The organism is Pseudomonas sp. NY15181 (assembly GCF_048068055.1).
GTDB lineage: Bacteria > Pseudomonadota > Gammaproteobacteria > Pseudomonadales > Pseudomonadaceae > Pseudomonas.
This window is the reverse complement of the sequence record NZ_JBLUPT010000001.1, coordinates 167,255-220,549: the sequence shown is the minus strand read 5'-3', so window position 1 is coordinate 220,549 and position 53,295 is coordinate 167,255. Positions and strand designations below refer to the sequence as shown.

Below are 53,295 nucleotides of genomic sequence, written 5' to 3'. Positions count from 1 at the left end.
GTGGCGACGATCACGAACAGCTGCAGCAGGTGGACGATGGCGGCGAACTGCTGGAAGTAGATGTAGTTGCCGCTGGCGTTGAACAGGCTCTCGTAGGACACGGCGACGCTGGCCAGCGCCGGCATCGGGCGGTCCATGCCGGCGGCCAGGCGCGGGCGCAGTTCGGCGTTGACGGCGCTCATCAACCCGTCGAAGTCCTGGGTCGAGTAGAAGCCGGCGGAATAGAACAGCGAGTTGTAGTACAGCTCGGCGGTGGGCTGGCGGCCGGCCAGGGCGTCCGCCTCGAAATCGCGGGGGATGTAGAGCAGCGCATAGTCGTCGGCCATGCGCAGGCGGCGCTGGCCTTCCTGCAGGCCGCCGCCGAGCACCTCCACCTTGGCGTGGGAACCGGCGTCCAGCTCGCGGACGATCTGCCGCGACAGATGGCTGTGATCGGCATCGACCACCGCCACCGGCATGTCCAGCAGGGTGCCGGCCTGGTACACGCCGCTGATCACCACGAACAGCAGCAGCGGCCAGAGCCAACCGAGCCAGTGGATGGTCCAGCTGCGCAGGGCGATGCGCGTCTCGCTGCCGAAGGCCTGGGCGAAACGCAGCAGGTTGCGCCTTACTGCTGCCAGTGCCACAGCGCGCTCATCCCGGGACGCAATCCCTCCACCGGCGTCTCCGGATAGAGCCGCACCTCGAAGGTCTTCAGGTCGAAGTCGCCGGTGGCGCGGGTCGCGCGCTTGGTGGCGAAGTCGCCGAGCGGGGCGATGTAGCTGACCTTGGCGCGGACAGCGGCGTTCTTCAGCGCGGGCACCTGGATGGCCACCTCGTCGCCCTTCTTCACATCGGCGAGGATGTCTTCGCGCAGGTTGAACACAAAATAGCTATCGGACAGCCGCACCAGGGTCAGCAACGGGCTGTAGGCGTTGATCAGCTCGCCCTGCTCCGCCGGGATCGGCCCCACTTCGCCGTCCACCGGCGCCACCACGTTGAGGTCGTTGGTCTGCGCCTGCAGTTCGAGAATCTGCGCATCGGCCCGGCGCACCGCCGCTTCCAGCGCCTGTCGACGCTCCTCGCGGTCGCCCTGGGTGCCCTCGTCGAGATTGGCCTGGGCCTCGGCCACGCGGTTGCGCGCCACGTCGCGGCCACGGCGGGACAAATCCAGCTGCGCCTGGGAGACAAAGCCGCGGCCGGCCAGTTCCTCGTTGCGCTGGTACTCCAGCTCGGCATTGCGCTGCTCGGCCTGGGCCTGGGACAGGCTGGCCTGCAAGGCGCGCAGGGTTTCCTCGCGGGTGCCGTGGAGGGATTCGTCGAGATTGGCCTGCACCTGGTTGCGCGCGGCGCGCAGGGAGTCCAGCTGGGCCTGCAGTTCGGGACTGCTGAGGGAGATCAGCAGCTGGCCCTGTTTCACGTCGTCGCCGCGCCGCACGTGCAGCACTTCTACCCGGCCCTTGGCCTTGGACGCGACGATCACGTCGGTGGCGTCCGCCTCGCCCTGCAGCAGCAGCGGCTGGGTGTGCAGACGGAGATAGAGGGTAATGGCGATGATCACCAGGATCAGCAGGGGTGCAAACAGCTTCCATCCCTTCATGGGCTCGGACTTCTCAGGCGGCGGATGCACCGATGGTAGTGCATCCGGCCGCTCTGCGACGGGCGGCGATCAACGCCGGTGCGCTCAGCGCTCGTCGTCGCTGATCAGGTCACGTTCGCCACTGCGCTGCGGCGAAGCCGGAGACGGGAAGCGCGAGGAGGCGTAGCGCACCACCAGGATCGCCAGCGCCAGCAGCAACAACGCCACCGAGACCAGGATGATGCCGTCGTCGGGCACGTGGTTGTGCTGGATGTCGGCGATCATCAGGCGCGTCAGCGCGGTCATCGCCACGTAGATCAGGAAGCGCACCGGCATGTGGTTGGTCTTGAAGTAGATGCCCACCATCGCGCCCAGTTCGAGATAGATGAACAGCAGCAGGATGTCATCGATGCTCGCGTGGCCCTTGCCCATCATCTCGCCGAAGGCCACCGCCGCCGACCAGAACACCGACCCGCCGATGGCGAACAACGCCAGGTAGTGGAAGCCCTCCACCAGCAGGTTGCCCAGGGATTCGGCACAGCCATGCATCCGTTCTCGCAGGCGCTCGGCCCAGTCCAGTTTCATTGGTCACATCTCCGTTTCTTTAAGGATTCTTGGGGAATGCCTGCCAGCCACTCGTTGCAAGCACTGCGATTGCAAGCACTGCGCCATTGATCTTGCGCAGTCATGGCAGCCCGTCGTTGCGGCACCATGACGGCGAACTTTTCAGGTGGCCCTCCGGTCCATCCAGAGGCACGCCAACAACAGGCAGGACCGATTCATGGAAAGTCCCTTCCAGGTACTGACCGACGCCTTCGGGCAGCAGTACCGCGTCAACTTCAGCCTCGAACGACTCGACGGCAGCATCGCCCTCACCCTCTCCACCGATAAGGGCGTCGCCGCGCGCCGCATGATCCGCAACAGCCAACTGCAGGACCCGGAGCAGCTGCAGCGCCTCATCCAGAGCGTCCGTTTCGGCCTCGCCATCGAGCACGGCCACCTGGCGCCGCAGTTGCTGGCCCCGACAGGCAGCGGCCACGGCCTGCTCATCGCTTCCTAAGCTAAATTCCCACCTTCTGAAGGCTCTGACTGACGGCGCCTTGCGCCAGTCACGTCGGAGTCGCCGTGTGCGCCAACGGGTCGCACGCACTCTTTTGGACCACCGCCGACAGTGCTCGAATAGCGGCACACCTCTTCTCTGCGTCTAGGCTTCTGACGACTGGTTCGCGTACAGGCAGTAGCATTGCGCAATCACTTTACTGTATAAATAAACAGTAATTTCCACTCCCCCAACAAGAGAAGGCTTACGAGGTGATGAATGGCCGTCGAAGTGGTGTACCGCAGCAGCCGCGATCCAGAGCGCCTGTTCATGGATAAGGCAGAAGCCGACCGGCACGACAAGATGCTGGAGCTGGCGGAAACGCTGGCCGAGGTGCTGCAGAAGGCGGTGCCTTCGCTGAAGGAAGACCAGGTCGAGGAGATTGGCATCTTCATGGCCAAGAACCGCGACGCCTTCGCCCGCGCATTCAAGAACCAGCCCGACGCGCTGAACGAGATTTTCAGCGACGCGGCGGGCGAGGAGTGACGCTCGGGGCGTCAGTGCCCCGAGTACTCACCGTAGAGAATCCGCTCCGCCAGCTTGTCGGCGACCCGCGCTGGCGACAGGTGATCGGCCTGGGCGTGGGCGAAGACCTCGGTGAGCCGCTCGCCGATCCGCGACAGGTGCGCGGTGATGGTCGGCAGCGCCTCGCCCTGGTGTTGCAGCGCGACGTAGATCAAGCCACCGGAATTGATCACATAGTCCGGCGCATAGAGGATTCCCCTCGCCTCCAGTTCATCGGCCACCTCGGGCTGCGCCAGCTGGTTGTTCGCCGCCCCCGCCACCGCCGCGCAGCGCAGATGGCCGACCACCTGCGAGGTGAGCACCCCGCCCAGCCCGCACGGCGCGAGGATGTCACAGGGCGTGGTGAGCAACGCCTCGTTGGGCACCGGGCGCGCGCCCAGTTCCTCCACCGCCAGTTCCACCTTGCCTGAGTCGATATCGCTCACCAGCAGTTCCGCACCGGCGGCGGCCAGGTGCTCGGCCAGTGCATAACCCACATGCCCCAGGCCCTGGATGGCGACCCGCAGGCCCTCCAGGTCATCGCTGCCCAGACGCGCCTGGGCGCTGGCGCGGATGCCGGCGAACACGCCCAGGGCGGTGTGCGGCGACGGGTCGCCGCCTGTGGTGGTGCTGGTGACGTGGCGGGTGTACTGGGCGATGCAGTCCATGTCCGCGCTGGAGGTGCCACTGTCCACCGCGGTGATGTAGGCGCCGCCCAGGGAGTCGATGAAGCGGCCGAAGGCTTCGAACAGTTCGCCACGATTGGCCACGTGGGGCGGGCGGATGATCACCGCCTTGCCACCGCCCTGGCGCAACCCGGCCAGCGCGGCCTTGTAGCTCATGCCCTGGGCCAGCCGCGCGGCATCGCGCAGGGCGGCATCCTCGCTGGGATAGGGCAGATAGCGGCAACCACCCAGCGCCGGCCCGAGCCGGGAATTGTGGATGGCGATGATGGCCTTGAGTCCCGTGGCCGGGTCCTGGGTGAGATGCAGCGACTCGAGCCGGGTGGCTTCCATCATGTCGAACATGGCGGCGCTCCCTTGCTGGTGACCGGGCGCCCACGATTTCGGGCCTTAACAGTATAGGCATCCCCCTCCTTCCGCGTTTGTTCGTAACGCGCGCGGGCGGAGACTGGACGAGCGCGCCCCGCAACGGTTAAAACCGCAGAATCAGCCGGAGAACGCCATGAACCCGCGTCAAGCCTGCCTCGCCTGTCTTGCCCAGGACCCACCGGCCCTGTTCGAGGCCGCGCTGTGGATCGCTGCCGAGCATGAGCCGCACCAGAGCCCTGAACAGGCACGCCGCCTGCTCGACAGCCTGGCGCATCAGATCGCGGTGGTGATGCCGACCGCCACCACGGACGCCGAGCGGGCCCAGGCGTTGCTGCGCCGCATGAGCGAACTGGGCTTCGCCGAAGACGACGAGTTCCCCCTGCAACCCCGCGCCGCCCTGCTCCCCCAGGTGCTGCAACGCCGCCACGGCCAACCGCTGTCGCTGGCGCTGATCGCCCTGGAGCTGGCGCGCCAACAGGGCATTGCCCTGGTTGGCGTGAACTTCCCCGGACGCTTCCTGCTGCGCGTTCCCGGCGCCGATCATCTGCTCGACCCAGCCACCGGCCGCCGCCTCTACACCCGTGATTGCCGGGATCTGCTGGTGCGCCAACTGGGGCCGCAGGTGGAGCTGTCTGCCGCGCACCTGCAAACCGCCAGTGCCGGCGAGATGCTCCAGCGCCTGTCGCGCAACCTGCGGCAATTGCACCTGGGCGTCAGCGAACCGCTGGCCGCGCTGAAGGACGCCCAGCGCGTGCTGGAACTGGGCCCGCCGACCGCCGGCGACCACTTGGCCAGGGCCGATCTCTATCACGCGCTGGAGTGCCCGCAGGCCGAGCGTTACGACCTGGAACGGGCGATGCTGCTCAGCGACGACCCCGCCGAGCAGTTGCGCCTGGCCCAGCGCCTGGCGGAGATCAGCGTGCCGCCCAAGGCCCTGCACTGAGTCTCAGATCTTCAGTAATCCCAGTTCCTTCGCCCGCGCCACTGCCTGGGTGCGCCGCTCGACGCCGAGCTTGCCGTTGATCCGCCGGGCGTGGGTCTTCACCGTGTGCAGCGAGATGTAGAGACGCTCACCGATTTCCAGGTTCGAGCAGCCCCGCGCGATCAGTTCCAGCACCGACAGCTCGCGCAGGCTGAGCAGGCTGTGCGCGGGCACCTCGCCGGCGCTGGGGCGCAAGCCGAACAGCCCCGGTTGGCGGCGCTGGGTTTCCCGCAGCGCGGCGAGCAGGCCGAAGCGCTGCACCAGCGCCACGCCCTCGTCGAGCGCGGCGCGCGCGTCATCCAGGTCACCGGCGGCGTAATGGACTTCGGCCAGCGCCAGCCAGACATCGCAGGCCAGCGTGTTGCGCCCCTGCCGCAGCAGGTCGGGCAGCATCGCGGACAGGCGCTGTAATGCATCCTCGATATCACCGTCGTACAGTTCGGCGAGTGCCAGAAGGTGCTCCACCCGCAGGATCAGGTCAGGCATGGCGGCCGGCGGATTCAGGCGGTCGGTGCGGCAGCGCGAGGCGACCCGCAGCAATACCTCCCGCGCCTGCCCCGCCCGCCCCTGGCGCAGGCTCAGGGCACCACTGACCAGCAACAGCGAGCCGCGGTACACGGCCTCGGGCACATGCTGCAGCTGCATCAGCCGTTCCACCTCCAACAGCCGGTTGAAGGCGCCGTCGATGTCGTCATCCAGCGCATCCAGCCAGGCCATCCCGGTAAGGCCGTAGATCAGGTTCGGGTCATGGCTGCGGCGGGTTTCGGTAAGGCCGGCGATGAACAGCTCGCGCGCCTCGTCGCTGCGTCCCTGGCGCAGGCTCAGCCAGCCACGGCGCAGGGCGACACGCCCGGCCATGGCGTTGCCGGTCACACTGATTTCGTCCAGGTAGTCCTGCACCCGCGCCAGCAGGGCGTCGGCGCGCTGCAGTTCGCCGCGCTGCTCCAGCCACTGGGCGCGATCCAGCTCCAGCAGCGCCTCGAAGGTCAGGCTGCCGTGCAGCCGCGCAAGCCGGAGCGCATCCCGGTTGATCAGGCGGGCCTCGGCCAGGTTACCGCCGGCCTGGGCCTGCTGGGTCAGCGCCGACAGGCACATCAGTTTCTGCGCCCAGGCATCCTCCGGCAGGTACTCCAGCGCCTCGCGCAGTTGTTCGCGGGCACCGGCGCGCCCCCGGGCGTGGGTGAGCACGCCGGCCAGTCCCTGCCACTGCGCCACCAGCGCGCGCTGCCGACGTTCGCCGGGCATCGGCAGGAAGCGGGTGAAGCTGGCGAGCAACGCCTTGACGTCGTCCAGCCGGCCGACGAACAACAGGGTCCAGGCATTGAGCACCAGCAGGCGCGGCGTGCTGCACAACAACTCGTCCGGCAGCATTTCGCGCAGCTTGAGCACCCGCTCGATATTGCGCCCGTACAGCAGGTGTTCCTCGGTGAAGCGCTGCAGCAGGCTGGCCGCCTCGTCCGGCTGCTCGGCGAGCAAGGCGTGCTCGAACGCCGCGTGGAGGTCGCCGGACTGGCTGAACCACTGGCAGGCCCGGCGATGCAGCATCGCCGCCGGCCAGCGGGACAGGCGCGCCAGGGTCGGCGCCAGCATCGGCGCCACCTGGAACCAGTGGCGGGTGTTGTCCACCGGCTCGATCAGCGCGCCCCAGGCGAGCAGTCCGTCCAACCCCTGACCGGGCGCGTCGAACAGGTAGTCGCTGAGTTCACGACCAAAGCGGGGAATAACCGCCAGTGCGCAGAGGGTCTCCGCCAGCGACGCGGGCAGAACGCTCAGTACCTCCCGTTGCAGGTAGTCCTGAAACAGCGCGCTGCCGCTCTCCGCCACCTGGATCGTGCACGGTACCGGGCCATCGTTGGCCAGGCTCAGCAGCCGCAGGCGGATACCCGCGAACCAACCATGGGTCGATTCCAGCAGCGCTTCACGCTGGGCCTGCGGCCATTCCAGCGCCAACAGGTGCAGGTACTGGTCGAGCTCGTCCTGGGTCAGGGTAAGGGCCGTGGCATCCAGCTCCAGCAGCTCGCCTTCGAGCAGCAGGCGCGTAAGGTTGCATTTCGGCCGCCGCCGGCTGGCCAGCCACCAGGTCACTTGCGAGGAGGCCACGGCGAGCAGGCGGTCGAAGCAGTCGTCCAGCTCGGCATCTGGCGTCCGAGGGTAATCATCGAGCATCAGCCAGATCGGCTCGCTCATTGTCTCCAGCCAGGCAGCCAGCGCGTCTTCGTCACCCTGGAGTACGCCGAGCGCCTCCGCCAGCCGCTCGCAGAATTGCGCCGGCTCCAGCGCCCGCCCGCCGAGGCTCAACCAGACCACGCGGGTGCCGGCCGGCGCCTGGCGCGCGCACTCGCTCAGCAGCACCGTCTTGCCGCAGCCGGGCGGCGCCACCAGCAGGCGCAGGCGGCATTCGGCGCCACTCAGGCTGGTCCGCAGGCGCTCACGGGCCAGGTGCTGGCGAGGCAGACGCGGCAGCGCCGCGCTGTGCAAGGCGATTGTCGACATGGGCTTCTTCCGGCCATTTGCTGCGGGCCAGACTATGCCTGGGCGCTGGCCGGGCAAAGAACCATCAGCGGCATTCATGGCGCGTCATAGGGCCGGCTGCTCAAGGCCCGGCGCAGGCATTGCGCATCCCGAAAAAAGAACCCCGGCGCCTACCTTGAGGCGCCGGGCAAGGAGCACTGCAGCGGATCAGCGCACGCCGGTGTTGCGCAGGGCCGCCGGGGTGAAGTCGGCCATGCTGGCCTTGTTGCCGAACTGGTAGCCACGCTTCTCCTCGTTGTTCAAACCAAAGGTCACGTAGCGGCCGGCGAGGATGTCGTACAGCGATTCGGCGGCGTAGCCGGTGGCCAGTTGCGGGTAGAAGGTCATCGAGTGGCCCTCGCCCACGCGCCACAGCTGGCCGCGGCCGTCGTACAGCTCGGACTCGGCGATCTGCCAGCTGTCCTCGTCGAGGTAGAAGTGGCGGGTGGCGTAGATATTGCGCTCGCCGGCCTTCAGGGTGCCGACCACTTCCCACACGCGGTGCAGCTCGTAGCGGGTCAGGTCCTGGTTGATGTGGCCGGGTTTGACGATGTCGTCGTACTTGAGCTGCGGCGAGTTGAGCCGGTAGCTGTTATACGGGATGTACATCTCGCGCTTGCCCACCAGCTTCCAGTCGTAGCGGTCCGGCGCGCCGGAGAACAGGTCGTAGTTGTCCGAAGTGCGCATGCCGTCCGAGGCGGTGCCCGGGCCGTCGTAGGCCACCTGCGGAGCGCGGCGCACGCGGCGCTGGCCGGCGTTGTAGATCCACGCCAGGCGCGGCTCCTTCACCTGGTCCAGTGTCTCGTGGACCAGCAGCACGTTGCCGGCCAGGCGTGCCGGGGCGGTCACTTCCTGCTTGAAGTAGGTGAGGATGTTGCCGGTCTTGCTGGCGTCCTGCTCGGCCATGTTCTGCGGCACCGCGATCGATTCCTCGAAGCGGATCGGCGTGTAGCTGCCGTTGGTCTGCGGCACCACCTGCACCACCACGCGGGAAATGTTGCCACCGTGGTAGCGGGTCAGGTGGTTCCACAGCGCCTGCACACCGTTCTTCGGAATCGGGAAGGCGTAGTAGCGGCTCTTCTCGAAGTTCTCCAGGCCATTGCCGTCGTTGATCGGCTGGACGAACTCGGCGCTGTGCTTGATCGAGGCGTAGACCTCATCGGGCAACGCGAAGGTCCGGTGGGTCTTGTACACCGGGATCTTGTAGGTGTCCGGGTAACGCTTGAACAGTGCCAGCTGGCCGGCGGAAAGCTTGTCCTTGTACTGATCCACGTTCTGCGCAGTGATGGTGAACAGCGGCTTCTCGCCAGCAAACGGGTCGGAGAGGAAGCCCTTGGCGTCCACCTTGCCGGCGTCGCGGGCGATGCCGCCGGCCCAGGCCGGGATACTGCCATCGGCGTTGCCTTCCTTCTGCGAGCCCATGGGCGTCAGGCTGGTGCCAAGCTTGGCCACCTCATCGGCGGAGACCGCGGCCATCACCCCGCAGGACAGCAGGCTCAGGGCCAGCGCGCCGCATTGAAGGATTCTTGTCGTTCTCATACGTCGGTTCCTTGGTCTGGCAGGTCAGAAGTTCACGCCGAAGCTGAGGGAAACGAAGTCGCGGTCGACGATGGTGTTGTAATCGCCACCGAAGAAGTTCGTGTAGTTCAGGCTCGCGGTGTAGGTGTTCTGGTAGTCGGCGTCGAGGCCGACGCTGGCGGCCTTGCTGCCCTCGTTGAAGACCGGGCCGTAGCCGTGCACGTCGTGAGACCAGGCAATGTTCGGCTTGAGGTTCACCCCGGCGAACACGTTGTTGTAGTCCCAGATGGTGCGGGCGCGGTAACCCCAGGACGAGGAGGTATAGAAGCCGCCGCTGCCGTACTGCGCATCGGCCACCGCGTTCTCCGGCACGCCGAACACCGAGTCGCGGCCATAGCGTTCGCCGACCTTGTTGGTCATACCGCCGACGTAGGTCACGCCGACTTCGCCCACCAGGGTGACGCGGTCGGCGCCCATGACCTGGTCGAAGAAGTGGGTGAAGGTGGTCTGCGCCTGGCTCACGTCCTTGCGGATATAGCCGTGGTTGACCTGCTCGGCCTGACCCAGCGCGCCCGCCACACCGCCGCTGGCGAAGCCGCCGGCCACGGTGGTGGCCAGCAGCGGCGTCAGGTCGGTGGTGTTGAGCTGCAGCGGCATGTTCGGCCGGAAGCTGAACTCACCCTGCCAGGCGGTGCCGGTGGGCAGCGTGGTGGAGAAGCTCAGGCCGTACAGGCGGATGTCCTCGGGGTATTCGAGGAAGTAGTGGCCGCGCCCCAGGAGGATCGGCTGGGCCAGCGCCGAGGCGCCCGCCGAGATGGCCCGCAGCGCATTGCCGATATCGGCGGCGCTGGCGTTCTGCATGCTCACGATGGGCGTGCGGCTGTGGTAGTTCATGGCGTAGGCGCCGTACTCGACGTCATCGCCCAGCCAGCGCAGGGACAGGCCCCACTGCCCGGAGTCGCGGGCATCGCGGTCGGCGCCGCGCGGCACCATCAGGCCCTCGGGAGTCACGGTCACGCCCAGCGAATTGAGCAGCGCCTTGGTCGCCGGCGCATTCAGCGCGGTGACGGTTTTCTTGTCGAGGATGTTGTAGTTGGTATTACAGCCGTCAGCCGCAACGTCGGTGGTGGAGAAGAAGGTGCCGCAGTTGTCGAGCACCGTCTGGTCCCACTCCAGCTGGTAGAAACCTTCCACGGACAGCGAGTCGGTGAGGCTCTGCGACATATAGAGCATGTTCACCGGGATCAGGCCTTCCTTGATTTCCGAACCGGGCCGGCGGAAGGCGGAGACGTCGATCGGGTTGATGGCGTTGATGCTGTTGCCGATGAAGGTGCTCTCGCCCCAGCTCACCACCTGCTTGCCCAGGCGCACGGTGCCGGGCATGTCGGCGATGGAGTAGTTGTAGTAGCCGAAGGCGTCGAGCAGCTGCGCCCCGGACGACTTGGCGCCCTCCTTGCGGCCGCTGTTGGAGATCGGCTTCCAGTCGGTGTCTTCATCCTCCAGGCGGAAGTCGTACCAGTACTTGCCCCGGGTGAAGACGCCGAAGTCCCCATACTTCAGCTCAAGATCGTGGATGCCCTTGAAGATCTTCGAGAAGGTGTCGCCCTTGCGGAAGTTCAGGCGCCCGTCGTCGTTGGTCTGGGTCATCCCATGGCCGCCGTTGGCGGAACCGATCAGGTCCTGCTTGGGACTCTGGGTACTCCAGCTGGCCCCCACGGACAGCGTGGAGTCGAACTGTCCTTCGATTTCCCCAATGTTGAAATTGATTGCCTGAGCCTGGGTGGCGCATCCCAGGGCGACAGCGGTGGCAAGCAGTTGCGGTTGGAAGAATCCGCGCCTTGTTTTTGTTGTCATGCGGCTCTCCTGACGGTGTCGAGGTGGCTACACCCTACTCAGGCCCCCAGTGGGGAGTAAGCGCTCCAAGGTGGTATTCAGGGTGTCGCCCGAAAGAGTGAATCCCCGCTCTGGAATGGGCTCGTCGGGGCGACATAGGCGCAGGCAATGACGGCCCATCGAGCAGTTGGATAGTGCGTCGGCCATTGCCACTACCCGAACGCCGCTGTCTGGGGCAGACTTGGCACCCTATGCAAGCCATCGACCAACGCCCCTCCGACAGCCACCTCACCGAACAGACCCGCGAGGTGGTGCTGCGCTATCACCAATGCTGGAAGCACCGCGATCTCGACGCGGTGCTCGCGCTCTACCATCCGCAGGTGGAGTACAACGACTTCTTCCAGAACCGCACACTGGGTTTTGCCGACCTGCGCGACTACGTGCAGGGCACCATGCCCAGCCGCCCGGAAGAGTTCCTCGACCACATCGACCGCATCCGCGTGGATGGCGATACCGCGTTCATCCAGTACCGCATCGCGGTGACCCTGAGCGGCCGCCTGGCGACCTTCCATTCCAGCGAAGCGATCACCGTGCGCGACGGCCTGATCTGGCGGATCAACGAATACGCCTCGGTAGTGAGCGAGGGCGCCGAGAACCGCCCGCAGGCGGTGGACCCGCGCCCGGCCACCAGCCGCCTGGGCCTCTCGCCGCGCCAGTTGAGCCAGTTGGCCAATGACCTGGAGCAGTACTTCAGCAAGAGCCAGCCGTACCTGGCGCCGGACCTGGACCTGACCCAGGTGGCCAGCGCCACCGGCTACACCCGCAACCAGATTTCCTACCTGCTCAACCAGGTGATGGGGCTGAGCTTCTACCAGTACGTCAACCAGACGCGCCTCACCCACCTGCTCGGCCAGTTGCGTCCGCCGCTGCCGGCGCGCATCGACGAACTGGCGTTCTCCGCCGGTTTCAACTCGCTGTCGGCCTTCTACCGCTGCTTCCGCCAGCACACCGGGCAGTCCCCGCGCGAGTACCTGAAACGCCTGCGCGACGAGCAGAACGACGCCTGACCGGCCGTTGCCGGCGGGCGCGCCGGCACTCCCCGCGTACCCGCGCAGACGACAGAAGCCCGCGCCACCTCTAGGCTTGACGACATTCCCCCTCTTCCCTTCCGGAGTCGTCTATGTCGGCATGGCGTCATATCAGTCTGTGGATGAACCAACTGGACGACGACCTCGTCCCGCGTCCCTCGCTGCAAGACTCACTGGACGTCGACGTGGCCATCGCCGGCGCCGGCTACACCGGACTGTGGACCGCCTACTACCTGAAGCAGCGCGCGCCGCAGCTGAAGATCGCCATCGTCGAAGCGGAGACCGCCGGCTTCGGCGCCTCCGGCCGCAACGGCGGCTGGCTGATGGGCAACATCCTCGGCGAAGACCGCCTGCTCGCCGGCCTCTCGCCGGAGCAGCGCCGCGCCTCCTACGACCTGTTGCACGGCATCCCCGACGAAGTCGCCCGCGTGCTCGAGCGTGAAGGCATCGACTGCGACTACCGCAAGGGCGGCGTGCTCTACACCGCCGCGCGCTACCCGGAACAGGAGCGCCGCCTGCGCGACTACCTCGCGCACCTCCATGCCGAGGGCCTGACCGAGGACGACTACCGCTGGCTCACCGCCAGCCAGCTCGCCGAGCAGTTGCGCATTCCCAGCGCGCTGGGCGCCATCCACACCCCGCACTGCGCCACCATCAACCCGGCCAAGCTGGTCCGTGGCCTGGCCCGCGCCGTGGAGCGCCAGGGCGTGCAGATCTTCGAGAAGAGCCGCGTGACTCACTGGGCACCGGGCCTGCTGCGCACCGAGCACGGCGAGCTGAAGGCGCACTGGGTGGTGCCTGCCATCGAAGGCTACGCCGCCGACCTGCCGCCGCTGGGCAACTACCAGCTGCCGGTGCAGAGCCTGCTGGTGGCCACCGAACCGCTGCCCGAATCAGTCTGGGCGGAGATCGGTCTTGCGCAGGGCCAGGCCTTCAGCGAATTCAGCCGCCAGGTCACCTATGGCCAGCGCACCGCCGACAACCGCCTGGCCTTCGGCGCCCGTGGCGGCTACCGCTTCGGCGGCAAGCTGCGCACCGATTTCAGCCTCACCGACGATGAGGTGGGCCTGCGCCGCTACCTGTTCGGCGAACTCTTCCCGCGCCTGAAGGACGTACGCATCACCCACACTTGGGGTGGCAACCTTGGCATGTCGCGGCGCTTCCACCCGCACATGCTGATCGACCGCCGCAACGGCATCGCCCTTTCCGGCGGCTACGGCGGCGAAGGCGTCGGCGCCACCAACCTCGGCGGCCGCACCCTCGCCGACCTGATCCTCGGCCAGCACAGCGAACTCACCCGCCAGCCCTGGGTGATCGACGACCGCAGCGTGCAGGACGGCCTGCGCGGCTGGGAGCCCGAACCCTGCCGCTGGCTGGGCTACAACGCGATCATCCGCAGTTTCGTGCACGAAGACGAAGTGCTGGCCAACCCGCACAGCGCCCCGTGGCGTCGCCGCCTGGCGGAGAAAGTCGCCGCGACCATGGAAGGCCTGATGACCTGGAAGGTCGGCTGATCAGCCCCTAGAGAAAACCCACTGGAGCCCCGAATGAAACTGACCCACCTGAAGAACACCCTGCACGCCGAACTCGGCGAGGCGAACCCGGTCGCCGTACCGCTGGGCGAGCCGGTATCGGAAACCCGCGTGGAATCCATCGAGCGCACCGACCGCGTGGAAACCGGCATCTGGGAATGCACCCCCGGCCGCTGGCGCCGCCAGATCGTCGAGCAGGAGTTCTGCCACTTCATCTCCGGCCGTGGCACCTTCACCCCGGACGGCGGCGAGACCATCGCCTTCCAGGCCGGCGACGCCTTCCTGCTGCCGCAGAACAGCCTGGGCGTGTGGGACATCCAGGAAACCGTGCGCAAGACCTATGTGATCATCCAGCGGGATTGATCGGCGCTGTCGCAGAGGGAAAGTCCGACGCTCGGGCTTTCCCCTCACCCCAGCCCTCTCCCGGAGGGAGAGGGGGCAGTCAGTGCTCGCTGGTGGTGCGGTGTTTATCCTGAAACTCACGATTGGTAGGAACCGTCATGACCGACTGACGCCGGGGCGTGCGCCGCTCAGGACGGTCCCCTCTCCCTCCGGGAGAGGGTTAGGGTGAGGGCGCTCTCGACCCGTTCCCTCAAAACTCCCCGTGCCGCCCTTCCCCATCGGCAAAACGCTGCGCCCCTTCCACCGTCTCGCCGCTCTGGATCACCGCCATCCCCCCCTGGAACTCATTGGCCATCGCCACGTCGAAGGACAGGGTCCACTGGGTGAAGACGCTTGCTCGATCAGCCAGCATGCAGCGCTGGGGAAACTCGGCGATCTCCCGCGCCAGCTCTTCCGCCGCCTCCAAAGCCTGTCCGCGCGGCACCACGCGGTTGGCCAGGCCCATCATCAGCGCCTCCTGCGCCCCCACCGGACGGCCGGTGAGGATCATGTCCAGCGCCCGGCCCTGGCCGATGATGCGCGGCAGACGCACGGTGCCGCCGTCGATCAGCGGCACGCCGAAGCGCCGGCAGAACACCCCGCACACCGCGTCCTCGGCCATCACCCGCAGGTCTGCCAATAGCGCCAGCTCCAGCCCGCCAGCCACGGCATAGCCCTCGATGGCCGCGATCAGCGGCTTGGACAACTGCATGCGGCTCGGCCCCATCGGCCCGTCGCCTTCGGTTTCCAGGCGGTTGCGTCGCTCGCCACCCTCGGCCACCGCCGCCAGGTCGGCGCCCGCGCAGAAGGTGCCGCCGGCGCCGGTGAGCACCGCGACCCGTGCCTCCTCGTCCTGCTCGAAATCGCGCAAGGCATCGGCCAGCGCCTGGGCGGTGGGCAGGTCCACGGCATTGCGTACCGCCGGGCGGGCGATCACCAGGGTGGTCACCGGGCCGTTCCTCTCGATTATCACGCTCATGGCGAACTCCTTGGGCATCGAGGCAGAAAAGCAAAGGGCCGACAATGAGCCGGCCCTTCCACCTTACTGCGTCTGCCTCCAAGGAACAGCCCCGCTGGCTGTTCCGCCGGTCAGGCTGGCCGGATCAACCGGCGTATTTCTGCAGGTTCGCCATCATCTCGCGCAGCGCCTCGACGTTGTCTTTCGGATGCGCGGCGTTCTCGAAATCGCAGATCTGCGCGAAGTTGGCCGCCACGTCCTCGACGCTGAAGCCCTTGCTCGGGTCGAAGCCCACGCCCAGGCTGCGCTCCCAGCGCACCTTGCCGATCCAGCCGCCGCCAACCTCGAACAGGCCGGAGGTCTCCTGGCAGGCCTCGCTGCCCAGGTACACCACCAGCGGGCTGACCAGCTCGGGCTTGAGCTGCTCGAACACCTGCGGCGGGATCAGGCCTTCGGTCATGCGGGTGCCGCCGGTGGGGGCAATGGCGTTGACGAAGATGTTGTTCTTGCGGCCTTCGATGGCCAGGTTGCGGGTCAGGCCGTAGAGGCCCAGCTTGGCCATGCCGTAGTTGCTCTGGCCGAAGTTGCCGTAGATGCCGGAGGTGGACGAGGTGAAGATCACCCGGCCGTAGCCTTGCTCGCGCATGAACGGCCAGGCGGCGCGGGTCACCTTGTAGGCGCCCTCGACGTGGACCTTGTAGACCAGGTCCCAGTCGGCGTCTTCCATCTTGTGGAAGGTCTTGTCGCGCAGGATGCCGGCGTTGTTCACCACCACGTCGATGCGGCCGAATGCCTCCACGGCCTGGCGCACGATCTTCTCGCCGTCGGTCACCGAGTCATGGTTGGCGATGGCGGTGCCGCCGGCTTCGCGGATTTCCGCCACCACGCGGTCGGCGGCCGACGAGTTGGCGCCTTCACCATGGGTGCTACCGCCCAGGTCGTTCACCACCACCTTGGCGCCGTACTTGGCGAACAGCAGGGCGTGGGCACGGCCGATGCCACCACCGGCTCCGGTAACGATCACGACTTTTCCGTCGAAGTGCAGGGCATCACTCATGGCAGGAACTCCAGGCAGGTCTGTTTTTCCGGAGTGTCCGGCAGCCGTCATCGGGTCACAACCAAGACGATCAGGGCGAATAGTGCCCAATAAGGCCGGGGGATGATCAGCGCATCGGCAGGTTCAGTTCCTCGCGCGGGCCGAGCTTGAACAACCACCAGTCGTATTCGCTCCAGAACAGCAGCAGGCCGAAGGCCGGCAGCAACGCCAGCGCCCCCAGGGCGGCCGGTACCCAGTTCTGGAGCATCCAGGCGTAATAGCAGCCAGCGGCGCAGATACCCACCAGCAGCAACAGCAGCGGGATGGCGACGAAGGCGAAATCCCGGCGCAGGTGCAGCAGCGCCCGGTACAGCAGCGAACCCTGCGGCTGGCGGACGGGAATGACGGATCTGAGTGGCATGGCGGCGGCCTCCGGCTGAAAAGTCGGGGAAGCTACCGCCGCCACACGGAGCCCAGCTATCAGCCAGTTCCGAATCTCCAGACGGATCGGTCCGTACCTATCGAACCCTTTCCTGTCGGAACGCCAGATAGTGCTGCAGTACCTGCTCCGGCGCCTCGACCTGCGGGTAATGCCCGATGCCGGGAAGCTCGACGGTGTCCGGCTGCGGAATCAGCTCCCGGTAGCGCGCCACCATGTGCGCACCGGAAATCGGGTCCACCGGTCCATCGATCACCCGCAGCGGCACAGCGGTGCGCTGCATCGCGCCGACCCAGCGCTCGCGGTGCTCGCGGCGGTCGAGGATGTAGTGGATCAGCCGGTGCATCACCCGCGGCCCGTCGTTATGCCGGATCAGCTCCCAGAAGGCATCCAGCTCCGCCTCCGACGGCTGGCTGGCCGGGCCGAACACCCTGGCGAAGTTCTGCGCCAGGCGCCGGCGGTTGAACAGCCGGGCGAACAGGCCGCCCAACGGGCTGAGCAGCAGCTTCTGCGACAGCACCGCACGGTGGGTTTCCGGGAACAGGCCGCCGTTGAGGAACACGCAGGAGGCCAGGGCGAAGCCGCCCGCCTCGTGCCGCGCCAGCAGCTCCTGGCCGACGCTGTTGCCGTAGTCGTGGGCCAGCAGGTGCACCGGTTCGTGTATATCCAGATGCACCAGCAGCGCCTGCTGCAGATCGGCCTGTTCGAGGATGCGGTAGTCGTGGCCGCGCGGCTTGGCGGAGTCGCCGAAGCCGAGCATGTCGCAGGCGATCACCCGGTAGCGTTCGGCCAGCGGACGCCACAGGTAGTGCCAGTCCCAGGAGGCGGTGGGGAAACCGTGGATCAACAGCAACGGCTCGCCGCTGCCGGCGCTCCAGTAGCGGATGTCGTGGCCCCGGAAGGTGAAGGAACTGCCCTGCGCGCGCCAGTCGCGCAGGGCGATGCCGGCCAGCGCCATCAGTCGCGGTAACCGGGGTTCTGCTGGTCCAGCTTGCGCAGCAGCGCCGGCCACGCCAGCGCTCCGCCCAGGCCCTGCTTGCTGCGGGTGACGCCGGCGGCCATGGCCATGGCGCCGTCGAGTATCTGCTGCGGAATCATGATCAGTTCGGCGCCGCCGCCCTGGGCCAGCACCTGGATTTCACAGGCGCGCTGCAGGATGAACATCATCAGGAAGGTGTCGGCGATGCTCGGCCCGCAGGTCATCAGGCCGTGGTTGGGCAGGATCATGAAGCCGGCTTCGCCCAGGTCGGCCTGCAGGCGCGCCTTCTCGTCATGGTTCAGCGCCACGCCCTCGTAGCCGTGGTAGGCGAGGCTGGAGAGGACGAACAGCGACTGCTGGGAAATCGGCAGCAGGCCCTGTTTCTGCGCGGAGACGGCGATGCCGGCGGCGGTGTGGGTGTGCAGCACGCAGGAGACGTCGTGGCGGACTTCGTGGACGGCGCTGTGGATGGTGTAGCCGGCCGGGTTGATCTCGTAGGGGCTGTCCATCAGCTTCTTGCCGGCGAGATCGACCTTCACCAGGCTGGACGCGGTGATCTCGTGGAACATCATGCCGAAGGGGTTGATCAGGAAGTCTTCGGTGCCGGGCACCTTGGCGGAAATGTGGGTGAAGATCAGGTCATCCCAGCCGTGCAGCGCGATCAGTCGGTAGCAGGCGGCCAGGTCGACGCGGGTCTGCCATTCGGCGGCGGAGACCTGGTCCTTGACGTTCGCGGTGGGCAGCGGGTGTGCGGCGTGCATGGTCGGAACCCTCTTCGTTGTTGTTGTGCGTGGCAGCAGTCTAGCCAGCGCCGCATGCCGTGGACTGTCACGGAACTGACAGTTGCCCCCGGCATGGGGTGCCGAATGACACGCCATAAGCCGAGCGCAGGGCGACGCCCCACGCCCGGGCTCAACGACAACGAATGGAAACCGACCTCGGCGGCTTACAGGCAGTACGCCAGGACCGGCGCCAGCAGCAGGTTGAACAGCCCGGTCAGGACCATCAGCAGGCCCGCCGCCGAACCTTCCTCGCCGCCGAACTCATAGGCCCGGCTGGTGCCCGCGCCGTGGGCGCCCACGCCCAGCAGTGCACCACGGGCCAGGGCCGAACGCAGGTGCAGCAGGCGCATCAGTACGCCACCCACCAGCGCACCGAACACCCCGGTGATCATCACGAAGGCGGCGGTCAGCGACGGAACGCCGCCCAGGTCATGGGACATTTCCATGGCGAACGGGGTGGTGATCGAGCGCGGCAGCAGCGACAGGGTCACCTGGCCGTCCAGCGCCAGCGCATGGGCCAGCGCCCAGGAGCTGCCGATGGCCATGGTCGAGCCGGCGAGCATGCCGATCAGCAGCGCCGGCCAGTGGCGGGCGAGCAACGCACGCTGCTGCCAGATGGGGATGGCGAAGGCCACGGTGGCCGGGCCGAGCAGCGCCACCAGCCAGTTGGTGTCGCGGGCGTAGTCGGCGTAGGTCGCGCGCATCGGAATCGCCAGGGCGAACAGCAGCACCGGGACGAACACGATCGGCGACAGCCAGTACTGCTGGTAACGCCGGTACAGCAGGCGGCTGAGCAGGTAGCCGCCGAGGGTGGCGGCGAGCCAGAACAGGGGTTGCTTATCGAGACTCATGGCGCGACCTCCAGTGGCACATCCACTCCACCGCCAGGGCGGTAGCCAGCATCACCAGCACGGTGCTGGCGGTGATCACCAGCAGGATCTTCCAGCCCTCGCTGCGCAGCAGCGGGCCGTAGTCCAGCAGGCTCATCAGCGCGGGGATGAAGAACAGCAGCATCTCCGCCAGCAACACACCGGCGCCGCCCTGCAGCAGGGCCGGGCGGATCGCCCCGCAGGCGAACAGCACCAGCAGCAGCGCCAACCCGATCACCCCGCCCGGCAGCGGCAGGCCGGTGAGGCTGGCGATCCAGCCGCCGATCCACCAGAAGGCGGCGAGGACGGCGAGTTCGAAAATCAGGCGGGCGGCGCGGCGGAACATGGCAGCGGTCTCGATGGATTCGGGGAAGAAGCAATGCGTTCGGGAATGGTGCAAAGCCTACGCCCGCGCCTATCATCCCCAAAGCGAATTGATCGAATCGGAGTCATTCCAGAATGGAATTCAAGCAGCTGCGCACCTTCGCCGAAGTGGTGCGCCAGGGCAGCTTCACCCAGGCGGCGGCGCACCTGAACGCTAGCCAGTCGGCGGTGAGCAAGCAGGTCGCCCAGCTGGAGCAGAGCCTGCGCGTGCAGTTGCTGGAGCGCAGCGGCCCGCACATCCGCCTGACCGCCGCCGGCGAAGTGGTGCTGCGTCGCGCCGAGGACATGCTGCGCCTGCGCCGCGAACTGCTCACCGAACTGGACGACCTCACCCATCTGCAAAGTGGCGAGTTGCGCCTGGGCCTGCCGCTGCTGGGCGCCGACGCGCTGTTCGCCGGGCGCTTCGCCGAGTACCGGCGGCGCTACCCGAACATCGCCGTGCACTTGATCGAGGGCGGCAGCAAGACCATGGAAGAGCTGGTCTACAGCGGCGAGCTGGAACTGGGCGGCGGCATCACCCCGGAAGACCCGGCCTTCGACCACCAGCCGTTCTGCAACGAGCCGCTGGACGTCCTGCTCCCGACCGACCATCCGCTGGCCACGCGGGAAAGCCTGAGCCTGGTGGAGCTGGCCGAGACGCCCTTCCTGCTCTACCAGCAGAGCTTCACCCTCAACGACCGCCTGCTGCGCGCCTGCCGCGAGGCCGGCTTCGAACCGCGCGAAGGCGGCCGCAGCGGCCAGGCGGACTTCCTCGGCGCGCTGGTCGCCGCCGGCCAGGGCGTGGTGCTGCTGCCACGGGTAGTGGCCGAGGAACTGGAACGTCCGGGCGTGGCGCGGGTGCTGCTCAGCCAGCCGGACCTGCGCTGGGACATCAGCTTCATCTGGCGGCGCGATGCCTACCTGTCGAATGCGGCGAAGGCGTGGCTGGAGTTGATGGAGGAGATGCCGCTGCACCCTGAACGATCGAAGTAATGCGGGTTCGTGAGCAAGCTCACTCCTACCAGGAGCGTACCGACGCCAACCTGTAGGATCGAGGGGGGCGCCTAGCCCTTGCTCGCGAACCGCTTTACAGCAGCTCGGGAAACTCCCCGACCAGCTTCGGCCACGCTCGCTGCGCATCGGCATCATCGGCCAGCAGCCTGAACCCGGCGAACTCGAACGCCGGCGATACCGTGCACCCCACCAGCACGTAATCCCCCTGGCAGCGCGCCGCCTGCCAGGCGTGGGCGGGCACCGCGCGCTGCGGCAGGCTGCCCTCGCCCACCGGGCCGAGGCGTTCGATACGTACGGGAGCGTCCGGCCGCTCGGCCACCAGCAGTTCCAGAGGGCCGCCTTCGTGGAAATGCCAGAGCTCATCGGCATCGATGCGGTGCCAGCGGCTGACCGTACCGCCGGGCAGCAGGAAGAAGATGGCCGAAGATTGCTGGCGGCCATCGGCGCCCACCAGGGTCGAATCGAACACCCGGCGATAGAAGCCGCCCTCGGGGTGCGGGGCGAGGCCGAGGGTATCGATCAGATAGCGGGCGCGGGGATGCATCAGGCCTTCAGCGCGGCGATGAACTCGGCGATCCAGGGCTCGGCGTCGGTCTCCTGGTCGACCGTCTCGCTGCCGTCCAGGCGCAGCATCGGCACCACTTCGCGCATGCCCAGTTCCACCAGCAGCTCGCGCACCAGCTCACCGCCACCGCAGTAGGTGTCGCCATAGCTGGAGTCGCCCAGGGCGATCACACCGCCCGGACGGTCGCGCCAGTTCGGCAGACGGTCGCGCAGCGCGTAGTACAGCGGCTGGAAGGTGTCCGGCAGGTCGCCCATGCCGGTGGTCGAAGTCACCACCAGCAGCGCCTCGGGACCGAAGGCCAGCAGGCCGTTAAGGGTCACGCGCGGGTCGTGCCAGGCTTCGAAACCGGCCGCTTCGAGCAGGCGCCTGGCGTGGCGCGCGACCTCTTCGGCGGTGCCGTAGACCGAGCCGGACAGAATGGCGACTTTCATGATCACTCCCACAGGGCAAGACAAGGCCACCCATTATGCCCCATCCGTGCCCAGCCGCGCCGGGGCTGGTATAGTTTTGCCCTACCCGGCCGCTCGGATATTCCAGGGCGCGCCGTTTCCCCCGATTTCACGAGGCGCGCATGGGCAATACCCCGGCTCCCATCCTGATCACCGGCGCCAGCCAGCGCATCGGCCTGCACTGCGCGAAACGCCTGCTGCAGGACGGCCAGCCGGTGATCGCGACCTACCGCCAGGAGAAACCCGGCGTCGATGAACTGCGCCAGCTGGGCGCCACCTGCCTGCACGCGGAGCTGGCCGACGAAGCCGGCATCCTCGCCTTCATCGATACGCTGAAGTCCCATACCGACCGCCTGCGCGCGATCATCCACAACGCCTCGGCCTGGGTCAGCGAAGAGCCCGGCCATGAGGCGGACGCCTTCGGCGAACTGTTCCGCCTGCACATGCTCGCGCCCTACCTGATCAACCTGCGCTGCGCGCCGCTGCTCGAACGCGACGCGGCCGGGCGCGGCGCCCCGGCGGACATCATCCACCTCTCCGACGACGTCGCCCGCAAGGGCAGCGCCAACCGCATCGCCTACTGCGCCAGCAAGGCCGGCCTGGACAACCTCACCCTGTCCTTTGCCGCACGCTTCGCGCCGCACATCAAGGTCAACGGCATCGCGCCGGCACTGATCCTGTTCAACGACGGCGACGACGCGGACTACCGCGCGCGCACCCTGGCGAAATCCGCCCTGGGTATCGAGCCGGGCGCGGACGTGATCTACCAGAGCGTGCGCTACCTGCTCGACAGCCCCTACGTGACCGGCACCACCCTGACCGTCAACGGCGGCCGGCACCTGAAATGACCCGCCCGGCGCGGGCGCGAGGATTCCCCCAATGATCGAAGATATGTCTCGCCACCACCGTGAGATCCTCCTGGGGCTCGGCGAAGACCCCGACCGCGAGGGCCTGCTCGACACGCCCAAGCGCGCGGCCAAGGCCATGCAGTTCCTCTGCCACGGCTACGAGCAGACGCTGGAGGAGATCGTCAACGGCGCGCTGTTCGCCTCGGACAATGACGAAATGGTGATCGTCAAGGACGTCGAACTCTACTCGCTGTGCGAACATCACCTGCTGCCCTTCATCGGCAAGGCCCATGTGGCGTACATTCCCACCGGCAAGGTGCTGGGACTGTCGAAGGTGGCGCGCATCGTCGACATGTTCGCGCGCCGCCTGCAGATCCAGGAAAGCCTGACCCGGCAGATCGCCGAGGCCGTCGAGCGGGTCACCAATGCCGCGGGTGTGGCGGTGGTGATCGAGGCGCAACACATGTGCATGATGATGCGCGGGGTGGAGAAGCAGAACTCGGTGATGAACACCTCGGTAATGCTCGGCGCCTTCCGCGAGTCCAACACCACACGCCAGGAATTCCTGAAACTGATCGGACGGAGCAAGTGAAATGACGCAGCTGCAGCCAGGCATGGCGCGAATCCGGGTCAAGGACCTGCGCGTGCGCACCTACATCGGCATCAAGGAGGAGGAAATCCTCAACAAGCAGGATGTGCTGATCAACCTCACCATCCTCTACCCGGCCGGCGACGCGGTGCAGGTCAACGACATCGAGCACGCGCTGAACTACCGCACCATCACCAAGGCGATCATCGCCCACGTGGAAGAAAACCGCTTTGCCCTGCTCGAGCGCCTGACCCAGGAATTGCTCGACCTGGTGATGAGCAACCCGGCGGTGCACTACGCTGAAGTGGAAGTGGACAAGCCTCACGCCCTGCGTTTCGCGGAGTCGGTGTCCATCGCGCTGGCCGCCCAGCGCTGACCGGCCGGTCGGGCACGCTGCACGCCCGTACCAGTCGGCCAATGGGCGTTGCTGGCCGATCGTCCCGCTCTATAGAATCGCGCCAGCCCCGCCATGCGCCTCTGTTGCGCCCAATGAGAGACACGCCATGACCGAGCCCATGAATCTGACCGACGAACAGCGCACGGAACTCGAAGCCGCCGCGTTCCGTACCCTGGTGCAGCACCTGCGCACCCGCAAGGACGTGCAGAACATCGATCTGATGAATCTTGCCGGCTTCTGCCGCAACTGCCTGTCCAAGTGGTACAAGGCCGCGGCCGACGACATGGGGCTGGACGTCAGCCCCGACCAGGCCCGCGAAGAGATCTACGGCATGCCTTACGCCGAATGGAAGGCCAAGTATCAGACGGAAGCGTCGCCTGCCCAGCAGGCGGCCTTCGATAACGCGAAAAAGCACTAACGAGTTTGCCTTGATGACCCTCAACGATTTTCGCGCGCGCCTGCGCAGCGAGCAGCACCTGTTCACCGACACCCTGGCGTACATCGCCGAGCACTACAGCTACACCCCCAGCGCCTTCAGCAACGGCACCGTGGAAAATCCCGCCGGGCAGAACGAAGGCTCCTGCAAGACCCTGGGCTTCGCCATCCTCGAAGGCCTGAGCCAGGAGGAGTCGCTGCTGGCGTTCGGCGAGCACTACCGCGCCGTGCGTGAAAACCCCGAAGGCACCGACCACGCCAACATCCGCGCCCTGCAGACCACCGGCCTGGCCGGCGTCAATTTCGAGCGCCAGCCACTGTCGCGCCGCGGCTGAGGTTCTTCGCGTCATGGAAAAGCCCCGCTCATGCGGGGCTTTTTCTTGTCCGGGCAAGGCACGGCGCGGGTGCTTAGCCAAACGACTCATGTGATTGAAAAACAACATAGATTGACGCGAAAAGAGGCGATTGGAACACTCCTGGCGACTTCCTCACCCACCACCGGGAGCTCCGCCAAATGACAAAAACAATGCGCGCCCTGGCCAGCAGCCTGCTGCTGGCATCCACTTGCCTCCTGCCCTTCCTCGCTCACGCCGGCGACCTCGACGGCATCAAGCAGAAAGGCGAACTGAGCTTCGCCCTCACCGGTAAATACCCGCCCTTCAGCTTCATCGACGTGGACGGCAAGCTGCAGGGCTTCGACGTCGACATCGGCGACGGCATCGCACAACGCCTGGGCGTCACCGCCAAGCCGGTCACCACCGCCTGGGACGGCATCATCGGCGGCCTGCTCGCCGGCAAGTACGACGCCATCATCGGCAGCCTGGCGATCACCGACGAGCGCATGAAGGCGGTGGACTTCTCCGAGCCCTACTACCTCTCCGGCGCGCAACTGTTCGTGCGCAAGGACAGCCCGCTGCAAGGCATCGACGAGATGGACGGCAAGGTCATCGGCATCACCCTGGGCGAGACCTATGAGAGCTGGCTGCGCGAGCACAAGCCGAACGTCACCCTGAAGACCTACAAGGGCCTGCCGGACATCCTCCTGGACCTGCAGAACAAGCGCATCGACGGCTTCGTCACCGACAAGATCGCCGGCCTGCTGACCATCCGCGACCGCCACCTGGACGCGCGCCCGGCGGGCGGCCTGCTCTACCCTGAGAAGATGGGCATCGCCGTACGCAAGGACAGCCCCGAGCTGAAAGCCGCCATCAATGCGGCGCTCGCCGACCTCGACAAGGACGGCACCTACAAGGGCATCAGCGAGAAATGGCTGGGCACTGACATCCGTTGAAGGACACTGCGCAATGCTGACCTACTTCCACCCCGACCAGTACCTCCACCATCCGCGCACCTACCTGTCCCGCGGGCAGATGCGGGTGCCGCAGGAGGTGCCCGAGCGCCCCCGGCGCCTGCTGCAGGCGGTCGAACGCCTGGGCTTCGATCTGCGCCAGCCCGACGACCACGGCATGCAACCGCTGAGCGCGGTGCACAGCCCGGAGTACCTGCGCTTCCTCGAAGAAGCTCATGCCGAGTGGAAAGCCACCGGCCAGGACTGGGGCGAGGAGGTGATCTCCAACGTCTTCATCCGCGAGCCCAACCCGCTGCGCGGCATCCTCGCCAAGGCCGCGCGCTACCTGGCCGACGGCAGTTGCCCGGTGGGCGAGCAGACCTGGCGCGGCGCCTACTGGTCGGCGCAGAGCGCCATCGCCGGCGCCCGCGCCCTGCTCGATGGCCAGCCCGAGGCCTACGCGCTGTGCCGCCCGCCGGGGCACCACGCCCGGCGCGATGCCGCCGGTGGCTTCTGCTACCTGAACAACGCCGCCATCGCCGCCCAGGAACTGCGCAGGGGCCATGCCCGGGTCGCCGTGCTGGACACCGACATGCACCACGGCCAGGGCATACAGGAAATCTTCTACGAACGCGACGACGTGCTCTACGTGTCGATCCACGGCGACCCGACCAACTTCTACCCGGTGGTCGCCGGCTACGAGGACGAACGCGGTGCCGGCGCCGGCTACGGCTACAACCTCAACCTGAGCATGCCCCACGGTTCGCCCGAGTCGGTGTTCTTCGAGCGCCTGCAACAGGCCATCGCCGCGCTGCGCCGCTTCGAGCCGGACGCCCTGGTGCTGTCGCTGGGCTTCGACATCTACGAGCTGGACCCGCAATCCCAGGTCGCGGTGACCGGAGACGGCTTCCGCCGCCTCGGTCAGGCAATCGGCGAACTGAACCTGCCGACGCTGATCGTGCAGGAGGGTGGCTACCACCTGGAAAGCCTGCAGGACAACGCCGAGCAGTTCTTCAACGGCTTCCTCGCGCCGCGGCGCAAAGCGTGATGTTGGTGGGCGGCCTCGGCCGCCCACCTCAGGTTCTCAGGCCGCCGGCAGACGAAGTGCCCCAGCACAATCCTCACGCTGCTGCATCGCCTCGACCACCTGCGCCAGCGCCAGGCGCACGTCGCCGATCAGGCGGTTGCTCTTCAGCTCCTGCTTGTACACCAGGTAGAAATTGAACCACTGCTCCAGCGCGAAGGGCCGGCTGACCAGCTTCGGGTTTTCGCACAGGTCGGCGGCGGTGATGGCGTTGACCAGGCTCAACCCGCCGGTCATTTCGATCATCGCGCCCATGCACGACAGGCTCGATTGCAACTCGTGGCGCAGCAGGCGGCGCAGGCTGTTGTCGCGGTAGATCAGGTGGTCGGACTGGATCGGCTTGATCAGCGTCTGCCCGTCGAGATCGGCCAGTTCCAGTTCCGCCTTCTCCGCCAATGGGCTCGCCGCCGGCATCAGCACGCGCATGCGCGCCGAGACCATGGGCGCGAACAGCAGGTTGGGCTCGTGCACCTCGTAGGACACCAGCGCCATGTCCAGCCGCCCGGCCTCCACCTCGGCGATCAACCGGCCGCTGGCCGCCACGTCCAGCGACACCGCGATGCCCGGATGGGCCTGCAGGTAGCGCTGCACCAGGCCGGGTCCGAAGCGGTGGCCGAGCCCCGGCGCGCAGCCCAGCTTCAGCGAGGCGACGCCGCTGTCCTGGAGGACGAACAGGTCCTCTTCGATACGCGCCAGATTGCCCATCAGCAGGATCGCCTCGTTGAGCATGTAGCGCCCCGCCGCGGTGATCTGCAGGCGTTGGTTCTCACGGGCGAACAGACGGATCTTGAGCGACTCCTCCAGCCGCGCCAGCGCATGGCTCACCGCCGACTGGGTAAGCCCCAGTTGCACCGCCGCCTGGCGCGTCGAGCCGGTGGTGGCGATGGCGTGGAAGATTTCCAGGTCGCGCAGGCTGAACTCGGTACGCATGGTGGGGATGCATCCTGGCCGGTCAAATGATGAAAAAAGATCATAAATTGACGCTGTTTTTTGTCAATGCAAGACTCACCCCGTGTTCACGAACAACTGAAACCCGCTTGCCTAGCGGGCCCAAGCCAGAACACCTGGGTATTAAAATAATTTGTAGGAACCACCATTCACTCACCACGGATGGCTCCAGAGACCCAACCCGAGAATAAGAATGTTCGACTTCAACCTGGTGCTCCACTACCTCCCCATGCTGCTCAAGGCGGCCGGCGTCACGGTCGAGCTGACGCTGCTGGCCATCGTCTTCGGCCTGTTGATCGGCCTGTTCGCCGCCCTCGCCCGTCTGTCCCGGCATCGCGTGCTGCGCTGGATCGCCGCCGGCTACATCTGGCTGATCCGCTCGACGCCGCTGCTGGTCCAGCTGTTCATCATCTACTTCGGCCTGCCGCAGTTCGGCCTGGAACTGTCGCCCTTCACTTCAGGTGTGATCGGCCTGGCGCTGAACGTCGGCGCCTACAACGCCGAGACCATCCGCGCCGGCATCCAGGCCATCCCCCACGGGCAGATCGAGGCATCGCGCTCGCTGGGCTTCGGCACCGTGCGCACCATGCGCCTGATCATCCTGCCGCAGGCCTTCAAGCTGATCGTGCCGCCGCTGGGCAACAACCTGATCATCCTGATCAAGGACACCTCGCTGGTCTCCACCATCACCCTGGCCGAATTGTTCATGCGCACCCAGCAACTGGTGGGCGCGACCTTCAAGCCATTCGAGCTGTACTTCGCCTGCGCACTGATCTACGCGCTGCTGACCAGCATCACCAGCCTGCTGCTGCAAGTGTTCGAGCGGCGGCTTCTGCTCAAGGGAGGACGGGCATGAACACCGCTGACGTACAGATCCAGCTGAAAGATATCCACAAGCACTACGGCCCGCTGGAGGTGCTCAAGGGCATCGACCTGGATGTCCGCAAGGGCGAGGTGATGGTGCTGATCGGCCCCAGCGGCTCGGGCAAGAGCACCCTGCTGCGCTGCGTGAACATGCTCGAACAGCCGACGCGCGGCGAGATCCACTTCCAGGGCCAACTGATCAACGACCGCCGGCGCAGCCACGGTGCCCAGGAGAAATACCTCAACGGCCTGCGCATGAAGGTCGGCATGGTGTTCCAGCACTTCAACCTGTTCCCGCACCTCACGGTGCTGGAGAACATCACCATCGCCCCGACCCAGCTGCAGGGCATCGACCCGCGCCAGGCCCGCGCCGAGGCGGAGGAACTGCTGGAGAAGGTCGGCGTGCTGGACAAGCGCGACGTCTACCCCGGCAACCTTTCCGGCGGCCAGAAGCAGCGCGTGGCCATCGCCCGCGCCCTGGCGCTGAAGCCCGACGCGATGCTGTTCGACGAACCCACCTCGGCGCTCGACCCGGAAATGGTCGGCGGCGTGCTCACCGTGATGGAGAGCCTCGCCCGCAGCGGCATGACCATGATGGTGGTGACCCACGAGATGCGCTTCGCGGAGAAGGTCGCCGACCGCGTGGTGTTCATGGCCGACGGCAACATCGTCGAACAGGGCACGCCGCAGGAAGTGTTCCGCCAGCCGCAGCAGCAACGCACCCGCTCCTTCCTCGCCGACATCGGCTGACTCGACACCAAGGGCGCGCCGGGACGCGCGTCATCAACCAGGGGATTCGCATGTCCGACTACCTGTTCTACCAATCCGCCGTGCGCCTGCCGACCGTCTCGCACGCCCAGGGCATCTATGCCTGGGACGAGCACGGCCGGCGCTACCTGGACGCCTGCTCCGGGGCCATCGTCGCGCAGCTCGGCCACGGCCATCCGGCGGTGCGCGAGGCGATGCTGGCGCAACTGGACAAGGTCGCCTTCGCCTACCGCACCCAGTTCGAGAACCAGCCCGCGCTGGACCTCGCCGAGCGCCTGGTGAACCTCACCGGCCAGCGCTTCGACCGGGTGTTCTTCTCCTCCGGCGGCTCCGAGTCGGTGGAGTCGGCGCTGAAGATCGCCCGCCAGTACTGGTACGCCAAGGGCGAGCCGCAGCGCGGCATCTTCATCAGCCGCAAGCCGGCCTACCACGGCTCGACCATGGGCGCGCTGGCGATGACCAGCTACACCCCGCTGACCCAGCCCTTCGAACCGATGTTCCAGCACTACCCGAAGATCGCCTCGCCGACCCAATACCGCGTGCCCGCCGGCCTGAGCGCCGAGGCCCACGCCATCGCCTGCGCCGACGAGCTGGAAGCGGCCATCCTGGAAGTCGGCGCGCACAACGTCGCCGCCTTCATCGCCGAACCCATCGGCGGCGCCAGCACCGGCGCCGAAGTACCGCACGACGTCTACTTCCCGCGCATCCAGGCGATCTGCAAGCGCCACGGCATCCTGCTGATCCTCGACGAAGTGATGACCGGCATCGGCCGCACCGGCCGCTGGTTCGGCTACGAGCACTGGGACGTGCAGGCCGACATCCTGTGCCTGGCCAAGGGCCTGGGCGCTGGCTACTACCCGGTGTCGGCGGTGCTGACCCGCGCCGAACTGACCGACCCGATCCTGGCCTCGGGCGGCTTCCAGCACGGCTACACCTACGCCGGCAATCCGCTGGCCAGCGCCACCGCCCTGGCAGTGATCCAGGCCATTGAAGACGAAGGCCTGGTCGCCAAGGTGGCCGAGAACGGCGCCTACCTGCTGGAACGTCTCAAGGCCCTCGGCGCGCGCTACGACTTCGTCGGCGACGTGCGCGGCCGTGGCTATCTGCAAGCCGTCGAGTACGTTGCCGACCGCGAGAGCAAAACGCCCTTCCCGCTGGCCGCCAACGTCAGCGACAGCATCACCCGCCTGGCCCGCGAGCGCGGCCTGATCATCTACCCGCGCCGCTCGCTGATGGGCGAACAGGGCGACCACACGCTGATCTCCCCGCCGCTGATCACCACCCGCGAACAGTGCGACGAAATCGTCGAACTGCTCGGCGCCACCTTCGACGCCTTCCAGGCGCAGCAGGCCGGCCGATGAACAAGCAGTGCTCGCTGCAGCAAGCCATCGCCGAGGTGCCGAACGGCAGCCGCATCATGGTCGGCGGCTTCGGCTCGCCCGGCACGCCGTTCTCCCTGCTGGAAGAACTGGCGCGCCAGGGCAAGCGTGACCTGACCATCATCAAGAACGACGCCAACCAGGACGGCTACGGCGTCTCGCGGCTGATCGAGGCCGGGGCGATCCGCAAGATGATCACCACCCACCTGGGCCTCAGCGGCGCGGCGCGCAAGGCTTACACGGCCGGGCAACTGGAGGTGGAGTTCGTCTCCCAGGGTCTGTTCGCCGAGCGCATCCGCTGCGCCGGCGTGGGCCTGCCGGCCTTCCTCAGCGACATCGAGATTCCCGAGGAGCTCGGCGAGCGGCGTCAGACGGTCACCCTCGATGGCCGCCAGCTGTACGTCGAACCGGCGCTGCGCGCCGACTACGCCTTCATCGCCGGGCATTGCGCGGACCGCGCCGGCAACCTGCGCTACCACGGCAGCGCGCGCAACTTCGGCCCGCTCATGGCGATGGCCGCCGACCGCGTGATCGCCGAGGTCTACGACCTCAGCGAAGAGGCGCTGCCGGCGGACAGCATCCACACCCCCGGCATTTTCGTTCACCACCTGGTCGCCGTAACAAGGAGCTCCCATGAGTACCAGCCCATCCCTCGCTGACCCGCGGGAAATCATCGCCCGCCGGGCCGCCGGGGAAATCCGCGACGGCCAGCTGGTGAACCTCGGCATCGGACTGCCGACGCTGATTCCCGGCTACGTCCCGGACGACATCCAGGTGTGGATTCACTCGGAGAACGGCATCGTCGGCGTCGGCCCGCAGGCCGGCGAGCACAACCTCGACGCCGAGCTGATCGACGCCGGCGGCGGCTACGTCACGGTGGTGCCGGGCGGCGCCATCGTCGACAGCGCCACCTCCTTCGGCATCATCCGCCGCGGCCTGCTCGACATCACCTTCCTCGGCGCCCTGCAGGTTTCGCAGCACGGCGACCTGGCCAACTGGCTGGTGCCGGGCAAGATAGTCGCCGGCATCGGCGGCGGCGCGGAGCTGGCGCAGAAAGCCCGCCAGGTGATTGTGACCATGCCGCACTGCGACAAGGACGGCCGCGCCAAGATCGTCGCACGCTGCGACCTGCCGCTGACCGCGCGCCGCTGCGTGACCCGGATCATCACCGAGCACGCGGTGTTCGACATCGACGCCGAGGGCCTGCTGCTGCGGGAAATCCTCAGCGACCTGAGCCTTTCGCAACTGCAAGCGATCACCGCGCCCTTCCGCGACGCCCGCCCCTGACCCGGACCGCCACCATGACCTCGACTTCTTCCCCGGCGTACATCGCCGGCTACACCCGCACGCCCATCGGCCGGGCCTATCGCGGCGCGTTCAACGACACTGACGCCCCGACCCTGGCCGCCTTCGCCCTGCGCGGCGTCCTGCAACGCAGCGATATCGACCCGCAGCTGATCGACGACGTGATCCTCGGCTGTGCCCTGCCCGAGGGCTCGCAGTACTACAACATCGGCCGCATGGCGGCACTGGCAGCGCAGCTGCCGGTGCGCACCCCCGGCATGACGGTGGACCGCCAATGCGCGTCCGGACTGATGTCGGTGGCCATCGCCAGCCAACGCATCCTGGCCGGCGACGCGGACCTGATCCTGGCGGGTGGCGTGGAGTCCATCAGCCTGGTGCAAACCCCGCACATGAACGCCTACCGACGCCAGGATCGCCAACTGCTGGAACGCCTGCCGGCGGCCTACATGCCGATGGTGGAAACCGCCGAAGTGGTCGCCACGCGCTATGGCGTCAGCCGCGAGGCGCAGGACGCCTATGCCCTGGAAAGCCAGCGCCGCGCCGCTGCGGCGCAGGCCCGTGGCCTGTTCGAAGCAGAGATCGCCACGGTACGCACCGTTCAGCGCATCGAGGATCGAAGCAGCGGCGAGCAATCCTTCGTCGAGATCGACGTGGCACGGGACGAATGCCCCCGCCCCGCCACCACAGCCGAAGGCCTGGCGGCGTTGTCGCCGGTGTTCGAGCAGGGCTCGGTCAGTGCCGGCAACGCCTGCCCGCTGTCGGATGGCTCCGCCGCCTGCCTGGTGGTTTCCGAAGCACAGTTGCAGCGCCACGACCTGCAACCGCTGGGGCGCCTGGTCAGTTGCGTGGTGGAAGGCTGCGCGCCGGACGAGATGGGCATCGGCCCGGTGCCGGCGATCCGCAGGCTGCTGCAACGCTGCCGGCTGACGATCGATGACATCGACCTGTGGGAAATCAATGAAGCCTTTGCCTCGCAGGTCGTGTACTGCGCGCAGACCCTGGGCCTTGCGGCCGAACGCCTGAACGTCAACGGCGGCGCCATCGCCCTCGGCCATCCTTACGGCATGAGCGGCACCCGACTGGTCGGCCACGCGCTGCTCGAAGGGCGTCGCCGCAATGCGCGCTACGTCGTGGTCAGCATGTGCATCGGCGGCGGCCAGGGCGCCGCGGCGCTGTTCGAATGCCTATGAGCCCGGCATAGAAAAAGGCCCCGCAAGCGGGGCCTCTTCCTGCACGCCGGCTCTTCGGGCCGTTACAGGGAATCCAGGTAACGTTCCACGTCCAGCGCGGCCATGCAGCCGGCGCCGGCGGAGGTGATGGCCTGGCGGTAGACGTGGTCAGCCACGTCGCCAGCGGCGAATACGCCGGGAATGTTAGTCGCCGTGGCATTGCCCTCGCGGCCGCCGTTGACCACCAGATAGCCGTCCTTGAGTTCGAGCTGGCCTTCGAACAGCGAGGTGTTGGGCGTGTGGCCGATGGCGACGAACAGGCCGTCCACTTTCAGTTCGGACGTTTCGCCATCGTTGTGGCGCAGGCGCACGCCGGTGACGCCCATGGCGTCGCCCAGCACTTCGTCGACTTGGGCATTCACCCGCAGCTCGATCTTGCCCTCGGCGACACGGGCACGCAGTTTGTCCTGCAGGATTTTCTCGGCGCGGAAGCTGTCGCGGCGATGCACCAGGGTGACCTTGCTGGCGATGTTGGCCAGGTACAGCGCCTCCTCCACGGCGGTATTGCCGCCGCCCACCACCGCCACTTCGCGGTTGCGGTAGAAGAAGCCGTCGCAGGTGGCGCAGGCGGATACGCCCTTGCCCATGAATTTCTCTTCCGACGGCAAGCCCAGGTAGCGCGCGCTGGCACCGGTGGCGATGATCAGCGCATCGGCTGTGTAGGTGCCGCTGTCACCCTTGAGCACGAACGGCTTGCCGGCCAGGTCCACGCCGTGGATGTGGTCGAAGACGATCTCGGTCTCGAAGCGTTCGGCGTGTTCCTGCATGCGCTGCATCAGCGCAGGGCCGGTGAGGCCGTGAGCGTCGCCGGGCCAGTTGTCCACCTCGGTGGTGGTGGTCAGCTGGCCGCCGGCCTGCAGGCCGGTGATCAGCAGCGGCTTGAGGTTGGCGCGGGCGGCGTAGACCGCGGCGCTGTAGCCGGCCGGACCGGAACCCAGAATGATGACCCGCGCGTGGCGACTCTCGGACATTGCAGCCTCCTGATGCTCAGTTGAAGAACGACGCTCCGTTGAAGAACGCCGGGCAAAAGAAAAGGGAGCTGCCAAAGTACCAGGGGGAAGGTTGGAAGGAACGGCAGCTCCTCTGAAAAGTTTCTCGCGCGGGACCGCATGGCCTGGAGACCTTCGACAATGCGGTGTGGCCTGAACCACGGAACCCATTGTCCTGCAGAATCTCCAAGTCCCCTTGAGATAAGTCATGCAGTTCCGGATTAGCTCCGGCTGACCTGATATGGGTCAAGACGCTCCGGGTTGACCCTCGAACTCGTTCGATTAGACATGGCGCGCAGCTTACCGCCGCGTCCGGGTTCTGTAGAAATGGCCAATCTCAATGCCGTCCATAGGCCATGCCTATGTCACCGGCAGCTACCCACGGGCTGTCTAGAATCAAGCAAATCCCATGATTACCAGTCTCCCCATGAATCTACGCGCTCGCCTGCTCCTGCTGTTCCTGCCCCTGTTCGCCGCCAGCCTGGCCGGGGTATGGATGCTGTCGGACATGATCCTGCTCGACCGCTTCGACCGCGGCGATCGCCAGCGCCTGGCCGATGAGGTGCGCATCGTCCAAAAGCGCATTGCCTTCGAGAAGCAGCGCTTCCTCGACATCGCGCGCAGCTATGCCTGGTGGGACAGCAGCTACGCCTTCATGCAGCACCCCAATGCGAAATTCATCGCCGACAACCTCGAAGTCGACATGCTCGGTATCCTCGGCTTCGACTATGTGCTGTACGTCGACCAGAAGGGCCGGATCGTCGGCCAGCAATGGAGGCTCGACGACCTGCCCAGCCGCTTCCCCGGGACGTCCACGCCGCACCCTTATGTCCTGCAGCGCGACATCCTGAAAACCGCCCTCGACCTTGGCGCCCTCGACATCGCGGGCGATGCGCGGCACAGCATCGACCAGCTGGTGCAGATCGACGGCGTGCCGCAGCTGCTGCTGAGCTATCCGATCAGCGACAGCGCCGGCCGCGCTGAACCCGCCGGCGTGCTGATCGCCGGCGTGCTGTTCGACAAGCAGCGGACGGCCGCCCTGGAAGACCAGATGGGCGCGCGCCTGCGCCTGGCCGACGATGCCCGCCCCGACAGCAGTTGGCGGCCACTGAGCATCCCCAACAACCGTGGCGCCACGCTGCTCAGCCCGCGCCAGTTGCTGGGCAAGAACAAGCAGCAGATGTCGCTGCTGTACCTGAACTCCAAGGGCCAGCCGCAGATGCGCGTCGAGGTCACCAGTCCCAGGCCGCTGTACGTGCAAGGCCGGCAATCGATCCGCCTGTTCCTCTACCTGGCCCTGGCGCTGCTCGCCACCGCCCTGCTGCTGGCTTACCTGGCGCTGGAGTTCTGGATCATCCGCCGCGTGCGCACGCTCAACCACGAGGTCTCCAGCATCGGTCCGGACGATAACCAGCAACGCCTCGGCAGCCTCGGCGACGATGAACTCGGCCGGCTCGCCGGCGAGATGAACCACATGCTCGACCGCCTGGAGAAGAGCGAAGCGCGGGACCGGGCGATCCTCGATGCGATCCGCGACGGCTACTTCGAGATGGACCACAAGGGCGTCCTGCTCACCGTCAACGCCGCGCTGTGCCGGATGCTCGGCTACACCGCCGAGGAGATCGTCGGCCGTCACTACAGCCTGCTGCTGCTCGAGGAGGACGCGCAGCGCGCGCAGGCACTCTACGTGCAGGTGCGCGACGACCAGCGCGAGACGACCTTCTCCGCCCCCTTCAAATGCGGCGACGGCCGCCTGCTCAACTGCGAGACGCGCTCCTCGGCGATCCGCGACCACCAGGGCAAGTTCACCGGCTTCCGCGGCATCCTGCGCGACATCAGCCAGCACGTCGCCTACCAGAACCAGTTGATCGACCTGGCCTTCCGCGACGCGGTGACCGGCCTGGGCAACCGCAAGGCATTCGACGAACAGTTGCCCGCCGCCATCATCCGCTGCGAACGGATCGCCCTGCTGTACATCGACCTCGACCGCTTCAAGCAGGTCAACGACCGCTTTGGCCACGCCACCGGCGATGCCCTGTTGGCCGCCGTCGGCGACCGCCTGCACAACAGCCTGCGCCAGCCGGACCAGGCGTACCGCCTGGGTGGCGACGAGTTCGCCGTGCTCCTGGAAAACGCCGAGCCGTCCCAGGCCGAAAGCCTGGGCATGCGCCTGCTGCGGGTGCTGGGCAGCCCCTACGAGCTGAACGGCCAGAGCATCGACTTCGTCACCCCGAGCATCGGCATCGCGTTTTATCCACAGGACGCGGGCGACGCCGAGGCCCTCACCCGCGCCGCCGACACCGCCATGTACCAGGCCAAGCAGGAGCGCAACCGCTGCCAACGCTTCAACCGCACCTGAGCCGTCACACACCCGGCAAAACAGACGGCTCGCCGGTCCTTCGCCGGGTCTGCTAAGGTCGCAACCGCTTTACCCCTGGAGAGTCCCCTGGAGAGTCCCATGTCTACCCTGAGCGGCCCGCAATACCTCAGCGAAGGCCTGAAACTGATGATGCGCCCCGGCCTGCGGCTGTTCGTGCTGTTGCCGCTGAGCATCAACCTCATTCTGTTCGTCGGCCTGATCGGCTTCGCGGTCAGCCAGTTCAGCCACTGGGTCGACGCGCTGATGCCGAGCCTGCCCGACTGGCTGAGCTTCCTGCAGTTCATCCTCTGGCCGCTGTTCGTCGCGCTGGTACTTTTGATCGTGTTCTTCACCTTCACGATGATCGCCAACCTGATCGCCGCGCCCTTCAACGGCTTCCTCGCGGAAAAGGTCGAAGTGGTGGTGCGCGGCACCGACGACTTCCCCGAATTCAGCTGGGGTGAACTGATGGCCATGGTGCCGCGCACCCTCGGCCGCGAACTGCGCAAGCTCGGCTACTTCCTGCCGCGCGCCCTCGGCCTGTTCATCCTCAGCCTGATCCCCGGCCTGAACCTGGTCGCCGCGCCGCTCTGGCTGCTGTTCGGCGTGTGGATGATGGCCGTGCAGTACATCGACTACCCGGCGGACAACCACAAGCTGGGCTGGAACGAGATGCTCGCCTGGCTGCGCGAGCGGCGCTGGGCCTGCATGGGCTTCGGCGGCATCACCTACCTGGCGCTGCTGATCCCGCTGGTCAACCTGGTCGCCATGCCCGCCGCCGTAGCCGGCGCGGTGCTGTTCTGGGTGCGCGAGGGCGGAGACAAAGCGCTGGTGAAATAACCCTCTTCACTGCAGGAATCGTCCGATCCAATCGAGTAGGCGCTGACCTCGCTGGTCGACTGGTCTCCAATGAGAACCCCAGCGTCTACCCGGCTTTCACCATGCGCCAGAATCTGCTCCTGCTGCTCACCCTCCCCTTGTCCGGCGTCATGGCCGACGATTACGACAGCCGTTTCAGCAGCGCCTACGGCGCCCAGGATGCCGCCACCGACTCATTGATATCGCACGACATTCGCGCAGGCGGCGCGCAAGTGCCAACTTTCTCCAGCGCGGAGGCTCCCGCCCTGCCGGTCGACTCGCGGCCGAAGAACAGCATGAGTTTTCACGTGGCACCGGACGGTTCGCTGATGCGCGACGACAATGCCGTACCACGGACCGGCAACCTCAGCATCGACGCCGACGAGACCCAGCAGCGCGCCAACTGCGAACGCATCCGGCAACGCATGTCCGATCGGCAGAAAGCCCTGTCCCCCGCGCTCACCTGCGACTGAACCGCTGTCACCTATCGATCATCGCATTGTCATCGGCGCGCCACTGCGCGCCATGACACTGCGCTCATGACCACGACTCCCCTGCGCATTGCGCTGATCAGCGAAACCTTTCCGCCGGAAATCAATGGCGTTGCCAACACGCTCGGCCGATTGGCTGCCGGGCTGTTGCGCCTGGGGCATCAGATCCAGGTGGTGCGCCCGCGGCAGCAGAGCGACGGCGGCCGCCACAGCGACGCCGAACTGGTGCTGACCCGGGGCTGGCCGCTGCCGGGCTATCCGGGACTGCAATGGGGTCAGTCGTGCCTGCACAAGCTGCTGCGCCACTGGAAGGGGGTGCGCCCCGACGTGCTCTACATCGCCACCGAAGGCCCGCTCGGCCTGGCCGCCCTGCGCGCCGCACGGCGCCTGCGGATTCCGGTGATCAGCGGCTTCCACACCAATTTCCAGCAGTACAGCGCGCACTACGGCTTCGGGCCGCTGATGCGCCTGGTGACCCTCTACCTGCGCTGGTTCCACAACCGTACCCAGCAGACCCTGGTGCCCAGCGTCAGCCAGTCGCTGGAACTGCAACGGCGTGGCTTCGAACATCTTGCGCAGCTTTCGCGAGGAGTCGACAGCCAGCTGTTCCAGCCCGGCCGGCGCGATGACGCATTGCGCCGCGAATGGGGCCTGGGTGAGCGCGACATTGCCGTGCTGCACGTGGGTCGGCTGGCGGCGGAAAAAAACCTGTCGCTGCTGGGCAGCAGTTTCCGCGCGCTCTGTGCGGCGCACCCACAGCGCAAGCTGCGCCTGGTCATCGTCGGCGACGGACCGCAACGCGCCCATCTGCAGAAGGAGCTGCCAGAAGCCATATTCTGCGGCCTGCAACGCGGCGAGGAGCTGGCGCGGCACTACGCGAGTGGCGACCTGTTCCTCTTCCCCAGCCTGTCGGAGACCTTCGGCAACGTGGTGCTTGAAGCACTGGCCTCGGGGCTGGCGGTGGTGGCCTTCGACCAGGCGGCAGCAGGGCAGCACATCCGCCATGGGCACAACGGCGTGCTGGCGAGCCCGGGGGACAACCAGGGCTTCTTCGAGGCGGCCAGCTGGCTGCTGGAAGACCCCGAGCGCTTGCGCCGGGTGCGCCTCAATGCTCGCCACCACGCCAGTCATCAGGCCTGGGACGCGGTGGTGGAGCGCTTTGAAAGTTATCTACAGGAAGCCTGTCGCCTGGCGCTTCACGGTGAGACCTCCACCGGCCTGGGACCGGTGGGAGGGTCCTCCCTGCACAAGTGAGGCTCAGGCGAAGGGTATCGGCTGCGCCGCGAACGACAGGCTCATGGCTCCCGCACCCAGGTTGATGCCGCCGGTGGGGCTGAGCATCGCCAGGTGGACCTGTATCCCCTTGGCCTCGCAGGCCGCTTCCAGCGCGGCGAAGCCCGGCAGGTCGCGCAGTGCGGAAGGATCGCCGGCATAGCTCAGGCACATCTGCGGCGCCAGCAGCTCGCCCGCCTCCACCCGCGCGCGGGCGAAGTTGAGCAGGCGCTCGGCGGACTTCTCGTAGTTCGGCGAAACCGACACCGGCTTGTCCTCGCCCTGCACCAGGCTCAGCACTGGCTTCATGTCGAGCATCGAACCGATGCCGAGGAAGGCGCCACGCAGACGATCGCCGATGCTGCTGCGGTCACCCTTCTGGAAGCCCCGGCGACGGATGTGCCCCAGGTCGCTGGCGACCAGGAAGGTGTTCATCTGCTGGCTGAGCTGCTCCAGGCGGGTGCGCACGGCGTTGGGATGCTGGTCTTCGCCGAGCAGGCGCACGCCTTCGGCGGCCAGCACGGCGAGGCCGGCGAACACCGTCTGGCTGTCGATCACCCGCAGTGCGAAAGGCCCGGCGATACCGGCGGCAGCACGGCGCTCCTTGTAGCTCTGCAGCAGGCTGAAGGAGGCCTGGGTGGCGTGCTCGAAAATCGGGCTGCGCTGGCTGGTGACGGTCAGGCAGATGACGTAATCGAAATCGGTGACCAGTTGTTCCAGGAACCAGTCGTGGGTCTGCGCCGGCGTCAGCGGCTCGCTGCCGTCCTCGGGGCCGACCTTGGGCAGGTCCTGGGAGTAGAACTTGAGGGTGGTGTCGGGATCGCGATCATCGACGATGCGGCGCTCGCCCAGGCGAATGCCGATGGGCAGGACGCGAATGTTGTTGGCCGCGAGAAATTCGGGGGGCAGGTCGCAGGTCGCATCGACCACCAAGCCGATCCGCATGGCTTACTCCTATGGCCGTATCCCGGCCTATTGTTGTGTGAACGCGGTCATACAATGCCCGTTTCAGACCCTGAAGTCAGCATGCGGAAAGGTGGGTCTCGGAAAAGATTTGTAAACGCCTAGGACGGGGCTTTCAGAGCATTCACGCAATCAATGACTCGTCATAATCATGGCGATGGTCGGGGATGTTCTGTAGGAGCGAGCTTGCTCGCGAACATGCTCCGCAGCGGGGGCGGTTCGCGAGCAAGCTCGCTCCTACGAAAAGCCAAAAGCCCCAGGCACCGATGGCGCCTGGGGCTTTCTCAGATCAACGCGTCGCGAATCAGGCCAGCGACATCAGTGCCTCGCGGCTGAACGGCTTGATGTCGGCCAGGCGGCCGTCACGCACCTTCAGCGCCCAGTCCGGGTCGACCAGCAGGGCGCGGCCGACGGCAACCAGGTCGAACTCCTGGTTGTTCAGGCGCTCCAGCAGACCGTCGATGCCCGAGGGTTGGGCGACTTCCTCGGTGTTGCCGAAGAAGGCCAGGAACTCGCTGCCGTCCAGGCCGACGTTACCGACAGTGATGGTCGGCTTGCCGGTGAGCTGGCGGGTCCAGCCGGCCAGGTTGAGGTCGGAGCCTTCGAACTCCGGAATCCAGAAGCGGCGGGTCGAGCAGTGGAAGATATCCACACCGGCGTCCGACAGCGGCTTGAGGAAGGCTTCCAGCTCCTGCGCGGTCTGCACCAGGCGGGCGCTGTAGTCCTGCTGCTTCCACTGGGAGTAGCGGAAGATGATCGGGTAGTCGGGGCCGACGGCCTCGCGCACGGCCTTGATCAGTTCGATGGCGAAGCGAGAACGGTTGGCCAGGCTGCCACCGTATTCGTCGGTGCGCTGGTTGCTGCCGTCCCAGAAGAACTGGTCGATCAGGTAGCCGTGGGCGCCGTGGATTTCCACGCCGTCCATGCCGATGGCCTTGGCGTCGCGGGCGGCCTGGGCGAAGGCGGCGATGACGTCCTGGATGTCTTGCTGGGTCATTTCATGGACCAGCACCTTGCCGTCCTTGACCTTGCCGCTGGGGCCATAGCCCGGAACGCTGGCGTCCGGCTCGGTGCCCAGGCGGCGCACGGCGCCGACGTGCCACAGCTGCGGGACGATCTTGCCGCCTTCGGCATGCACCGCGTCGACCACCTGCTTCCAGCCGGCCAGGGCGTCTTCACCGTGGAAGCGCGGCACGTTCGGGTAGCCGTTGGCGGCCTTGTGGTCGACTGTGGTGCCTTCGGTGATGATCAGGCCGACACCGGCAGCGGCGCGGCGGCGGTAGTACTCCACCACCTGGGCGTGAGGTACGCCGCCCGGACTGAAGTTGCGGGTCATCGGCGCCATCACGATGCGCGTGGGCAGTTCCAGGTCGCCCAGGCGGAAGGGCGAGAACAGGGTGTCTACGGATGCGGTCATTGAAGTCTCCATGACGGCCAGGCGACCGGTCGTCTCATTCTTTTATGAAGGGCTATGAAGGGTTGGGATGACTCAGGCAGATCAGGCCTGCAGCAGGTGCTCCAGGCGTTCGATGAAGCGTTCCACGGGCTTGAGCGAGGCGCTGACTTTCATCCGCGCCAGCACGCCCTGCCAGGCGTTGCCGATGAACTCGGCAAGGTGCTCGACATTCTCCGCGGCCGGCAGCTCACCGGCGCGCTGGGACTCGGCGAGGCAGCCGCACAGCGTGTCGATGGATTGCTGCAGGATGCCGTCAATGCGCGCGGCGATGGCCGGTGACAGCTCGGCCATCTCGTAGCTCAGGCTGCCGATGAGGCAGTGGTACTCGAGCTTCTCCTGGCGGGCGAAGTGCGCCAGCAGCTCGCGGTAATAGGTGAGGATGCGCGCACGCGGCCCCAGCGCCGGGTTGCCCAGGGCTTCGGCGTAGCGCGCCAGGCGTGGCGCGTAGAGGTGCTCAAGGGCCTGCAGGGCGAAGTCTTCCTTGCTCTCGAAATAGTGATAGAAGGAGCCCTTGGGGATGCCGGCGGCCTGGACGATGTCCTGCACGCCGGTGCCGTGGTAGCCGCAACGGGTCATCGCCAGGGAGCCCTTGGCGAGGATCAGGTCGCGCTTGTCGAGTCGGATACTGTTCATGGGGAACGAGAATATGACCGGTCGTCTCGCTTTCCCAGCATCATTGATCGCGGTGATTTTCCCTCAGAAGCGGATCAGCGAAAGGCGGGGTCATCCAGCAGTTCCGCAACGCCTTCGCAGAGCAGTTCGCGCAGGCGGGCCACAACCGCTTCGGGCTCGGCCTCGCTGCGATGCAGGCACAAGCCCAGCGGCGCCATGGCCGGCAGCCCGGCGCGCTCGGGATCGAGCCGCTCGACGCTGCCCGGCAGGCCGATGGGCGTGCGCAGGCCAATGCCCAGCCCGGCCGCGACCGCCGCCCAGATGCCCGACAGCCCAGCACTGGTGAACGCCACGCGCCAGGCGATGCCGGCGCGGTCCAATGCTGCCGTCGCCGCGCTGCGCAGCAGGCAGGGCGCCTCCAGCATCACCAGCGGCAGCGGCTCCGCGCCGGGCACCGACACGCTGTCGGGCGCGCCGATCCAGCATTGCGCCACGGCGCCGATGCGCTCCATGTGCGCCGTGCGCTCACCGGTTTCCCAGGCCAGCGCCAGGTCCAGCTCACCATTGCGCACGCCTTCGATCAGTTGCTGATTGCGTGCCGTGCGCACCTCGATGCGCACCTTCGGATGGGCACGGGCGAAGCGGGCCAGCACGGCGGGCAACAGGGTTTCGCCGAAGTCTTCCTGCAGGCCCAGGCGCACCCGCCCCTCCAGAACGCCACCGCGAAGGGCGCCGGCGGCTTCGTCGTTCAATTCCAGCAGGCGGCGGGCGTAGGCCAGCAGCGTCTCGCCCGCCTCGGTCAGCACCATGCCGCGGCCTTCACGGCGCAGCACCGGCGTGCCGGCCTGCTCCTCCAGCTTCTTCAGCTGTGCGCTGACGGCGGACGTGGAGCGCCCCAGGCGATCCGCCGCGCGGGCGAAGCTGCCCAGCTCGATGCCGGTGACGAAGGTGCGCAGCACGTCCAGGTCGAAGTTGATGCGAGCCATGGCAACCATCCTGATTAATCGAACTATCGATCAAATATTTCCCGATTTTCCGAATCAAGCTGCCGCGCTAGCCTGGAATCGTCAATCACCAACCGAGGAGCGGCACCATGCCCACCGTTCGCATCTCACTGCGCAAAGGCAAGCAACCGCAATACCTGCGCGAGCTGGCCGATACCGTCTACGACGCCATGCACGAGGCGTTCAACGTGCCGGAAGGCGACCAGTTCGTGATGATCCACCAGCACGCGCCGGAGGAATTCATCTACAACCGCCACTACCTCGGCGGGCCGCGCAGCGACGATTTCGTATTGATCGCCATCACCATTGGCAGACCAAGGGACTCGCAGACCAAGCAGGCGTTCTACCGGCGCTTGAACGCGCTGCTGGGCGAACGCCTGGGGATAGCCAGCGAGGACGTGATGGTGCAGATCACCACCAGCGAGGCGGATGACTGGTCCTTCGGCGGCGGCCGCATGGGCGTACTGACGCGCCCCGACGAGGTCAGTGCCAGCTGACGCGCTGCTCCAGCGGGAAGCGCAGGCGCGGGTTGTAGACACCGTTGTCGGCGGCGCGGCCCACCGCCAGCAGCATGATCGGCACGGCGCGGCGGGGAATCTGCAGCACCTTGCGCAGCCGCACCTCGTCGAAGCCTTCCATCGGGCAGCTGGCGAAGCCGTGGCTCTGCAGGGCGAGCATCAGGTTCTGCGCCGCCAGCGCGGTGGACTTCGCCGCCCACAGGCGCATCTCGGCGTGGCTGTTGGGCTGGCGCATCAGCGCGCGACGCAGGCCGACGAAGGCGTAGAGAGCGCGCTTGAACCACCCGCGCAGGCCGAACGCGCCCTGGTTGTACTGGAAAGGCGCGGTGCTTTCGTAGAAATGCCGGACCTTCGCCGGCACCTGCGGCTCGGGCCACTGATCGAGGATCGCGGCACAGGACTCACGCCAGGTATCCGGCCGCGCCAGCACGGCGATCAGCACCGGCGCCGTGCGTGCCGCGTTCTGCCCCAGGCACACCGGCACCAGCTGGCGCCGCAGCTCGGCATCGCGGATCACCTGGAAGCTCCACGGCTGCAGGTTGCAGGCGTTAGGCGCGACCACCGCCTGCTCCAGGCAATCGCGCAGCACCGCGTCCGGCACCGGTTCATCGAGGAAACGGCGTACCGAACGGCGCTGCTCGATCAGCGCGCGCAAGGCATCGGGCGTGGCGGGCAGGCAGGACGACTCGGCGGCGAAACGGCTCATGGCGGGCTCCCGGATAAGGTCGCCCGATTAAGCCGCCGTGCCAGGCGCCGAACAAGTCGAGTGGGAGAAATGCCGGCGGGATTGGCGCAAGCGCCCTCTCCCGCCGGAGAGGATCAGGCGCCCAGCGCCTTCTCGATCGCATGTACCAGTGCGGGGTCATCCGGCGCGGTGCGCGGGCTGAATCGCGCCAGCACGCGGCCATCCGGGGCGAGCAGGAACTTCTCGAAGTTCCAGGTGATGTCGCCGGGGAACTCGGCGCCCTCGCCGGCCAGCAGCCGGTAAAGCGGATGGCGTTCGGAGCCGTTGACGTCCAGCTTGGAGGACATCGGGAAACTGACCCCGTAGTTCAGTGAACAGAACGACTGGATCTCGGCTTCGTTGCCCGGCTCCTGCCCGGCGAACTGGTTGCACGGCAGGCCGAGCACCACGAAACCCTGATCCTTGTATTGCTGATAAAGACTCTCCAGACCGGCGTACTGCGGAGTCAGGCCGCACTTCGAGGCGACGTTGACCACCAGCACGACCTTGCCCTTGAGCGGGGCCAGCGGCAGATCCTGGCCGTCGAGACCTTGCAGCGTCAGACCGTGAACAGCGCTCATTGCTTGCTCCTTGAAGAGGTAGGCACAACGTGCCCGCGCAGCAGGGGCGGACAGCGCGTCCGTCTTCTGCGCAATCCCAATCGATGCGGGAAAAAATGCCCTGGCTTGGTTGCATGAGAAAGGCGCCCGAAGGCGCCTTTCTCAGATTGAGCGTAGCAGCTCAATGATGGCTTCACCGGTCAGCGTACGACCGGCGGAAGCGATCAGTGGTGGTGACCACCTTCGCCGTGGACGTGGCCATGGGCGACTTCTTCGGCGGAAGCGTCGCGGATGTCGACCACTTTCACCTTGAAGTTCAGGCGCTGGCCGGCCAGCGGGTGGTTGCCGTCGACGATCACGTCGTCGCCGTCGATGTCGCGGATGGTGACGATCTGCATGCCGCCGTCCGGAGCGGAAGCGTGGAACTGCATGCCGACTTCCAGCTCGTCCACGCCTTCGAACATTTCACGGGTCAGGGTGGCGACCAGTTCGGCGCTGTACTCGCCGTAGGCGTCGGCCGGCTCGATGGTGACGTCCAGCTCGTCGCCAACCTGCTTGCCTTCCAGGGCCTTTTCCAGGCCGGCGATGATGTTGTGGGCACCGTGCAGGTAGACCAGCGGAGCGCCGCCGGCGGAGCTGTCGATGACCTCACCTGCGTCGTTGGTCAGGGTATAGTCGATGGAAACCGCCTTGTTGGCCGCGATCTGCATGGTACGAAACCTTTCTGATATAGAAGTTGAGCGCGCAAGTTTACGCTGCGACGCCCCCGAATGCGACCCGAAGACGGACGGACGGGATCACGCGGACGCCCCGCGCCTGCTTGACTTTCATCAGGATGAAGACGGCCACTGGGTGGCAGTCTTGTCCTGCGGACATACCCAGCACCTGAGGCACCAACCGCCCTGGCAATCCCGGCTCTGGGTGCTGGACCCGCAGCAGCGCAAGGCGCAGATAGGCCGGCTTTTTCCCTGCGGCTGGTGCGCCAAGGAACAGAACAGCGACAAGGAGTAGGCATGCCGGCACGCAACATCCTGGTGATCAACTGCGGCAGTTCTTCGATCAAATTCGCCCTGGTTCGAGAGGGGCGCGACGACTTCATCCTCCATGGCCTGGCCGAACGCCTCGGCTCCACCGGCGCCAGCCTGCGCTGGCAGGGCGAGGGCGATGCGCAGCCACAGACCCTGGAGCTGCCCGGCGGCGACCACAAGGTCGCCCTCGCCCGCCTGCTGCCGCTGGTGAACGAGGCCGCCCAGGGCGAGCTGCACGCCATCGGCCACCGCGTGGTACACGGCGGCGAACGCTTCACCCAGGCCTCGCGCCTGGATGACGAAGTCTTGAGCGCGATCCGCGAAACCTCGCCGCTCGCGCCGCTGCACAACCCGGCCAACCTCTTGGGCATCGACGCGGCCATGGCGCTTTACCCGGACCTGCCGCACATCGCCGTGTTCGATACCGCCTTCCACCAGAGCCTGCCCGAGCGCGCCTACCGCTACGCCATCCCCGAGCCGCTGTACCGCGAGCAACACGTACGCCGCTACGGCTTCCACGGCACCAGCCACCGCTACGTCAGCCACATGGCGGCGGAAATGAGCGGGCTGGCGGTGGGCGACAGCAACTGGCTGTCGGCGCACCTGGGCAACGGCAGCTCCACCTGCGCCATCGCCAACGGCCAGAGCCGCGACACCAGCATGGGCCTGACCCCGCTGGAAGGCCTGATGATGGGCACCCGCTCCGGTGACGTCGATCCGAACCTGCACAGCCACCTGGCGCGCACCCTGGGCTGGAGCCTGGAGAAGATCGACCACATGCTCAACTACGACAGCGGCCTGCTCGGCCTGTCCGGCCTGTCCAACGACATGCGCACCCTGGAGCACGCCCGCGAGCAGGGCCACGCCGGCGCGGCGCTGGCCATCGAAGTATTCTGTTACCGATTGGCCAAGTCCCTCGCCTCGCTGACCTGTGCGCTGCCGCGCCTGGACGGCATCATCTTCACTGGCGGCATCGGCGAGAACTCGGCATTGGTGCGCAACCTCACGGTGAAGCACCTGCACGTGCTCAACCTCGAACTCGACGGCGAAGCCAATGCCCGCTGCGTAGGTGGGGTCGGCGGACCGATCCATCTGCCCGGCCATCCCCGGGTGCTGGTGATCCCCACCAACGAGGAACGGCAGATCGCACTCGACACCCTGGCGGTCCTCGACTGAAGATTCACGGAACATGTTCAAAGGTGTTGCCCCACAAGGGCGGCGCTTTTTCCCGCACGGCTTAAGGAGCCCGGATGCACACCTTCTTCCTCGCACCGACCGGTTTCGGTGTCGGCCTGACGTCCACCAGCCTGGGCCTGATCCGCGCCCTGCAACGCGCCGGCCTGAAAGTCGGCTTCTTCAAGCCCATCGCCCAGCCCCACGCCGGCGACGACGGTCCGGAGCGCTCCAGCGAGCTGGTCGCCCGCACCCACGGCCTGGAGGCCCCTGTCCCGCTGTCCCTGGCCAAGGTCGAGCGGATGCTCGGCGACGGCATGCTCGACGAGCTGCTGGAAGACATCGTCGGGATGTTCAACCAGGCGGCAGAAGGCAAGGACGTGATGATCGTCGAGGGCATGGTGCCGACCAAGCACGCCAGCTATGCCGCGCGCATCAACGGGCACCTGGCGCGCAGCGTGGACGCCGAGGTGATCCTGGTGTCGGCGCCGGACAACGAGACGGTGAAGGAGCTGTCCGACCGCATCGAGATCCTCGCCCAGCTGTTCGGTGGCCCGCGTGACCCGAACCTGGCCGGCCTGATCGTGAACAAGGTGCGCGGCGGTGAAAGCGACGACGCCCCCCGCGATGCCGAAGCCGCCGCCCGCCTGTTCGGCGAACGCTTGAAAGAGCACTCGCCGCTGCTGCGCGACGGCGACGTACGCCTGCTCGGCTGCATTCCCTGGCAGGACGAGATGAACGCGCCGCGCACCCGCGACGTGGCCGACCTGCTGGACGCCAGCGTGCTCAACGCCGGCGACTACGAACAGCGCCGCGTGCAGAAGATCATCCTCTGCGCGCCCTCGGCGCCGAACACCGTGCACCTGCTCAAGCCCGGCGTGCTGGTGGTGGTGCCGGGCGACCGCGACGACATCATCCTCGCCGCCTGCCTCGCCGCCATGAACGGCGTGCCGCTGGCCGGCCTGCTGCTGTGTTCGGGCCTGATGCCGGACGCGCGGATCATGGAACTGTGCCGCAGCGCGCTGCAGAGCGGCCTGCCGGTGCTGACAGTGAAGACCGGCTCCTTCGACACCGCCGGCGACCTGTCGCGAATGAACAAGGAAATCCCGGTGGACGACCGCGAGCGCGCCGAGCGCGTCACCGAGTTCGTCGCCGGGCATATCGACTTCGAGTGGCTGAAGGACCGCTGCGGCGCGCCCCACGAGCTGCGCCTGTCACCGCCGGTGTTCCGCTACCAGCTGACCCAGCGCGCCAACCGCGCGGGCAAGCGCATCGTCCTGCCCGAGGGCAGCGAACCGCGCACCGTGCAGGCGGCCTCGATCTGCCACGCGCGCGGCATCGCCCGCTGCGTGCTGCTGGCCAAGCCCGATGACGTGCAGGCCGTGGCGCAGATGCTCGGCATCGTGTTGCCCGATGACCTGGAGATCATCGACCCGGACCTGGTGCGCAGCCGCTACGTCGAGCCCATGGTCGAGCTGCGCAAGGGCAAGAGCCTGAATGCGCCGATGGCCGAGCAGCAACTGGAAGACAACACGGTGCTGGGCACCATGATGCTCGCCCTGGACGAAGTGGACGGGCTGGTCTCCGGCGCCATCCACACCACCGCCAACACCATTCGCCCGGCCCTGCAACTGATCAAGACCGCACCGGGCTACAACCTGGTGTCCTCGGTGTTCTTCATGCTGCTGCCCGACCAGGTGGTGGTCTATGGCGACTGCGCGGTGAATCCCGATCCTTCGGCCAGTGACCTGGCGGAGATCGCCCTGCAAAGTGCCGACTCCGCGCAGGCCTTCGGCATCACCCCGCGGGTGGCGATGATCAGCTACTCCACCGGCGACTCCGGGACGGGCGCAGATGTCGACAAAGTACGCGAAGCCACACGCATCGCGCAGGAAAAACGCCCCGATCTGTTGATTGATGGCCCCTTGCAGTATGATGCCGCCGCCATCGCCAGCGTCGGCCGCCAGAAGGCGCCCGACAGCCCGGTGGCCGGACGCGCCAACGTGTTCGTGTTCCCCGACCTGAACACCGGGAACACCACCTACAAGGCCGTCCAGCGCAGCGCCGACTGCGTCAGCATCGGGCCGATGCTGCAGGGCCTGCGCAAACCGGTGAACGACCTGTCGCGCGGCGCGCTGGTGGACGACATCGTCTACACCATCGCACTCACCGCGATCCAGGCCGACAGCGGCAAGGACGGCTGACAACCACGGCACGAGGATGTGCCCGAGAACGCTTCACGCGCCCGGTGGACCGGGCGCCCACGTACAAGGACCATTCCTCCGATGTTGAGTTTCCTCCCCGCCACCCTGCGCGGCATCCTCGCCAGCCTGATCCTGTTCGTCAGCACGCTGTGCTGGGCGACGCTGCTGTTCTGCATGACCCTGGTGAAGATCCTGTTGCCGTTCGCGGCCGCACAAAGCGCCTGCAGCAAGATCATGAGCCTGATCGCCGAAAGCTGGATCGGCTGCAACAAGGGCTGGATGAACCTGGTCCGCGACACCCGCTGGAATGTGAAGGGACTGGAAGGCCTGGAGTACGAGCACTCCTACCTGGTCACCAGCAACCACCAGAGCTGGGTCGACATCCTCGTCCTGCAATACCAGCTCAACCGCCGTGTGCCGCTGCTGCGCTTCTTCCTCAAGCAGGAACTGATCTGGGTTCCGATCATCGGCCTGTGCTGGTGGGCGCTCGATTTCCCCTTCATGAAGCGCTACACCAAGGCGTACCTGGCCAAGCACCCGGAGAAGAAGGGCAAGGACCTGGAAACCACCCGCAAGGCCTGCGCCAAATTCAGCCGCATCCCGGTGTCGATCTTCAACTTCCTCGAAGGCACCCGCTTCACCCCGGACAAGCATGACGAGCAGGCGTCGCCCTTCCAGCACCTGCTCAAGCCCAAGGCCGGTGGCATCGCCTTCGTGCTCGACGCCATGGGCGAGCAACTGCGTACCCTGGTGAACGTCACCATCCACTACCCCGACGGCCGCCCGACCTTCTGGTGCCTGCTGTCCGGCAAATTGCGCGAAGTGGTGGTGCGCTTCGAGGAACTGGAGATTCCGCGCCAGTTCGTCGGCAAGAGCTACGACCAGGACGAGGGTTATCGCGCCGAGTTCCAGCTGTGGGTGAACCAGCTGTGGGAGGGCAAGGACCAGTTGCTGGCGCAGCTGCATCGCGAGTTTCCGGCCGCCAAGGCGTGAGTCTTTTGTAGGAGCGAGCTTGCTCGCGAACCCGAGCCCCCGTAGCGGAATCTGTTCGCGAGCAAGCTCGCTCCTACCAAGAACGCAAAAAAAAGCCCGCCAATCGGCGGGCTTTTTCATGGGCGGTGCTTACTGCTGGTACTGCTGGGTCTGCGCGTTCGGCAGGGCCTTCAGGTTCACTTCGACGCGGCGGTTCTGCGCGCGGCCGTTGGCGTCGGCGTTGGACGCGATCGGCTGGTCCGGACCCATGCCACGGGTGCTCACGCGGGAAGCGTCGACGCCCTGGGAGGTCAGGTAGGCAGCCACGGACTGCGCACGGCGCTGGGACAGGTCCATGTTGTGCTGGCGGCTGCCGGTGCTATCGGTGTAGCCGACGATCTCGACGCTGTTCTGGTTGAACTCCTTGAAGGAGTTGGCCAGGTTGTTCAGGGGGGTGTAGAAGGACGGGGCGATGTTCGCCGAGTCGGTGGCGAAGGTGATGTTGCCCGGCATGATCAGCTTGATGTCATCGCCCTGGCGCTCGACCTGTACGCCGGTGCCCTGCATCTGCTGGCGCAGCTTGGCTTCCTGCTTGTCGGCGTAGTAGCCGTAGCCCGCGGCGGCGGCACCGATGGCGGCGGCGCCGATCATCGCGCCCTTGCCACGGTTGTCGTGGTTGATCGCGGCACCGGCGACGGCGCCGGCCAGCGCACCCAGCGCACCGTACTTGGCGGTCTTGCTCATGCCACCCTCGGCCGGCGGGGCCTGGGTGTTGGGATCATAGGGATTCTGGGAGGCGCAACCGGCCATGAGAGCGAGGACGGTGGCAGCCGCGACCATGGACAGACTACGTGCAGTGAACATGAAGGAAGACTCCTGGATAACGAAATCGCCCGATTGGGCGCTGGTTAGATCATACAACAGCGAAAAGATTCAATTTTCCTTAACGCACGCCATCAGGCCCGAATGAACGGGTTCTCGCGCATCTCGTCGCCCAGACAGGTATCCGGACCGTGGCCGGTCACCACGGTGGCCTCCTCGTCCAGCGAATACAGACGCTCACGGATGGAACGCTCGATCGTGTCGTAGTCACCGCCCCACAGGTCGGTGCGGCCGATGCTGCGACGGAACAGCGTGTCGCCGGCGATCAGCAGCTTGTCCTTCGGGAACCAGAAGCTCATCGAGCCCGGCGTATGCCCCGGGGTATGCAGCGCCACGCCGCAGCCGCAGGCCAGTTCCTCGTCGTCAGCCAGCCACTGGTCCGGCGAAGGCACCGGGGTGTAGGGCACGCCGAACATGCGGCACTGCATTTCCAGGTTGTCCCAGAGGAACTGGTCATCCTTGTGCAGGTGCAGGGTGGCGCCGGTCTTTTCCTTCATCTGCCCGGAGGCGAGGAAGTGATCCAGGTGTGCATGGGTGTGGATGATGCTGACCACCTTCAATCCCAGCGCGTCGAGGCGCTGCAGGATGAGCTCGTGGTCGCCGCCCGGATCGACGACGATGGCCTTCTTCGTCAGCGGGTCGCCGATGATGGTGCAGTTGCACTGCAACGGGCCGACAGGGAAGGTTTCGCGGATCAGCGCGGGTTGCTCACTCATCACGGGTTTACTCGATGGCTTGGGCGGACCGGCATTTTCGCCGATTCCACCCTGCCCTGGCGAGCCGGGAGTCAGGTGTCGCGGCGGTAGTCGGTGGGCAGCTTGCCGGTCCACTTCCTGAACGCGCGGCGGAAGTTCGACGGGTCGTTGAAGCCCAGCAGCAGTGCGATCTCGTAGAGCGGCAGGTGAGTCGTGGTGAGGTATTGCAGGGCCAGCCGCTTGCGCACGTCGTCGAGCACTTCCTGGTAGGTGGTGCCCAGGTTCGACAAATGTCGACGCAGGCTGCGACCGCTGGTGTGCAGCTCGCCCGCCACGGTCTCCAAGTCGGGGAACTCGCCGGGGCGCGCCAGCAGCAGGCGGCGGATGCGGGTCAGCAGGCCTTCCTGCACGTCCAGCGTGGCCAGCAGGGCCTCGCACTGCTGCTCGCACATCTGCACGGTGGCCGGGTTGGCCAGGGCCATGGGCCGCGCCAGGTATTCGCTGGGCAGGCCGATGAAGTGGAACGGCTGGTCGAACAGCACCTCGCCGCCGAACACTTCGGCGTAACGCCCGACGTAGGCCGGCGCGGCATGGCCGAAGCCGACGCTGACGCCCTGCAGCGGTTGGCCGACGAGGAAGCGGGCGATGGTGTACAGGCTGGTCATCAGGCCTTCGGCGGCGAAACGCCCCATGGGTCCCAGCGGGATCGACTCGCTGGCGCGCAGGTAGGAAATGCCGTCGTCCTCCACCATCTCCAGGTCGTAGGCCAGGCCGAGCACGCGGTAGTACTTCAGGGCGAAGCCGATGGCGCGTTCGAGGTTGGCGCTGGAGAGCACGGCGTAGCCGAGGATGCCGTGGGTGGAGACGTTCAGTCGCTGCCCCAGCAGCAGGCCGAAGGCCGGCTCGTTGCAGTGCGCCAGGGCGGTGCCGGCGAGCAGGTTGAAGTCGATGAAGGACAGGCGGCCATTGGGGCTTTGCAGCACCTCGGGGCGCACGCGGGCCAGCTCGAACAGGCGCGCGCGGGGCACGCCCAGTTCCTCGGCAAGGTCGAGCAGCGCCTGCGCATAGGCGACGGGCACCAGTTCGGCGGTGAAATTGAGCGGTTGTTTCATCGTTTTTCTTGTGTCGACCGCTGGCCGGATATGACCGGAAAGTTGGCAGACAATAACCTTGTGACGCTTCCCCTACAAGCCCACAGTACGGACCATGGATAACCACAACAATGGAGCCGCCATGGCCAGCACCACCCCCGCGGGACTGGAAATCAAGCCCCGGCATATGGACTTCGATCTGCCCGATCCGCTGCCGCGTCATTGGCATGGCGGGGACGCCTTCAGGTCCCATCTGTTCGATGCGATGTCGGTGCTGTTCCCCGACGGCGAGCGCTTCTTCATCGACTCGGTGCGGCACTTCCGCGAGGACATCACCGACCCGGTGCTCAAGGAGCAGATCCGTGGCTTCATCGGCCAGGAAGGTCACCACAGCCGCGAGCACCTGGTGTACAGCCAGCGCCTGCGCGACCTGGGCTACGACATCACGCGCATCGAGAAGCTGGCCCAGGCGCGCATCCGCTTCACCCAGAAGAAGTTCCCCGCCAAGCGCCAACTGGCCGCCACCGCCGCGCTGGAACACATCACCGCGATCATGGCCAACGGGCTGCTGACCGACCCGCGCACCATGGCCGGCGCCGACCCGGTGATGCAGCGCCTGTGGCGCTGGCATGCGCTGGAAGAGACCGAGCACAAGGCAGTGGCCTTCGACGTCTACAACCAGGTCTGCGGCAGCCGCAAGCTGCTGCGCCGGGCGATGATCATGGCGACCTTCTTCTTCGTCCTCGACACCTTCCGTGGCCTCACCCACATGCTGCGCAAGGACGGCCTGCTGTGGAA

The 53,295-nt window shown here is 66.7% G+C and carries 58 protein-coding genes (2 of these 58 only partly in view); 30 read left to right on the top strand and 28 right to left on the bottom strand.

Going from position 1 to position 53,295, the window contains the following annotated elements; translation table 11 throughout:
- The 3 genes from ACNFBT_RS01070 to ACNFBT_RS01060 all read right to left on the bottom strand — a co-directional run.
- Positions 1 to 626, bottom strand: partial view of an ABC transporter permease gene (locus tag ACNFBT_RS01070; RefSeq protein WP_416745672.1) — the 5' portion only. The gene continues 547 nt to the left of window position 1, outside the view; 626 of the gene's 1,173 nt are visible here — the first part of the coding sequence; it begins with the start codon at positions 624 to 626; its stop codon lies off the left edge, out of view.
- A complete protein-coding gene (locus ACNFBT_RS01065; RefSeq protein WP_416745671.1) occupies positions 608 to 1,579 on the bottom strand; it encodes an HlyD family secretion protein in 972 nt (323 codons plus the stop codon). The genes ACNFBT_RS01070 and ACNFBT_RS01065 overlap by 19 nt, the downstream gene beginning before the upstream one ends.
- 84 nt (positions 1,580 to 1,663) lie before the next feature.
- Positions 1,664 to 2,143, bottom strand: coding sequence for a phosphate-starvation-inducible protein PsiE (locus ACNFBT_RS01060; RefSeq protein ID WP_416745670.1), 480 nt, complete (start codon positions 2,141 to 2,143; stop codon positions 1,664 to 1,666).
- Between the two features lie 196 nt (positions 2,144 to 2,339).
- Here ACNFBT_RS01060 and ACNFBT_RS01055 point away from each other — a divergent pair, with 196 nt between their 5' ends.
- Positions 2,340 to 2,618, top strand: a complete 279-nt coding sequence (locus ACNFBT_RS01055) for a DUF3509 domain-containing protein (RefSeq protein WP_416745668.1) — start codon at positions 2,340 to 2,342, stop codon at positions 2,616 to 2,618.
- A gap of 258 nt (positions 2,619 to 2,876) precedes the next feature.
- Positions 2,877 to 3,143, top strand: coding sequence for a YebG family protein (locus ACNFBT_RS01050; protein ID WP_416745666.1), 267 nt, complete (start codon positions 2,877 to 2,879; stop codon positions 3,141 to 3,143).
- 11 nt (positions 3,144 to 3,154) lie between these two features.
- Here ACNFBT_RS01050 and ACNFBT_RS01045 read toward each other — a convergent pair whose 3' ends face one another.
- On the bottom strand, positions 3,155 to 4,189 hold the full coding sequence (locus ACNFBT_RS01045; protein ID WP_416745664.1) for a Glu/Leu/Phe/Val dehydrogenase dimerization domain-containing protein: 1,035 nt from the start codon (positions 4,187 to 4,189) through the stop codon (positions 3,155 to 3,157).
- Between the two features lie 157 nt (positions 4,190 to 4,346).
- On the opposite strand from ACNFBT_RS01045, the gene ACNFBT_RS01040 reads away from it, so the two are divergent.
- Positions 4,347 to 5,156, top strand: a complete 810-nt coding sequence (locus ACNFBT_RS01040; protein ID WP_416745662.1) for a SirB1 family protein — start codon at positions 4,347 to 4,349, stop codon at positions 5,154 to 5,156.
- A 3-nt stretch (positions 5,157 to 5,159) separates the two neighbouring features.
- On the opposite strand, the gene ACNFBT_RS01035 is transcribed toward ACNFBT_RS01040, so the two are convergent.
- The 3 genes from ACNFBT_RS01035 to ACNFBT_RS01025 form a co-directional block, all read right to left on the bottom strand.
- On the bottom strand, positions 5,160 to 7,688 hold the full coding sequence (locus tag ACNFBT_RS01035) for a LuxR C-terminal-related transcriptional regulator (RefSeq protein ID WP_416745661.1): 2,529 nt from the start codon (positions 7,686 to 7,688) through the stop codon (positions 5,160 to 5,162).
- Between the two features lie 186 nt (positions 7,689 to 7,874).
- A complete protein-coding gene (locus ACNFBT_RS01030; protein ID WP_416745659.1) occupies positions 7,875 to 9,245 on the bottom strand; it encodes a DUF1329 domain-containing protein in 1,371 nt (456 codons plus the stop codon).
- 24 nt (positions 9,246 to 9,269) lie between these two features.
- The gene (locus ACNFBT_RS01025) at positions 9,270 to 11,078 is read right to left on the bottom strand and encodes a DUF1302 domain-containing protein (RefSeq protein WP_416745657.1); all 1,809 of its coding nucleotides are present in this window, start codon (positions 11,076 to 11,078) and stop codon (positions 9,270 to 9,272) included.
- 293 nt (positions 11,079 to 11,371) lie between these two features.
- Here ACNFBT_RS01025 and ACNFBT_RS01020 point away from each other — a divergent pair, with 293 nt between their 5' ends.
- The 3 genes from ACNFBT_RS01020 (at position 11,372) to ACNFBT_RS01010 (ending at position 14,040) form a co-directional block, all read left to right on the top strand.
- A complete protein-coding gene (locus ACNFBT_RS01020) occupies positions 11,372 to 12,124 on the top strand; it encodes a helix-turn-helix domain-containing protein (protein WP_416747153.1) in 753 nt (250 codons plus the stop codon).
- Between the two features lie 113 nt (positions 12,125 to 12,237).
- Positions 12,238 to 13,659: an NAD(P)/FAD-dependent oxidoreductase gene (locus tag ACNFBT_RS01015; RefSeq protein WP_416745655.1), complete on the top strand. Its 1,422-nt coding sequence runs from the start codon at positions 12,238 to 12,240 to the stop codon at positions 13,657 to 13,659.
- A 33-nt stretch (positions 13,660 to 13,692) separates the two neighbouring features.
- On the top strand, positions 13,693 to 14,040 hold the full coding sequence (locus ACNFBT_RS01010; protein WP_152225604.1) for a cupin domain-containing protein: 348 nt from the start codon (positions 13,693 to 13,695) through the stop codon (positions 14,038 to 14,040).
- A gap of 229 nt (positions 14,041 to 14,269) precedes the next feature.
- Here the strand turns inward: ACNFBT_RS01010 and ACNFBT_RS01005 are convergent, their stop codons facing one another.
- From ACNFBT_RS01005 to ACNFBT_RS00975, 7 genes are all read right to left on the bottom strand, one after another.
- Positions 14,270 to 15,037, bottom strand: coding sequence for a crotonase/enoyl-CoA hydratase family protein (locus tag ACNFBT_RS01005; protein ID WP_416745652.1), 768 nt, complete (start codon positions 15,035 to 15,037; stop codon positions 14,270 to 14,272).
- Positions 15,038 to 15,161: 124 nt separating this feature from the next.
- Positions 15,162 to 16,073 carry an SDR family oxidoreductase gene (locus tag ACNFBT_RS01000; protein WP_416745650.1) on the bottom strand — a complete coding sequence of 304 codons (912 nt, stop codon included), beginning with the start codon at positions 16,071 to 16,073 and terminating at the stop codon, positions 15,162 to 15,164.
- A gap of 106 nt (positions 16,074 to 16,179) precedes the next feature.
- On the bottom strand, positions 16,180 to 16,473 hold the full coding sequence (locus ACNFBT_RS00995; protein WP_416745649.1) for a hypothetical protein: 294 nt from the start codon (positions 16,471 to 16,473) through the stop codon (positions 16,180 to 16,182).
- Positions 16,474 to 16,570: 97 nt separating this feature from the next.
- Complete coding sequence (locus ACNFBT_RS00990) at positions 16,571 to 17,449, bottom strand: alpha/beta fold hydrolase (RefSeq protein ID WP_416745647.1); 879 nt, start codon at positions 17,447 to 17,449, stop codon at positions 16,571 to 16,573.
- Positions 17,449 to 18,231 (bottom strand): class II aldolase/adducin family protein, encoded by a 783-nt coding sequence (locus ACNFBT_RS00985; RefSeq protein WP_416745645.1) that lies wholly within the window; start codon positions 18,229 to 18,231, stop codon positions 17,449 to 17,451. Before ACNFBT_RS00985 ends, ACNFBT_RS00990 begins: the two co-directional genes overlap by 1 nt.
- Positions 18,232 to 18,416: 185 nt before the next feature.
- The gene (locus ACNFBT_RS00980) at positions 18,417 to 19,103 is read right to left on the bottom strand and encodes an LrgB family protein (protein WP_416745643.1); all 687 of its coding nucleotides are present in this window, start codon (positions 19,101 to 19,103) and stop codon (positions 18,417 to 18,419) included.
- On the bottom strand, positions 19,090 to 19,467 hold the full coding sequence (locus ACNFBT_RS00975) for a CidA/LrgA family protein (protein ID WP_416745641.1): 378 nt from the start codon (positions 19,465 to 19,467) through the stop codon (positions 19,090 to 19,092). The genes ACNFBT_RS00980 and ACNFBT_RS00975 overlap by 14 nt, the downstream gene beginning before the upstream one ends.
- 113 nt (positions 19,468 to 19,580) lie before the next feature.
- On the opposite strand from ACNFBT_RS00975, the gene ACNFBT_RS00970 reads away from it, so the two are divergent.
- A complete protein-coding gene (locus ACNFBT_RS00970; protein ID WP_416745639.1) occupies positions 19,581 to 20,477 on the top strand; it encodes a LysR family transcriptional regulator in 897 nt (298 codons plus the stop codon).
- 94 nt (positions 20,478 to 20,571) lie between these two features.
- Here the strand turns inward: ACNFBT_RS00970 and ACNFBT_RS00965 are convergent, their stop codons facing one another.
- Both ACNFBT_RS00965 and ACNFBT_RS00960 read right to left on the bottom strand, forming a co-directional pair.
- Positions 20,572 to 21,042 carry a cupin domain-containing protein gene (locus ACNFBT_RS00965; protein ID WP_416745637.1) on the bottom strand — a complete coding sequence of 157 codons (471 nt, stop codon included), beginning with the start codon at positions 21,040 to 21,042 and terminating at the stop codon, positions 20,572 to 20,574.
- Positions 21,042 to 21,494: a flavodoxin gene (locus ACNFBT_RS00960; protein WP_416745635.1), complete on the bottom strand. Its 453-nt coding sequence runs from the start codon at positions 21,492 to 21,494 to the stop codon at positions 21,042 to 21,044. Before ACNFBT_RS00960 ends, ACNFBT_RS00965 begins: the two co-directional genes overlap by 1 nt.
- Before the next feature lie 140 nt (positions 21,495 to 21,634).
- Here ACNFBT_RS00960 and folM point away from each other — a divergent pair, with 140 nt between their 5' ends.
- From folM to ACNFBT_RS00925, 7 genes are all read left to right on the top strand, one after another.
- Complete coding sequence (folM, locus tag ACNFBT_RS00955; RefSeq protein WP_416745633.1) at positions 21,635 to 22,360, top strand: dihydromonapterin reductase; 726 nt, start codon at positions 21,635 to 21,637, stop codon at positions 22,358 to 22,360.
- A 43-nt stretch (positions 22,361 to 22,403) separates the two neighbouring features.
- Positions 22,404 to 22,952, top strand: a complete 549-nt coding sequence (gene folE, locus ACNFBT_RS00950) for a GTP cyclohydrolase I FolE (protein WP_416745631.1) — start codon at positions 22,404 to 22,406, stop codon at positions 22,950 to 22,952.
- Position 22,953: 1 nt separating this feature from the next.
- Positions 22,954 to 23,325: a dihydroneopterin triphosphate 2'-epimerase gene (gene folX, locus ACNFBT_RS00945; RefSeq protein ID WP_207885942.1), complete on the top strand. Its 372-nt coding sequence runs from the start codon at positions 22,954 to 22,956 to the stop codon at positions 23,323 to 23,325.
- 127 nt (positions 23,326 to 23,452) lie between these two features.
- Entirely contained in the window at positions 23,453 to 23,764 is a 312-nt protein-coding gene (locus tag ACNFBT_RS00940; RefSeq protein WP_416745629.1) for a DUF1244 domain-containing protein, read from the top strand.
- A 13-nt stretch (positions 23,765 to 23,777) separates the two neighbouring features.
- Complete coding sequence (locus ACNFBT_RS00935; RefSeq protein ID WP_416745627.1) at positions 23,778 to 24,116, top strand: HopJ type III effector protein; 339 nt, start codon at positions 23,778 to 23,780, stop codon at positions 24,114 to 24,116.
- A 179-nt stretch (positions 24,117 to 24,295) separates the two neighbouring features.
- Complete coding sequence (locus ACNFBT_RS00930; protein ID WP_416745625.1) at positions 24,296 to 25,072, top strand: ABC transporter substrate-binding protein; 777 nt, start codon at positions 24,296 to 24,298, stop codon at positions 25,070 to 25,072.
- A 13-nt stretch (positions 25,073 to 25,085) separates the two neighbouring features.
- Positions 25,086 to 26,117 (top strand): histone deacetylase family protein, encoded by a 1,032-nt coding sequence (locus ACNFBT_RS00925; protein ID WP_416745623.1) that lies wholly within the window; start codon positions 25,086 to 25,088, stop codon positions 26,115 to 26,117.
- Between the two features lie 36 nt (positions 26,118 to 26,153).
- Here ACNFBT_RS00925 and ACNFBT_RS00920 read toward each other — a convergent pair whose 3' ends face one another.
- A complete protein-coding gene (locus ACNFBT_RS00920; protein ID WP_416745621.1) occupies positions 26,154 to 27,083 on the bottom strand; it encodes a LysR family transcriptional regulator in 930 nt (309 codons plus the stop codon).
- A 211-nt stretch (positions 27,084 to 27,294) separates the two neighbouring features.
- On the opposite strand from ACNFBT_RS00920, the gene ACNFBT_RS00915 reads away from it, so the two are divergent.
- The 6 genes from ACNFBT_RS00915 to ACNFBT_RS00890 are packed head-to-tail and all read left to right on the top strand — an operon-like array spanning position 27,295 to position 32,607.
- Entirely contained in the window at positions 27,295 to 27,957 is a 663-nt protein-coding gene (locus ACNFBT_RS00915; protein WP_416745619.1) for an amino acid ABC transporter permease, read from the top strand.
- On the top strand, positions 27,954 to 28,715 hold the full coding sequence (locus ACNFBT_RS00910; protein WP_416745617.1) for an amino acid ABC transporter ATP-binding protein: 762 nt from the start codon (positions 27,954 to 27,956) through the stop codon (positions 28,713 to 28,715). Before ACNFBT_RS00915 ends, ACNFBT_RS00910 begins: the two co-directional genes overlap by 4 nt.
- 50 nt (positions 28,716 to 28,765) lie before the next feature.
- Entirely contained in the window at positions 28,766 to 30,094 is a 1,329-nt protein-coding gene (locus tag ACNFBT_RS00905; protein WP_416745615.1) for an aspartate aminotransferase family protein, read from the top strand.
- Positions 30,091 to 30,771 (top strand): CoA transferase subunit A, encoded by a 681-nt coding sequence (locus ACNFBT_RS00900; RefSeq protein ID WP_416745613.1) that lies wholly within the window; start codon positions 30,091 to 30,093, stop codon positions 30,769 to 30,771. Before ACNFBT_RS00905 ends, ACNFBT_RS00900 begins: the two co-directional genes overlap by 4 nt.
- Positions 30,746 to 31,399 carry a 3-oxoacid CoA-transferase subunit B gene (locus tag ACNFBT_RS00895; protein WP_416745611.1) on the top strand — a complete coding sequence of 218 codons (654 nt, stop codon included), beginning with the start codon at positions 30,746 to 30,748 and terminating at the stop codon, positions 31,397 to 31,399. Before ACNFBT_RS00900 ends, ACNFBT_RS00895 begins: the two co-directional genes overlap by 26 nt.
- Positions 31,400 to 31,413: 14 nt before the next feature.
- On the top strand, positions 31,414 to 32,607 hold the full coding sequence (locus ACNFBT_RS00890; protein ID WP_416745609.1) for a thiolase family protein: 1,194 nt from the start codon (positions 31,414 to 31,416) through the stop codon (positions 32,605 to 32,607).
- Positions 32,608 to 32,669: 62 nt separating this feature from the next.
- On the opposite strand, the gene trxB is transcribed toward ACNFBT_RS00890, so the two are convergent.
- A complete protein-coding gene (gene trxB / locus ACNFBT_RS00885; RefSeq protein ID WP_416745607.1) occupies positions 32,670 to 33,617 on the bottom strand; it encodes a thioredoxin-disulfide reductase in 948 nt (315 codons plus the stop codon).
- Between the two features lie 445 nt (positions 33,618 to 34,062).
- On the opposite strand from trxB, the gene ACNFBT_RS00880 reads away from it, so the two are divergent.
- The 4 genes from ACNFBT_RS00880 to ACNFBT_RS00865 all read left to right on the top strand — a co-directional run bounded on the left by ACNFBT_RS00880 (position 34,063) and on the right by ACNFBT_RS00865 (position 38,597).
- Positions 34,063 to 35,994 carry a diguanylate cyclase domain-containing protein gene (locus tag ACNFBT_RS00880; RefSeq protein WP_416745605.1) on the top strand — a complete coding sequence of 644 codons (1,932 nt, stop codon included), beginning with the start codon at positions 34,063 to 34,065 and terminating at the stop codon, positions 35,992 to 35,994.
- Positions 35,995 to 36,093: 99 nt separating this feature from the next.
- A complete protein-coding gene (gene cysZ, locus ACNFBT_RS00875; RefSeq protein WP_416745603.1) occupies positions 36,094 to 36,834 on the top strand; it encodes a sulfate transporter CysZ in 741 nt (246 codons plus the stop codon).
- A gap of 101 nt (positions 36,835 to 36,935) precedes the next feature.
- Positions 36,936 to 37,325, top strand: coding sequence for a hypothetical protein (locus tag ACNFBT_RS00870; RefSeq protein ID WP_416745601.1), 390 nt, complete (start codon positions 36,936 to 36,938; stop codon positions 37,323 to 37,325).
- 66 nt (positions 37,326 to 37,391) lie between these two features.
- Complete coding sequence (locus ACNFBT_RS00865; RefSeq protein ID WP_416745599.1) at positions 37,392 to 38,597, top strand: glycosyltransferase family 4 protein; 1,206 nt, start codon at positions 37,392 to 37,394, stop codon at positions 38,595 to 38,597.
- Between the two features lie 3 nt (positions 38,598 to 38,600).
- Here ACNFBT_RS00865 and ACNFBT_RS00860 read toward each other — a convergent pair whose 3' ends face one another.
- The 4 genes from ACNFBT_RS00860 to ACNFBT_RS00845 all read right to left on the bottom strand — a co-directional run bounded on the left by ACNFBT_RS00860 (position 38,601) and on the right by ACNFBT_RS00845 (position 42,632).
- The gene (locus ACNFBT_RS00860; RefSeq protein ID WP_416745598.1) at positions 38,601 to 39,560 is read right to left on the bottom strand and encodes a DegV family protein; all 960 of its coding nucleotides are present in this window, start codon (positions 39,558 to 39,560) and stop codon (positions 38,601 to 38,603) included.
- A 322-nt stretch (positions 39,561 to 39,882) separates the two neighbouring features.
- Positions 39,883 to 40,995, bottom strand: coding sequence for an NADH:flavin oxidoreductase (locus tag ACNFBT_RS00855; RefSeq protein ID WP_416745596.1), 1,113 nt, complete (start codon positions 40,993 to 40,995; stop codon positions 39,883 to 39,885).
- Between the two features lie 81 nt (positions 40,996 to 41,076).
- Positions 41,077 to 41,667, bottom strand: coding sequence for a TetR/AcrR family transcriptional regulator (locus ACNFBT_RS00850; RefSeq protein WP_416745594.1), 591 nt, complete (start codon positions 41,665 to 41,667; stop codon positions 41,077 to 41,079).
- Positions 41,668 to 41,741: 74 nt separating this feature from the next.
- On the bottom strand, positions 41,742 to 42,632 hold the full coding sequence (locus ACNFBT_RS00845) for a LysR substrate-binding domain-containing protein (RefSeq protein ID WP_416745592.1): 891 nt from the start codon (positions 42,630 to 42,632) through the stop codon (positions 41,742 to 41,744).
- Between the two features lie 107 nt (positions 42,633 to 42,739).
- Between ACNFBT_RS00845 and ACNFBT_RS00840 the strand changes: the two genes are divergently transcribed.
- Complete coding sequence (locus tag ACNFBT_RS00840) at positions 42,740 to 43,147, top strand: tautomerase family protein (protein WP_416745590.1); 408 nt, start codon at positions 42,740 to 42,742, stop codon at positions 43,145 to 43,147.
- Here the strand turns inward: ACNFBT_RS00840 and ACNFBT_RS00835 are convergent.
- The 3 genes from ACNFBT_RS00835 to ACNFBT_RS00825 all read right to left on the bottom strand — a co-directional run bounded on the left by ACNFBT_RS00835 (position 43,134) and on the right by ACNFBT_RS00825 (position 45,162).
- Positions 43,134 to 43,874, bottom strand: a complete 741-nt coding sequence (locus ACNFBT_RS00835) for a nitroreductase family protein (RefSeq protein ID WP_416745588.1) — start codon at positions 43,872 to 43,874, stop codon at positions 43,134 to 43,136. The two genes, ACNFBT_RS00840 and ACNFBT_RS00835, sit on opposite strands and share 14 nt — an antisense overlap.
- A 113-nt stretch (positions 43,875 to 43,987) precedes the next feature.
- A complete protein-coding gene (locus tag ACNFBT_RS00830; protein ID WP_416745586.1) occupies positions 43,988 to 44,473 on the bottom strand; it encodes a glutathione peroxidase in 486 nt (161 codons plus the stop codon).
- Between the two features lie 203 nt (positions 44,474 to 44,676).
- A complete protein-coding gene (locus tag ACNFBT_RS00825; protein WP_416745584.1) occupies positions 44,677 to 45,162 on the bottom strand; it encodes an FKBP-type peptidyl-prolyl cis-trans isomerase in 486 nt (161 codons plus the stop codon).
- Here ACNFBT_RS00825 and ACNFBT_RS00820 point away from each other — a divergent pair.
- From ACNFBT_RS00820 to ACNFBT_RS00805, 4 genes are all read left to right on the top strand, one after another.
- Entirely contained in the window at positions 45,131 to 45,463 is a 333-nt protein-coding gene (locus ACNFBT_RS00820; RefSeq protein WP_416745582.1) for a DUF3565 domain-containing protein, read from the top strand. The two genes, ACNFBT_RS00825 and ACNFBT_RS00820, sit on opposite strands and share 32 nt — an antisense overlap.
- 2 nt (positions 45,464 to 45,465) lie before the next feature.
- Positions 45,466 to 46,656 (top strand): acetate kinase, encoded by a 1,191-nt coding sequence (locus tag ACNFBT_RS00815; RefSeq protein WP_416745580.1) that lies wholly within the window; start codon positions 45,466 to 45,468, stop codon positions 46,654 to 46,656.
- Positions 46,657 to 46,730: 74 nt separating this feature from the next.
- On the top strand, positions 46,731 to 48,857 hold the full coding sequence (pta, locus tag ACNFBT_RS00810; protein ID WP_416745578.1) for a phosphate acetyltransferase: 2,127 nt from the start codon (positions 46,731 to 46,733) through the stop codon (positions 48,855 to 48,857).
- Between the two features lie 81 nt (positions 48,858 to 48,938).
- Entirely contained in the window at positions 48,939 to 49,850 is a 912-nt protein-coding gene (locus tag ACNFBT_RS00805) for an acyltransferase (RefSeq protein ID WP_416745576.1), read from the top strand.
- Between the two features lie 129 nt (positions 49,851 to 49,979).
- Here the strand turns inward: ACNFBT_RS00805 and ACNFBT_RS00800 are convergent, their stop codons facing one another.
- The 3 genes from ACNFBT_RS00800 to ACNFBT_RS00790 all read right to left on the bottom strand — a co-directional run bounded on the left by ACNFBT_RS00800 (position 49,980) and on the right by ACNFBT_RS00790 (position 52,518).
- The gene (locus tag ACNFBT_RS00800) at positions 49,980 to 50,693 is read right to left on the bottom strand and encodes an OmpA family protein (RefSeq protein ID WP_416745574.1); all 714 of its coding nucleotides are present in this window, start codon (positions 50,691 to 50,693) and stop codon (positions 49,980 to 49,982) included.
- 92 nt (positions 50,694 to 50,785) lie between these two features.
- The gene (locus tag ACNFBT_RS00795) at positions 50,786 to 51,427 is read right to left on the bottom strand and encodes an MBL fold metallo-hydrolase (protein ID WP_207885970.1); all 642 of its coding nucleotides are present in this window, start codon (positions 51,425 to 51,427) and stop codon (positions 50,786 to 50,788) included.
- 71 nt (positions 51,428 to 51,498) lie between these two features.
- A complete protein-coding gene (locus ACNFBT_RS00790; RefSeq protein WP_416745571.1) occupies positions 51,499 to 52,518 on the bottom strand; it encodes an AraC family transcriptional regulator in 1,020 nt (339 codons plus the stop codon).
- Between the two features lie 121 nt (positions 52,519 to 52,639).
- Here ACNFBT_RS00790 and ACNFBT_RS00785 point away from each other — a divergent pair, with 121 nt between their 5' ends.
- Positions 52,640 to 53,295, top strand: partial view of a metal-dependent hydrolase gene (locus ACNFBT_RS00785; RefSeq protein ID WP_416745569.1) — the 5' portion only. 184 nt of this gene lie beyond the right edge of the window; the window shows 656 of its 840 coding nt (coding positions 1-656); its start codon is at positions 52,640 to 52,642; its stop codon lies off the right edge, out of view.

What these genes read in the sequence shown, in the direction of transcription:
- pta (WP_416745578.1), top strand. Translation starts at nt 46,731, where the DNA reads ATGCACACCTTCTTCCTCGCACCGACCGGTTTCGGTGTCGGCCTGACG.
- ACNFBT_RS00860 (WP_416745598.1), bottom strand. Translation starts at nt 39,560, where the DNA reads ATGCGGATCGGCTTGGTGGTCGATGCGACCTGCGACCTGCCCCCCGAA.
- folE (WP_416745631.1), top strand. Translation starts at nt 22,404, where the DNA reads ATGTCTCGCCACCACCGTGAGATCCTCCTGGGGCTCGGCGAAGACCCC.
- ACNFBT_RS00800 (WP_416745574.1), bottom strand. Translation starts at nt 50,693, where the DNA reads ATGTTCACTGCACGTAGTCTGTCCATGGTCGCGGCTGCCACCGTCCTC.
- ACNFBT_RS00905 (WP_416745615.1), top strand. Translation starts at nt 28,766, where the DNA reads ATGTCCGACTACCTGTTCTACCAATCCGCCGTGCGCCTGCCGACCGTC.
- ACNFBT_RS00880 (WP_416745605.1), top strand. Translation starts at nt 34,063, where the DNA reads ATGAATCTACGCGCTCGCCTGCTCCTGCTGTTCCTGCCCCTGTTCGCC.
- ACNFBT_RS01040 (WP_416745662.1), top strand. Translation starts at nt 4,347, where the DNA reads ATGAACCCGCGTCAAGCCTGCCTCGCCTGTCTTGCCCAGGACCCACCG.
- ACNFBT_RS00990 (WP_416745647.1), bottom strand. Translation starts at nt 17,449, where the DNA reads ATGGCGCTGGCCGGCATCGCCCTGCGCGACTGGCGCGCGCAGGGCAGT.
- ACNFBT_RS00960 (WP_416745635.1), bottom strand. Translation starts at nt 21,494, where the DNA reads ATGAAAGTCGCCATTCTGTCCGGCTCGGTCTACGGCACCGCCGAAGAG.
- ACNFBT_RS00995 (WP_416745649.1), bottom strand. Translation starts at nt 16,473, where the DNA reads ATGCCACTCAGATCCGTCATTCCCGTCCGCCAGCCGCAGGGTTCGCTG.
- ACNFBT_RS00965 (WP_416745637.1), bottom strand. Translation starts at nt 21,042, where the DNA reads ATGCATCCCCGCGCCCGCTATCTGATCGATACCCTCGGCCTCGCCCCG.
- ACNFBT_RS00915 (WP_416745619.1), top strand. Translation starts at nt 27,295, where the DNA reads ATGTTCGACTTCAACCTGGTGCTCCACTACCTCCCCATGCTGCTCAAG.
- ACNFBT_RS00870 (WP_416745601.1), top strand. Translation starts at nt 36,936, where the DNA reads ATGCGCCAGAATCTGCTCCTGCTGCTCACCCTCCCCTTGTCCGGCGTC.
- ACNFBT_RS01030 (WP_416745659.1), bottom strand. Translation starts at nt 9,245, where the DNA reads ATGAGAACGACAAGAATCCTTCAATGCGGCGCGCTGGCCCTGAGCCTG.
- ACNFBT_RS00930 (WP_416745625.1), top strand. Translation starts at nt 24,296, where the DNA reads ATGACAAAAACAATGCGCGCCCTGGCCAGCAGCCTGCTGCTGGCATCC.
- ACNFBT_RS00845 (WP_416745592.1), bottom strand. Translation starts at nt 42,632, where the DNA reads ATGGCTCGCATCAACTTCGACCTGGACGTGCTGCGCACCTTCGTCACC.
- ACNFBT_RS00980 (WP_416745643.1), bottom strand. Translation starts at nt 19,103, where the DNA reads ATGAGTCTCGATAAGCAACCCCTGTTCTGGCTCGCCGCCACCCTCGGC.
- ACNFBT_RS01055 (WP_416745668.1), top strand. Translation starts at nt 2,340, where the DNA reads ATGGAAAGTCCCTTCCAGGTACTGACCGACGCCTTCGGGCAGCAGTAC.
- ACNFBT_RS00940 (WP_416745629.1), top strand. Translation starts at nt 23,453, where the DNA reads ATGACCGAGCCCATGAATCTGACCGACGAACAGCGCACGGAACTCGAA.
- ACNFBT_RS00795 (WP_207885970.1), bottom strand. Translation starts at nt 51,427, where the DNA reads ATGAGTGAGCAACCCGCGCTGATCCGCGAAACCTTCCCTGTCGGCCCG.
- ACNFBT_RS01050 (WP_416745666.1), top strand. Translation starts at nt 2,877, where the DNA reads ATGGCCGTCGAAGTGGTGTACCGCAGCAGCCGCGATCCAGAGCGCCTG.
- ACNFBT_RS00790 (WP_416745571.1), bottom strand. Translation starts at nt 52,518, where the DNA reads ATGAAACAACCGCTCAATTTCACCGCCGAACTGGTGCCCGTCGCCTAT.
- ACNFBT_RS00925 (WP_416745623.1), top strand. Translation starts at nt 25,086, where the DNA reads ATGCTGACCTACTTCCACCCCGACCAGTACCTCCACCATCCGCGCACC.
- ACNFBT_RS00895 (WP_416745611.1), top strand. Translation starts at nt 30,746, where the DNA reads ATGAGTACCAGCCCATCCCTCGCTGACCCGCGGGAAATCATCGCCCGC.
- ACNFBT_RS01010 (WP_152225604.1), top strand. Translation starts at nt 13,693, where the DNA reads ATGAAACTGACCCACCTGAAGAACACCCTGCACGCCGAACTCGGCGAG.
- ACNFBT_RS00855 (WP_416745596.1), bottom strand. Translation starts at nt 40,995, where the DNA reads ATGACCGCATCCGTAGACACCCTGTTCTCGCCCTTCCGCCTGGGCGAC.
- ACNFBT_RS00985 (WP_416745645.1), bottom strand. Translation starts at nt 18,231, where the DNA reads ATGCACGCCGCACACCCGCTGCCCACCGCGAACGTCAAGGACCAGGTC.
- ACNFBT_RS00850 (WP_416745594.1), bottom strand. Translation starts at nt 41,667, where the DNA reads ATGAACAGTATCCGACTCGACAAGCGCGACCTGATCCTCGCCAAGGGC.
- ACNFBT_RS01065 (WP_416745671.1), bottom strand. Translation starts at nt 1,579, where the DNA reads ATGAAGGGATGGAAGCTGTTTGCACCCCTGCTGATCCTGGTGATCATC.
- ACNFBT_RS01025 (WP_416745657.1), bottom strand. Translation starts at nt 11,078, where the DNA reads ATGACAACAAAAACAAGGCGCGGATTCTTCCAACCGCAACTGCTTGCC.
- ACNFBT_RS00865 (WP_416745599.1), top strand. Translation starts at nt 37,392, where the DNA reads ATGACCACGACTCCCCTGCGCATTGCGCTGATCAGCGAAACCTTTCCG.
- ACNFBT_RS00815 (WP_416745580.1), top strand. Translation starts at nt 45,466, where the DNA reads ATGCCGGCACGCAACATCCTGGTGATCAACTGCGGCAGTTCTTCGATC.
- ACNFBT_RS01015 (WP_416745655.1), top strand. Translation starts at nt 12,238, where the DNA reads ATGTCGGCATGGCGTCATATCAGTCTGTGGATGAACCAACTGGACGAC.
- ACNFBT_RS00935 (WP_416745627.1), top strand. Translation starts at nt 23,778, where the DNA reads ATGACCCTCAACGATTTTCGCGCGCGCCTGCGCAGCGAGCAGCACCTG.
- ACNFBT_RS00805 (WP_416745576.1), top strand. Translation starts at nt 48,939, where the DNA reads ATGTTGAGTTTCCTCCCCGCCACCCTGCGCGGCATCCTCGCCAGCCTG.
- folX (WP_207885942.1), top strand. Translation starts at nt 22,954, where the DNA reads ATGACGCAGCTGCAGCCAGGCATGGCGCGAATCCGGGTCAAGGACCTG.
- ACNFBT_RS01000 (WP_416745650.1), bottom strand. Translation starts at nt 16,073, where the DNA reads ATGAGTGATGCCCTGCACTTCGACGGAAAAGTCGTGATCGTTACCGGA.
- ACNFBT_RS01060 (WP_416745670.1), bottom strand. Translation starts at nt 2,143, where the DNA reads ATGAAACTGGACTGGGCCGAGCGCCTGCGAGAACGGATGCATGGCTGT.
- folM (WP_416745633.1), top strand. Translation starts at nt 21,635, where the DNA reads ATGGGCAATACCCCGGCTCCCATCCTGATCACCGGCGCCAGCCAGCGC.
- cysZ (WP_416745603.1), top strand. Translation starts at nt 36,094, where the DNA reads ATGTCTACCCTGAGCGGCCCGCAATACCTCAGCGAAGGCCTGAAACTG.
- ACNFBT_RS00975 (WP_416745641.1), bottom strand. Translation starts at nt 19,467, where the DNA reads ATGTTCCGCCGCGCCGCCCGCCTGATTTTCGAACTCGCCGTCCTCGCC.
- ACNFBT_RS00830 (WP_416745586.1), bottom strand. Translation starts at nt 44,473, where the DNA reads ATGAGCGCTGTTCACGGTCTGACGCTGCAAGGTCTCGACGGCCAGGAT.
- trxB (WP_416745607.1), bottom strand. Translation starts at nt 33,617, where the DNA reads ATGTCCGAGAGTCGCCACGCGCGGGTCATCATTCTGGGTTCCGGTCCG.
- ACNFBT_RS01045 (WP_416745664.1), bottom strand. Translation starts at nt 4,189, where the DNA reads ATGTTCGACATGATGGAAGCCACCCGGCTCGAGTCGCTGCATCTCACC.
- ACNFBT_RS01035 (WP_416745661.1), bottom strand. Translation starts at nt 7,688, where the DNA reads ATGTCGACAATCGCCTTGCACAGCGCGGCGCTGCCGCGTCTGCCTCGC.
- ACNFBT_RS00910 (WP_416745617.1), top strand. Translation starts at nt 27,954, where the DNA reads ATGAACACCGCTGACGTACAGATCCAGCTGAAAGATATCCACAAGCAC.
- ACNFBT_RS00840 (WP_416745590.1), top strand. Translation starts at nt 42,740, where the DNA reads ATGCCCACCGTTCGCATCTCACTGCGCAAAGGCAAGCAACCGCAATAC.
- ACNFBT_RS00825 (WP_416745584.1), bottom strand. Translation starts at nt 45,162, where the DNA reads ATGCAGATCGCGGCCAACAAGGCGGTTTCCATCGACTATACCCTGACC.
- ACNFBT_RS00920 (WP_416745621.1), bottom strand. Translation starts at nt 27,083, where the DNA reads ATGCGTACCGAGTTCAGCCTGCGCGACCTGGAAATCTTCCACGCCATC.
- ACNFBT_RS00890 (WP_416745609.1), top strand. Translation starts at nt 31,414, where the DNA reads ATGACCTCGACTTCTTCCCCGGCGTACATCGCCGGCTACACCCGCACG.
- ACNFBT_RS00820 (WP_416745582.1), top strand. Translation starts at nt 45,131, where the DNA reads ATGGAAACCGCCTTGTTGGCCGCGATCTGCATGGTACGAAACCTTTCT.
- ACNFBT_RS00835 (WP_416745588.1), bottom strand. Translation starts at nt 43,874, where the DNA reads ATGAGCCGTTTCGCCGCCGAGTCGTCCTGCCTGCCCGCCACGCCCGAT.
- ACNFBT_RS01005 (WP_416745652.1), bottom strand. Translation starts at nt 15,037, where the DNA reads ATGAGCGTGATAATCGAGAGGAACGGCCCGGTGACCACCCTGGTGATC.
- ACNFBT_RS00900 (WP_416745613.1), top strand. Translation starts at nt 30,091, where the DNA reads ATGAACAAGCAGTGCTCGCTGCAGCAAGCCATCGCCGAGGTGCCGAAC.
- ACNFBT_RS00970 (WP_416745639.1), top strand. Translation starts at nt 19,581, where the DNA reads ATGGAATTCAAGCAGCTGCGCACCTTCGCCGAAGTGGTGCGCCAGGGC.